This is a genomic window from Rhizobium sp. RU36D (assembly GCF_900176345.1).
Classification (GTDB): Bacteria; Pseudomonadota; Alphaproteobacteria; order Rhizobiales; family Rhizobiaceae; genus Allorhizobium.
The window spans coordinates 282,852-337,564 of the sequence record NZ_FWXU01000003.1; the positions used below are offsets into that span (position 1 = coordinate 282,852).

The window sequence follows — 54,713 nt, forward strand, 5'->3', positions numbered from 1 at the left end:
TCAGCGTCACTACGATGAAACGCCCCACCAGCACGGCGAGGAACATGCCGACAAGTTCAGGGCCATGGCTGTCGATCAGCCCCTGCCAACCCGCCTCCTTCGGCACCGTATCGATCAGGTCGACCAGCCGTCCGACAAACCAGAACAGGGCGGCTTCGAGAATGGCGACCGCGCCTCCCAGGAGGCCCATGGCAGCAAAGGCAAGCTTGGCCTGCCCGACATAGTGCCAGGCAAAGGCCCAGGTCCCCTCAGGCGGGCGCAGGTCCGTCCGCTTGCGGAAGGGTCGGATCCAGTTTTCGAAATGGCGGAAGACGGGCTCGAAGATCATGCCCTGCGATATAGGCGGATTCTGCGACACGGCAAAGAAAATGCCGCCGCAGCCGCATTACCTTTTGTTCATGCGCCGTTTCGCTCGGCGTCAGCGGGAGAAGCGCGTGAGATAGACGCCCAGAATGATCAGCCCGACCCCAATCGGCTGGCCGATGTGAAACGCCGCCGTGCCTCTCAGATAGTCGATGGCGAGGCCCGTGATCATCTGCGCGCCGATGATCAGCAGCGCCGAACGGTTGGCGCCAAGCCGCGGAAACACATAGGAACTGAGCGCCACGAAGGCGGCACCGATCACCCCGCCGCAAAAGGCCCAGGCAGGCGTAGCGGCCAGAAGTGCCAAGCCGTCGCGATGCATCAGGCCGATATAGACCGTCAGCAGCGCAAAGCCGATGAAATGGTTCCAGAAGGAGGCGCTGAACGCCCCCTTGTCCATGGTCAGCCGCCCGTTGAGCGAGCGGCTCATGCCGACGGCCGCACCGCCGGCCAGCGCCAGAATGACCGATGTCAGCATCACTGGACTCCGGAATAGATCAGGATCGCGCTGCCCGCGACCACGCAAAGGCCGGCAAGGACATCGAACCGATTGATCGCACGCATCGGCGTGCCGAACAGACCCCAGCGATCGGAGATGAGGCCGAACAGGATCTGCCCGACCAGCAGCAGCGACAGCCCGCCGGCCAGCGCCAGTTCGGAATTGATGGCGATCGAACTCAAGGCAACGGCAAATGCCCCCGGCGCACCACCGAGATAGGACCACCAGGGCGGCCGTCCGCCCGCGATCTCGGATTTTCCGCCAGCGAGCAGGATATTCGCGCGCAACAGGACAAATGCGGCAACCGCCCCCACGCCATGCACCACCCAGGAGGCGGTAAAGGGCGTCGTATAGGCCGCCAACCCGCCATTGATGGTCACCATGGAGGCCAGCAGCACGCCAGCCAACGCGGCCAGCACCCAATCGACAGACTGCCGCATGCAAAACTCCGATTCCACGTCTACAGGCAGCACGGCTTAGGCAAGCGCAAGCGGCTTGCCAACCGGTTTTATGAGGTTGAGACGAGGAAACGAGGTGCGGGCTGGGATATATATCGGATATTGTGGTGCCATTATTTGGAGGCGATTTCCGTCATATCCATGCGTCGGGCATCCCGAAAGGAAAGGACATTTCTATGAGCAAGCTGCCTCAGCATCTCCTAGAGATCACGGATCAGGAAGAAGCGGAAATCCAGCGCGAGATCGCCAACGACCCTGACGACGAAGAAGTCAGTGACGAAAACGCCAAGCGCCCGATGAGCTTAAAAGACGCGTTGAATCGATCCCGCGTTCGGGAGGTGAGCGACGTGCCACGGGAGCAGATTTCCATCATGCTTGATCCCGACCTGATCGATCACTTCAAATCGAGCGGGGACGGCTGGCAGGGCCGGTTGAACGACACACTGCGTAAGGCCGTGGGACTGTAAAGAAAACACGGCAGGCTGGCGGCTACCTGGTTGAGCATAGATGCCAATACTTGCCGTCATTAGTTCGAGGGTGCTGGTTCGATTACTCAGCCACTGGCACGGCCAAGATACCTGCCAACCGAATTTGAGTAGCTGACAAGGGCACCAGTCTCGGCCCTACAATTCCTCGGCCTCAAAAATTCGATCGACGTCACGGCGGCCGTGCAGGATGCGGAGCACGGCGATACTTGAATTATCGACCAGGTAATAGGCTTTGATGTCGTCAAAGCCCGCTATGGTCCATGTGCGCACGGCTGAAAGCCTGGGATCGGAGAACATTTTCGGCGCCCCGGCACGAGGCGTTTCCTTCAACCGGACGAATGATGCCTCCACCGCAGCGAGAAATCGATCCGCGATATCAGGACGACCCAACCGCGCGTAATACTCGACCTGCTGCAGGATGTCCGCACGTGCAGCAGGAAGAACGGTGACGTTCACTTGCTGGTCTTCTTGTCGGCATGCTTTTCGAGAAGTGTTTGCGCCTCAGCCTTCAAGTCGGCCCAGAAGGCAGGCGTTACGGCCTCGGCCTGCCCTGACGCAAGCCCTTCCAGCAGCAGATCCTGCAGCCGCATCTCCCGTTCCTTTTCGTGCTCCTGCCGCAGCAGGCTGCGAAAATACTCACTGACATTGCCATATCCCTTCTCAGCCATCTGGGCATCAACGAAGGACTTCAGGGAATCCGGCAGCGAGATGGTAATTGTAGCCATGAACAACACTTCCCACTAAATTCGAGTGCCGATCATATAACAACTGTTCCCAATAGATAAGAGAAAAGGCAGCGGATTACTCCGCCGCCTCCTCCTCGCCCTGGTTAGCATGCTCGGCCTGGTGCACCTGCTCGGCCGGGTCCACCTGATCGGCGAGGAAGCCGCCGGACTGGCGGTTCCACAGGTCGGCATAGATGCCGCCATTTGCCACCAACTGGCCATGGGTGCCGGTCTCGATGATCCGGCCCTTGTCGAGCACGACGAGCCGGTCCATCTGCGTCAGCGTCGACAGCCGGTGGGCGATGGCGATCACGGTCTTGCCCTCCATCAGCGAGAACAGGCTCTCCTGGATCGCCGCCTCCACCTCCGAGTCCAGCGCCGAGGTCGCCTCGTCGAGGATCAGGATCGGCGCGTTCTTGAGGAACACGCGAGCGATGGCGATACGCTGACGCTGGCCACCGGACAGTTTCACGCCTCGTTCGCCGACCTGCGCATCCAGACCCTTGCGGCCCTGCATGTCGACCAACCCGTCGATGAACTCCCAGGCATTGGCACGCTTGGCCGCCTCGATCACCTCGGCATCCGTGGCCTCGGGCCGGCCATAGGCGATGTTATCGCGGATCGAGCGATGCAGGAGCGAGGTATCCTGCGTCACCACGCCGATCAGCGCCCGCAGGCTATCCTGCGACACCTTGGAGATGTCCTGCCCGTCGATCGTGACGCGGCCGGACTCCAAGTCGTAGAAGCGCAACAGCAGGTTCATCAGCGTGGTCTTGCCGGCACCGGAGCGCCCGACCAGGCCGACCTTTTCGCCGGCCTTGATGGTCAGCGAGAAGTTGTCGATCACCCCCTTCTGCTTGCCGTAGTGGAAGCGCACGCCGTCATAGACGATCTCGCCCTTCGGCGCGGCAAGCGCCTTGGCGGCCGGGACATCGGTGATGTCATGGGCCTTGGTCATCATGTTCATGCCGTCATAGACGGTGCCGATGCTTTCGAACAGCGCGGCCACTTCCCACATGATCCATTGCGACATGCCGTTGATGCGCATGGCAAGACCGATGGCAACCGCGATGGCGCCGACTGTCATCGTACCGTCGAGCCAGAACCAGATGCCGAGCGCGGCGACCGAGAACTGCACGATGGCATTGTTGATGTCGACGCAGACATTGAGCAGCGAGATCTGCCGCATCTGCCGATGCACGGTGCCGAGAAACGCGTCCATGCCTTCGCGCGCATAGGCTTCTTCCCGACCAGCATGGGAGAACAGCTTCACCGTTGCGATATTGGTATAGCTGTCCACGATGCGGCCAGTCATCATCGAGCGGGCATCCGCCTGCTCGCTGGAAAGCTTGCGCAGCTTCGGAATGAAGTTGCGCAGGATCAGCGCGTAGATCACCAGCCAGACCACCAGCGGCACACCGAGCCGCCAGTCGACGGCCGCGACCAGCGCCAGCATGGAGACGAAGAAGCTGATCGCATAGACGAACACGTCGATGATCTTCATGACCGCTTCGCGCACGGCGAGCGCCGTCTGCATCAGCTTGGTCGAGACCCGGCCGGCAAACTCGTTGGCGAAGAAGGTCATGGAATGGCGCAGCAGGAAGCGATGCATCTGCCAGCGGGCGATCATCGGGAAATTGCCGGCCAGCACTTGGTGCATGGTGATCGTGTGCACGAAACCGATCACCGGCAGGCCGATCAGCAGCAGCCCCGCCATCCAGATCAGCGTGCCCTTTTCATCGGCAAGGAAGGTGTCCCGGTTGGCGACCGTCAGCCAGTCCACGATATTGCCGAGGAATTGATAGAGGAACACTTCCGCAACCGCGATCAGGCCCGAGCAGAGCCCGAGCAGCAGAAGCCAGGGCGCTGCCGGGCGGGTATAGTGCCAGCAGAAGGCCACGAGGCCCTTGGGCGGCAATTGCGGCTCACCTGGCGGATAGGCATTGAGGCGGTTCTCGAACCACGAAAACATGACATTGCTCCAGAAATCTGGCGCCCGCGCGATGGGTGCTGTTGCAGCCCAAGCGCATCTGGGGCGTTAAATCGTAAAATTGTGGCCGTATCGACGGCCGCAGGATCAAACAGTGGGGAAATGTGAGCCGATAGCTCTCACGCGGCCAGCAAAGGCACAAAAGGGTGGCGCATCAGCACAAACATCATCATGAATGCCTCCCTTATCGCGTGTTGAAGATGATGCCTTGTAACCGCAGCGCTCTGCCTTGAAAAGCGGCAATCGACACGATCCGTGGCATTGCGCCGCGGCTGTTGCCGGAAGAACACAACCCCATGAGACACCGTGAGGGGCTTGAGCACACCCCTCTTCCTGGCCTATGCAGCAACCCATGACCCAGCTCCGCATCGCTCTCTATCAGCCTGATATTCCCGGAAACACGGGGACCATCCTGCGCCTTGCGGCCTGCCTTGGCCTCGGCGTCGATATCATCGAACCCGCCGGCTTCGACATCTCCGACCGCAACCTGAAGCGCGCCGGCATGGACTATCTGGCGAGCGTCGCCTTGTCGCGCCACGTCAATTTCGAGCGCTTCGAAGACTGGCGGCAGGGAGCCGGCCGGCGTCTCATTCTCGCCTCGACCAAGGCTGCGGTCCGCTACACCGATTTTGTCTATCGCCAGGATGATATCCTGCTGTTCGGCCGTGAAAGCGCCGGCGTGCCGGACCACGTTCACGACACCGCCGATGCCCGGGTGCTGATCCCCATGGTCGCCGGCCAGCGATCCATCAACGTCGCCATGTCGGCGGCGATGATCGCGGGTGAAGCCCTGCGGCAAACCTCCCCTGCCCCCGCGCCCGAAGGCTGATCCCGTCTGCTTCTCTGGCGATCCCGCCATGACATCCTCCTCGTCTCATCGAGGCATTGGGTATACGACCTCAACCAAACTTGAGGTCAAGCCCTCCCTCCGCATGTTCTGCGCAGTGCCCGACGGAAGGCAACCGGCTGATTTTGCAGCCGCAATGGCATGTGCCCGCGACAGCTCGGCACGCCCTGCACATCACAGGTTGTTAATGTATTCCGAAAATGTTATGCTGCATCGCAGCAAAATCGGAGGCGGTCCATGTTTGAAACGGCATTCACCCTCAGCCTGACCCAGTTTGCGCGTTCGCTCAGCATGCCCGAGCGCATACAGCGACGCACCGGACGCAATGCAGCGCTGGAGGCGTTCCGCCTGCGCAATGCCGGGCTCGACGCGATGTTCTACGACGTCAAGGCACTGACCCCGGAAGAAGTGTTCTATCTCAGCGACTCGATTGCGGCGGAAGGCCTGATCATGATCGTGCCGCCGAGCGGCGGAGCGATGCTGACGGTATGCGACAGCATAGACGAATACCTGCTGCGCGGCGGTCGCGACGTGCATATCATGGCGCTTGCCGGCATTGGCGGTTCTGCCTTGGGTGCCGCCGCCTTCGCCCGCAATGTTGCCGATGCCATGGGCGCGCCGGTCGCCGCCGTCGTGTCGGGCTATGGCCTTGGCGACCTCGTCAACGAAGCCATCGGCGGCGCCTTCCTGTTCGGCTGGCTCGGCAATTTCCGAAACCAGTGCGAGGTCATTGATGACGTCGTCGGTCGTCCGCGCCTCGGTGCTTATTCCGACAATCGCGCGGATGCCAACAAGCCGCACACGGTCTGCCTGGATGTCGATACCGTCAAGGCCCTGCTATCGGACGAAAGCCTGTCCTTCCACATGCTGGCGGGACATTCCAAGGGCAATCTGGTGCTGTCGGAAGCCTTGTATGCCATGCGCCGGACGAACCGCGAGCGCGTCAAGGCACTGGGCGCTGCTGCCCGCATCGTCACCTTCGGCGCCCGCATCACCATGCCGCCCGAATTCCCCGACGTGATTGACGTCATGGGCGATCTTGATTGGTATGGCGAGATGAATTCCCGCCCGAAGATCGATAGCGACATCCGCATACCCATGGCCGGTCATTCGACCAATTCCGATCTGGTGGGCTCGCTGCCGGTCGTTTCGATCCTGCGGGAGATCACCGCCAAGGCCCTGCCTGTTCCCGGCCCCATCGGTCACGAGATCATGGCCCTGCCTGAACCGGCCCTGCCGGTCGTGGAGCCGGTGGCCGAGCCTTTGCCGGTCCCGACCCCCGAGCCGGTCGCAACCGTGATTCCCGAAGCATCACTTGTCCAGGCCGACGCAGAACCGATTGCCGCAGAACTGATCGAGCCTGCACCGCAGGAACTTCAGGCATTGGAAGAGATCGCGCCGCCGCCGTCCCCTGTCGCCGAAGCCAAGCCACCGGCCCGCCGCGCACGCGCCAAGGCGCGCAAATAGCCGCTACGACTACCGCATTGAACAAAGGCCGCGTTTCAGCTCGAAACGCGGCCTTTGTCATATCCTCAGGGCGAAATTAGCCAATATGGGCCGTCAAGCCAGGACGGCTCACACGAACAGCGCCTTGAGCATACCCGCACTGTTGTTGGCGATGTTCAGCGCCTGGGTCTGCAACTGCACCTGCGCCTCCTGGGCACGCAACAGCACCGCCTGCTGGCCCATATCGGCATCCACAAGCCGGCCGATACCCATCTGGGTCACATCCTGCAGGTCTTTCAGCATGTCGGAACTGGCAGAGATGCGGTTGCGGGTTGCGCCGATGCTGGACCCGGCATCGGCTAGCCGCGCAAACATCGCATTCACGGACGACACCATGCCCTCCAGCTCGTCATAGGTCGTGTCTTCGGAAACCTCGATCTCCTTGGCACCGAACGACGCTGGGACGGCGGAGCCGACATCGACCAGATAATAGTCATAGGCATTGCCGCTGCGCGTGGTGCCGGAATAGCTGCGCGTCAGGATGCCGTCATCGGCTTCCTCGCGGCTGATCAGCGTGGACTTGGCCGTGTCGAAATCGATGACGTTGACGGAGGTGCCGTTCTTGCCGTCGTCGGTGATCGAGGCCACCATGCTCTCGATCTTCGGCCGCTGGTTCACGCCCATTTCCAGCCAGTTCTGGCCGTTGAAAGAGCCGGCACTGGCGATCGATTTCAGTTGATCCTTCAGCGCGGTTATCTCGTCATTGATGGCGCCGCGGCCCACATCAGTGCTTTGCGCCAGGATCAGCCGCGACTGGATTTCCGAGACGATCCCGGCAGCCGCTTCGACGCCCAGCGCGGCCGTATCGGCAACGGCAGCCGCCAGCCCGGTCGCATCGTCGGCGCTTGAAAGGGAGATGCTGTGAGCCCGTCCCGTCGTGGCGATCGACCAATAGGCGGCGTTGTCGGCCGCTTCGCGCACCCGCAGCCCCGAGGCGACCTGCGTCTGCGTCGCCTGCAGCGCCTTGGCCGAGCCCGTCAAAAGGGCCAGTGCGGAAGCGGATGTAGAATTGATCGCCGTAACGCTCATGGATACTCCTAGGTGGAATTCCGGTGCTGTGCGGGCTCTCCCGCGGCCTGCCGGACACTGCACGAAAAGCCGCGCGACGACCTGGTTAGGGCATGCGCGCGGGTCCTCAGCGGGAGCAAACTCCCACAAACCAATTTCCCCGCCATTGACGAAATGAATAGAGTTTTACGGATCGCGCCATTTTGTTGCGACGTGCCACGGCCTGCGGAACCGAATGATCGATCTCAGTCGGCCGAATGCAGCCGCCGCATGGTGAATTCGATCTGGCCGTCATCGGTTTGCCGCCAGCTTTCCACCTCGGTCCAGTAGGCGGCCTTGGGAAAGGCGTCGAACCATTCGCGGGCCTTGGCGCGGGCATCCGGGCGCGACAGGCAATAGGTCTGGCGCACGAACTGGCCCGTGCCGGCACCGGGATTGTCTTGCCGGTGCCGGGCGATCCTGCGCTTCAGGCCGTCAAGCGGCGGTGGGGCCGGTATCTTCGCCATAATCTGTCTCCGACCTCCAAGGTAATGGCGACGAAGACAATTTGCGAGCGGAATCTCAGGGATATCGCGTCAGGCAGCTTTATGGGGCTCTGGCGCAATGCTAAATCGGCAGATGCGCGTGCCCGACTCAAAGATGGCCGAATAAACAGACAGGTGGGACCCCATGGAAAGACCAGAACTGCCGAAAGGCCTGCCCGACGACATCGAAGACAAGAAGGCAGCCGCTCGCGCCTGGTTCGAAAGCCTGCGTGATACCATCTGCGCCTCGTTCGAGGCTCTGGAAGAGGAACTCGCTGGCCCGCTCTCCAACGAACCACCCGGCCGTTTCGTGGGCAAGGACTGGCTGCGCGAAGACGGCGCCGGCGGTGGAGGTCGCATGTCGATGATGGAAGGCCGCGTCTTCGAGAAGGTCGGCGTTCACACCTCGACCGTCCACGGCACGTTCTCGGAGGAATTCCGCAAGCAGATGCCGGGCGCGGATGAGGATCCGCGCTTCTGGGCCTCGGGCATTTCGCTGATCGCCCACCCCGTCAATCCCAATGTGCCGACGGTGCACATGAACACCCGCATGGTGGTGACCACGAGCCAATGGTTCGGCGGCGGTGCCGACCTGACGCCGGTGCTGAACCGCAGGCGCACCCAGGAAGACCCGGACTCGCGCCTCTTCCACCGTGCCATGGAAATCACCTGCACCCGGCATGCCGTGGCTGACTATGCCAAGTACAAGTCCTGGTGCGACGAGTATTTCTTCCTGAAGCACCGCAACGAACCGCGCGGCATCGGCGGCATCTTCTTCGACTGGCTGCACTCGCCGAAACAATCGGGCGGCTGGGCAGCGGACTTCGCCTTCGTGCAGGATGTCGGCCGTGCCTTCAACATGGCCTATCCGCGCATCGTGCGGAACAACTTCAATGAACCCTGGACGGAAGAGGACCGCGACGAGCAACTGGTGCGTCGCGGCCGCTATGTCGAGTTCAACCTGCTATATGACAGGGGCACGATTTTCGGCTTGAAAACCGGCGGCAACGTCGAATCAATCCTCTCATCCCTGCCTCCGGTTGTACGCTGGCCGTGATCACGATGTGATGAACTGCGACATCCCGCCGACCTCGAGGCGCCAAATACCAAGGAATATCGGGTATTTAAACGAATCAAAATATTGCTGCCTGCGACAATAAATTGCATTTGGAACAGGCAAACAGCATGATATGTTTTCCAAATCGGCAAGAGGAGGAGAATTGTCATGGCCAATCCCAGCAATACTTCTGTACCGAGTAATGTGACGAGTACCGCAAAGCAGCTCAATCTGGCGGAACTCATCGACCGCCTGGCGGAAGAGATGCGTCTGAGCAGTGATATCGACCTGCCACACGCCTATTTCGTCGAGCAGGTGCGGCAGACCCTCGCGGGTCGGACCATCACTACGGATCAAGCAGCAAACGACGCAGCAGCGCTCGTCAGAAAGCGCGCCGTCTATAATGACGGCGCGGTGTTTCAAGCCTGGGCGATGCCTGATTAGGAATTTCGTTTGAGAAACTGCCTGCCACGTGGAGGAGCGTGGTAGGCCGACACACTACGAGCCCCGGCCCGCAAGAGCCGGGGCTTTTGTTTGTCGCCGACGGATTCCACCAATTCTTGCATTCGGGGGGAACCGCTGCCTGCCACCAATAGTTTCAACAGGGTCACACCTAGAGGAGGCAGGCATGAAACGCTTTGACTGTGGTTCGCTCGTTCCCGGTTGTCACTGGCACACGCGCGCCGACGAGGATGCGGAAGTGGTTCGCCGTACTGTTGAGCACATGAAGACGGCCCATGGCGAAACCGTCATCCGCGAAACCATGATCGATCACATCAAGCAGCGCATCCGGGACGACGTCCAGGCGGCATAACGCTGCCATCCGCGTCAACTGCTAGTCAGTGTTTGAAGCCGGGCGAGAAGCTTCGCCCGGTCCAGCGTAAAATTGCGCTCCACCCATTCCCGTTCCAGAACCTTCAGCAGTTCGCCGACCTTCGGACCCGGCGCTATACCGGTTGCAATCACATCCGATCCACTGAGTGGGAACACCGGCTTTTCGAAGCCTTCCGCCCGCTTCAGCAGTGCGGAGAGGCGCGCGGCTTTCGCCATCGGCTCCGCTCCGCCGCCTTCCGCTGGCACTCGCGCAGAGGCAAGCGCCAGCTTCAGCCGGGCAACGATCCCTGCCCGATCCACCTCATAAAGCAGACGGTCGAAAGCCGCGTCCTTGATCTCAGGCGAGACGTCGGGGCTCATGGCAAAGCGCTCCAGGAAACCCGCTTCGGCATTGGACAGACGCAGCCGCGACGACAGTGCCGCCAGGCGATCGGCATCGCGCGGCACGATCGAGGCGAGCCGCAACATGGGATCGGGGTCCCAGCCCAACGCCCGCTCCGTGGCGACAAGACCGGGGATGGCGTCGATGCCCCATTTTTCCGTTTCCGGCAGGATCTCGCCCAGAATGCCGGACTGCCGCATCCAGAGCAGCGCCCGGCCCGGATCCGGCGCGGCCAGCAACTTCTTCAGTTCCGCCCAGACACGCTCCGCCGAGAGCTGGCCAAGCCGTGTGCGCGCCCGCGCCGACGCCCGCAAGCCCTCCGCATCCGGACGTCCCTCGCCATACCAGGCAAAGAAGCGGAAGAAGCGCAGCACCCGCAGATAGTCCTCGGCGATGCGGCGCTCCGCCTCGCCGATGAACCGCACCCGCCGCGCCTCGATATCCGCAAGGCCGCCGACGAGATCGATCACCTGGCCATCGCGGTCGACATAAAGGGCGTTGATCGTGAGATCCCGTCGCTCGGCATCCTCCTGCCAGTCGGTACCGAAGGCGACCTGGGCATGGCGCCCATCCGTCTCGACATCGCGGCGAAGGGTAGTCACCTCATAGGCCTTGCCCTCCACGACAAGCGTCACGGTGCCGTGGTCGATGCCCGTGGGTACCGCCTTGATGCCAGCCGCTTTGGCCCTGTCCATGACCTCCTGCGGCTTCAGCGTGGTGGCCAGATCGATGTCACCGACCGGCATATCCATCAAGCTGTTGCGCACGGCGCCGCCCACCACCCGTCCCTCACCGCCATCGGCATTCAACAGGTCGAGCACGCGCGTCAGCCCGGCTTCGGAAAACCAGGCGGCACCGGATAGATCGGTCATGCATAAAGCCTTTCATAAAGCGTGCGTAGAATGCCCGCCGTAATGCCCCAGATGTTGTACTCGCCATAGGGCATGACATAGAAATGTCGAACAGAGCCTTGCCAGACGCGGCTGTCGCGGCGGTGGTTGTCGGGGTTCATCAGGAAGGCCAGGGGCACCTCGAACACCCGGTCCACCTCGTCGGGATTGGGAATGATCTCGAAACCGCGCTGCACCACCGAAAGCACGGGGGTTATGCGAAAGCCGGTACCCGAAAAATAGTCCGGAAGCCGACCGACCGTCTCCACGAAGCGCCGGTCGAGCCCGATCTCTTCCTCCGCCTCCCGGAGTGCCGCAACTTCTGCCGATGTATCCTCCGGATCGATCCCCCCGCCGGGAAAGGCGATCTGGCCGGAATGCTTGCGCAGCTTGGTCGTCCGCTGGGTCAGGATGACCTTTGCGCCGTCTAGATCATCGATGACGGGTATGAGCACGGCGGCATCTTTGAGCTTCAGCTCCATCGCCTGCTCGACGCTGCCGGGGTTCAGCCGGTGGTCGCCGTGGTCCCGCCAGGCCAGATGCAGCGGATTGCCCTTCTGGTTTTCGGCCCGCTGGCGAAAACTGTCGGCGGAATAATAGGCGGCTTCATTCATGGGTCAGGCGATCCAGTTCAGCCGCCGGCATGATCGGAAACACGGCCTCTCCCGAGCGCACCGCAAACATCTCGGTCCCCTCGAGATCGACCACCTCTCCGAGCGCCACCAGATCATAGGTCACGGCGCGCGATACAAGCGCTTCCAGCCGCCCGCGCACCAGCAGATAGGGCTTCAGCTGGGCCGTTTCCCCCTCCACCATGAAACGTAGCGGATGGTCGCGGCCTGCCTCCACCACATCGCCGACATTGGTGCGGAAGGTCAGCACTGGATGGCCTTCGCGGTTGCTGACGGCCATTTCAACGGCGATGAACGGCGCGTCCACTACGCGGATGCCGACTTTTTCCACAGGCGTGACGAGATAGGTCCTGCCGTCCTCATCCCGCCGCAGCACCGTCGAAAACAGCCGCACGAGGGGTTGGCGCCCGATCGGCGTGCCCATGTAGAACCAGGTGCCATCGGCCCGGATTTCCATATCGATATCGCCGCAGTCGGGTGGATTCCACTTGTCCACCGGCGGCAGGCCGGGCTTTCCGCCCTGCTTTTGCGACGACGCGCGGGAGATCAGCGCAGCAAGACCGGCAGCATCGGCTGCGCCATCCTTCATCGCGCTGGGGTGCGGTGTTGCCATCTTTGCGTCTCGTTTGTCCACCAGTGTCCAATCTCACGAGATAGTCATTTGAAACGCGCTTGTCAGCCGCCCTTTGAAGAATAAGCTTATTAGTAAGGGCAGTATTCGGTTACGGTCGGTGATTCGGCGGCCGTTGCGCAACCAGACGGAGAGCACCATGGGCATGATCAAGACCACCGAGGACGCTCTGGACGAGAAGGCCATCATCGCGCAGGCCGAACAGGCGCTGGCGGATATCGCTCTCATCAAGACCGAAGTGTCCAAAGTGATCTTCGGTCAGGAACAGGTGGTGGAAAACACGCTTCTGGCCATTCTCTCCGGCGGCCATGCACTTCTCGTTGGCGTGCCAGGCCTCGCCAAGACCAAGCTCGTCACCACGCTCGGCACCGTTCTTGGCCTTGATGCCAGCCGCATCCAGTTCACGCCTGACCTGATGCCGTCCGACATCCTCGGCACCGAAGTGATGGACCAGGACGAGACGGGCCGGCGCTCCTTCCGCTTCGTCAAGGGCCCGGTCTTCGCCCAGCTGCTGATGGCCGACGAAATCAACCGCGCCAGCCCGCGCACCCAGTCCGCCCTGCTGCAGTCCATGCAGGAATATCACGTAACGATTGCCGGCCAGCGCTACGACCTGCCGGCGCCCTTCCACGTACTTGCCACCCAGAACCCGCTGGAGCAGGAAGGCACTTATCCGCTGCCGGAAGCCCAGCTCGACCGCTTCCTGCTGCAGGTCGATGTCGGCTATCCCGAGCTTGCCGCCGAACGCCAGATCCTCTTGGAGACCACGGGCCTGCGCGACAACCGCGCATCAAGCGTGGTGAGCGGTAGCAGGCTCATGGAAATCCAGAAGCTCATCCGCCAGATGCCGGTCTCCGATAGCGTCGTGGATTCGATCCTGTCGCTGGTGCGCTCTGCCCGTCCCGGCCATGGCAACCAGCATACGGACAAGCATGTGGCCTGGGGTCCCGGTCCCCGCGCCGGTCAGGCACTGATGCTCTGCGCCCGCGCCCGTGCGCTCTATGAAGGCCGGCTCGCCCCGTCGCTGGACGACGTGCATGCGCTGGCCGAACCCGTGCTGCAGCACCGCATGGCGCTGACATTCGCGGCCCGTGCCGAGGGCATGTCGGTAAGAACAGTCATCGAGAGCCTGGTCAAACAGGCGCGCGGCTGAGGGAGGCGGATAGAGCGTGGCGGCAATCGGCCAGATAGTCGAACAGACCCCGAGCGGCGATGCACTCACCAGGGCGCGCCAGCGCGCTATACTGGTCCCGGACTGCATGGTCGAAGCCAAGCGCATCGCCAACACCGTGATTGCCGGCTGGCATGGCCGCCGCAAACGCGGCATCGGCGAAAACTTCTGGCAGTTCCGCCCCTATGCCGAAGGCGAAAGCCTGTCGCGCATCGACTGGCGTCGTTCGGCCCGTGACGACCATACCTATGTCCGCGACCGCGAATGGGAGGCAGCCCATACGGTCTGGCTGTGGGCCGACATGTCTCCATCGATGATGTACAAATCGACGCTCGGCATGGTGTCGAAGGAAAGCCGGGCGCTGGTTCTGATGCTGGCTCTTGCCGAAATCCTGGCCCGCTCGGGTGAGCGCATCGGCTGCCCCGGTATCATGGAGCCCGTCTCCGCCCGCAACGCCGCCGAACGGCTGGCCACGGCAATCATGCATGCCCCCCTGACATCAGGCCTGCCGGAAACAGGCATGATCCGCGGCATGAGCGATGTAGTGCTGATCGGTGACTTCCTCGACGATGCCGATGCGATCATGGAGCGGCTGTCGCCGCTCGCCCGCCGTGGGCTGCGCGGCCATGTGGTCGAGGTCGCAGATCCGGCGGAAGAGACATTCCCCTATACGGGCCGCACCGAATTCACCGACCCGGAGACCGGCGAGCGGCTGGTGTCCGGCCGGGCGGAAAATATCGGCGAGGAATACCGGCAGGCCTATCTGGCGCGTCGCGAAAGCCTGGGTGAATCGCTTCGCCGGCTCGGCTGGAGCTTCGTGCATCACCGCACCGACCATCTCGCCTCCCAGGCGCTCGTTGCTGTCCACATGCATCTCTCCGGCATGGCGCCGCGCAGCGTAACGGGGGTATCCGCATGATGGGACTTCCGATTGCCTTCCTTGCTCCCGCCCTGCTGGTCGCGCTGGCGGCCCTGCCGCTGATCTGGTGGCTGCTGAAGCTGACGCCGCCACGGCCGAAACAGGAAGCCTTTCCGCCGCTCAAGATCCTTGCCAGCGTGCTGAAGCGCGAGGAGACGCCGTCGAAAAGCCCGTGGTGGCTGACCCTGCTGCGGATCGCCTTGGCCGCCCTGGTGATCATCGCGCTCGCCGGCCCGATCCTCAATCCGCGCACCAACTCGCTAGCCTCCAGCGGGCCGCTGGTGCTGTTTATCGACAATAGCTGGGCCACCGCGACTGACTGGGATCGCCGCGTCGCAACCGCCCAGGCGCTGATCGACGATGCCGAAAGCCAGGACATCCCGGTTTCCCTGTCGTTCACGGCAGATGCCCAGAATGACGCCGTTCCGACCACGGCGGTCGTTGCGCGCGAGCGGTTGAGCGCCGCCGCACCAAAACCCCTTGTCGGCGATCGTGCGCGCGCCATCGACGCCTTGCAGCAGGCGCTCGCCGGCACCACGCCCGGCACCCTCGCCTTCCTGACTGATGGCATCCGCAACGCCGAAGACGAGACGACCGTGAGCCGGCTCGGCAGCCTGCAGCCTGCGGAACTGCGCATCATGCAGGGCGAAGGCACCGGCGCGGTTGCCATCACCTCGGCCAGCAACACCGCAGATGCCATGACAGTGCGTGTCGCCCGCCTCAATGGCTCTGCCCCCGCCAGCCTGCCCCTGACGGCGGAAGATGCGCAAGGCCGCGTCATCGCCAATGGCCGCGCGGAATTCCAGGCGGGCCAGACGGTCGTGACCAGTTCGATCGCGGCACCGTTCGAGATGCGCAACGATTTTGCGCGCCTGAAGGTCGGTGCCGGCACGACGGCCGGCGCCGTGCACCTGCTGGACGATGCCTTCAAGCGGCGCCGCGTGGTGCTGCTGTCGGGCTCTGCTACGGACGAATTCCAGCCCCTGCTTTCGCCGCTTTATTATATCGAGAAGGCGCTGCAGCCCTATGCCGACCTGATCAAGCCGACAGACTCTGACCTGGCGGTCGCCATTCCCCGGATGCTGGAAAACAATCCCTCCATGATCATCATGGCGGATATCGGCCGTCTGCCCGAAGATACCTATGCGCCCCTGGAGCGGTGGATATCGAATGGCGGCATCCTGCTGCGCTTTGCCGGCCCAAGGCTCGCCGGTGCGCCGGCGGAGGATCCGCTGGTGCCGGTGATCCTGCGGCAGGGAGAGCGCGCGCTGGGCGGCACCCTGTCCTGGGGCGAGCCGCAGCCCCTGGCGGAATTCCCGACCTTCGGCCCCTTTGCCGGCCTGCCGCGCCCGACCGACGTGCTGGTCGACCGGCAAGTGCTTGCGGAACCCACGCCCGATCTCGCTGAGCGCACCTGGGCGAGCCTTGCCGATGGCACGCCGCTGGTCACCATGCGCCAGCGCAATGCCGGGCAGATCATACTGTTCCATATCGCTGCCGAAGCCACCTGGTCGAACCTGCCGATCTCGGGCAGCTTCGTCGAAATGCTGCGCCGGGTGGTGCAACTTTCGCGCTCGGGCGGCGCCTCATCCTCCGGCACCGCCGACGTCAGCAATGCCCAGATGCTGCCGCCGTTCCGCATGCTCGATGCCCGCGGCGTCCTGGTCACAGAAACGGGTCTCGCCCGGCCGCTGGCGCTGAATACGGGCACTGCGCCGGTCGCAAGCTTTGACAACCCGCCCGGTCTCTATGGATCGGAGGATGGATTCGTGTCGCTCAATGTGCTTGGTGCGAATGCAGACTTGAACCCGATCGACATCAGCGGCACCAATGTCGTGAGCTCCGGACTTATCGGCGAGGAAAGCTGGTCGGCCAAGCCGATGCTGCTGATCCTGGCGCTCGCGCTCTTCGTGGTCGATAGCCTCGTCGTGATAGCCATGAACAGTGCCCTGCCGCGTCTGCGTCCGCTCAGGCGCGCGGCCGCCATGCTGCTGATCGGCCTCACTGCAGCCGCCCTGAGCGCACCGGGCGAACTGCGCGCCGATGACGCTCGGCCCGGCGATGAAACAATCTTCGAACGTCTCGACAACACCCACCTCGCCTATATTGTCACCGGCGAGGCGGAGGTGGATCGCATCTCCGAACGGGGACTGGTCGGCCTGACGGAATTCCTGACCTACCGCACCACCCTCGAACCGGCGCCGCCCGTGGGCATCAATCTGGAGACGGACGAACTGTCCTTCTACCCGATGATCTACTGGCCGGTCTCTGCCACCGCCCCCATGCCGTCGACAGCAGCCGTCAGCCGCATTGATGCCTATATGCGCCAGGGCGGCACCGTGCTCTTCGACACGCGAGACCAGTTGACTCCACTGGAAGGCTCCGGCGCCGTGACAGCCAACGGCCAGCGGTTGCAGCAGATCCTGGCCAATCTCGACATTCCGCCGCTGGAACCCGTGCCGGCCGACCACGTGCTGACCAAGACCTTCTACCTGCTGCAGAGCTTCCCCGGCCGCTACTCCGGCAGCCCGTTGTGGATCGAGGCGCGCCAGGCCAATGCGCCGGTTGGCAGCAAGACCGCCGCCAATGCCGACGGCGTTTCCCCGATCATGATCACCGGCAATGATTTCGCCGGCGCCTGGGCGATCGACGCCAACGGCTCGCCGCTGTTGCCGACGGTTCCGTCTGACCCGATGCAGCGGGAATACGCCTTCCGCGCCGGCGTCAACATCATGATGTTCATGCTGACAGGCAATTACAAGGCCGATCAGGTCCACCTCCCGGCGCTGCTCGAACGGCTTGGCCAGTGAGCGGACGACCGGCATTGGAGCGATGAGATGACATTTGCCTTCTCCCCCTTTGTGCCCTGGTGGGCCCTCGGCGCCCTTGCCGCGCTTCTGGCGCTGGTCTCGGCCGTGGCCATCTGGCGCGGCATCAGGGGCGCCTGGTTTCGTGCACTCGCCGCTGCAGCGCTGCTGGCCGCCATTGCCAATCCGGTGATGCTGCAGGAGCAGCGCGACCGGCTCTCGACCATCGTGCCCGTCGTGGTGGATCGCAGCCAGAGCCAGCAGACACCCGAACGCACCCGCATGACCGATGACGCGCTCGCCGCGCTGACGCGGCAGTTGGAGCGCTTCCCGCAGATCGAGCCGAGGATTGTCGAGGTCAAGGACGACGGCACCTCCGACGCTCCCTCCACGCGGCTGTTCGAGGCGCTATCCTCGGCGACGGCGGATGTCGCGCCCGCGCGCATCGGCGGTGCGATCATGCTCACCGACGGCCAGATCCATGATATCCCCGCCTCCGCCGAAGCCCTTGGTTTCGACGCGCCGGTGCATGGGCTGCTGACCGGCCGCGAAAACGAATTCGACCGGCGTATCGAGATCGTCCGCGCGCCGCGGTTCGGCATCGTCAACAACGACCAGGAACTGACTTTCCGCGTGTTCGACGACGGCCGCGGCACCGGCCAGGCGGCCCGCGTCTCCGTCACCATCAACGGCGAACCGGCCGGCGAGGTCGATGCCGCACCGGGCCAGGAGACGACCTTCCCCTTCAAGGTGCCGCGCGGCGGCAACAACGTGCTGGAATTCTCGGTCGCCGCCGTGCCGGACGAGGTGACCGACGCCAACAACCGCGCCATCCATCTGATCGAAGGCATTCGCGAAAACCTGCGCGTGCTGCTGGTATCGGGCGAACCCCATGCGGGCGAGCGTGCCTGGCGCAACCTGCTGAAGTCCGACGCCTCGGTCGATCTGGTGCATTTCACTATCCTGCGCCCGCCGGAAAAGCAGGACGGAACCCCCATCAACGAGCTCTCGCTGATCGCCTTCCCGACCCGCGAACTCTTCGTCGAGAAGATCGAGGATTTCGATCTGATCATCTTCGACCGCTACCAGCATCGCGGCGTGCTGCCGATCCTCTACTACGACTATATCGCCGAATATGTCCGCAAGGGTGGCGCCCTGCTGATTGCGGCAGGCCCCGAGCATGCCGGCGAGGATTCCCTGGCGCTGACGCCGCTTGCCTCGGTACTCCCGGCATCTCCGACAGGCGATGTGCACCAGGCCGCCTATTTCCCGCGGCTGTCCGAGGAGGGCAAGCGCCATCCCGTGACGCGCGGTCTTGATGGCTCGGCCGCCGAGCCGCCGCAATGGGGCCGGTGGTTCCGCAGCATTGATGTCGGCCAGCCCCAGGGCAACACCATTATGACCGCATCAGACAACCGGCCGTTGCTGGTTCTGAACCGCACCGACGAAGGCCGCGTCGCCATGCTGCTGTCGGACCAGGGCTGGCTCTGGGCGCGCGGCTTTGAAAATGGTGGCCCCCACGTGTCGCTCTATCGACGCATCGCCCATTGGCTGATGAAGGAACCGGAACTCGAGGAGGAGGCGCTGACGGCGCGCGCGGCCGGCCGCACCATCGAGATCAACCGCCAGACCATCGGCGACGCACCGGAACCGGCGACGATCCGCTATCCCTCGGGCAAGACCGAAAGCGTGCCGCTCACCCAATCGGCGCCCGGCCTCTACCGGGCGGAAAAGCCGACCGACGAGACGGGATTGTTCACCATCACCAATGGCGAGTTTTCCACGCTGGTGCATGTCGGCGCCGTCGATGCGGCGGAGTTCAAGGCGATGATCTCCACCGCCTCGCTGCTGCAACCGATCACGGAGGCGACCCGCGGCCTCATTTCCCGCGTCGACAATGGCAATGGTTCGATCCGCATGCCCGACATCCTGCCGGTGCGTGGCCCGATCCGCGTCGCCGACGAGCGGCGCATGTTGCTGCGTCTGACCGACGAAACCATGCTGCGAGGCATCGATACCCTGCCGCTGTTTGCGGGTTTTGCCGGGCTTGCGGCCCTGTTGCTCGCGGTCTCCGCCATGTGGTGGCGCGAGGGCAGATGACGAGAGATCAGCGCCCGGCGCCAACGGATCTCGCCATCGTCGACGACCTGCCGGCCGGCGACGAGGCGAAGATACTTTCAGCCTTGAAGGCCCATAACAATGTGATGCTCGGCCCCACGGACCGCCGCAACCTCGCAATCCCCCTGCGCAACGAGGCCGGCGAGGTCGATGGCGGGCTGGTGGGCTATACCGGCCGCGGTTGGCTCTGCGTGGAAATGCTCTATATCCCGGAACGCTGGCGCGGCCAGGGCCTGGCGGGCCGGTTGCTACAGATGGCGGAGGACGAGGCCCGTGCCCGCGGCTGCACCGGCGCCTATATCGATACCGCCAACCCGCAAGCCCGGCGCGCCTATCAGCGCCAGGGCTACGAGATCTTCGGCACGCTGGAGAATTTTCTCGGCGACTTCCACATCACCTGGATGAAGAAGCAGCTTTAGGGCGCTCGAAAACCTCTTCCATCTCGGCCTCCTCAATGGCGGGCGCCGTGCAGTCCCGCCAGGCGATGGTACCGACAAGGCCAGCATGCACGTCGGCTGCCATCGGCACCACGAGCACCCGCGCCGGATCGACCGGACCCGGGAATGCCAGAGCGTTATAGGCAACCTTCTCGAAGCCGAGCGGCATGTAATAGGGCGGGTCGCCGACCAGGATCACGGCTTCCGATCCCTTCCGCCGCGCCGCTTCGATCGCGATCCGCACCAGCTCCCGGCCAATACCCTTGTTCTTGTGCGACGGCCGCACGGCAAGCGGGCCGAGCAGATGCCCCTTCACACTGCCGGCCATGACAGGCGTCATCCGCACCGACGCAATCGTCTCGCCATCATCGGCGCAGATGAAGGACAGGCTGCGGTCATGCGGCCCCTGCTCACGAATCCGCGCGGCGGCACGGACGAACCGGCCGGGGCCGAATGCTTCTTCATTGATGAGTTCGATGACGGCATCATGAGACGCGTCCTCGGTGAGATAGACCAAGTCGTGATTTTTCATGGGAAGTCCAAACAGGCATGCAGACGAAATAGGTGACGGACGCCGTGTAGGCGTTTTCAGCGTCAGCGTCGTCGCAGGAACCTGTTCTGGGTCATCGGGACTTTCCGAAAATTTCTGTGTTAGCGGCGATACCAGATTTTTTCGCGACGTCCAACGGAAAAACGCAGTGTTCAATCAATGCGGCCTCGAAATTGTCAGCGACAGCCGTATCTTAAGATCCATATGAAGCAATCGCGAAAGGGACCTGACATGGGAATGCTGGTAGACGGCGTCTGGAAGGACGTTTGGTATGACACATCATCCACCAAGGGCCATTTTCAGCGCAAGGCTTCGTCATTCCGCAATTGGGTGACCGCCGATGGCTCGGCCGGCCCATCGGGCAATGGCGGCTTCCAGGCCGAGGCCGGGCGCTATCACCTCTATGTCTCGCTCGCCTGTCCCTGGGCGCACCGAACCCTCATCTTCCGCAAGCTCAAGAAGTTGGAAGACCTGATTTCGGTGTCCATCGTCGATCCGCTGATGGTCGAGAACGGCTGGGAGTTTCGCGACCGGGACGGTGGCACCGTCGATCATCTCTTCGGATCCCGCACGCTCTGGGAAATCTATGTAAAGGCCGACCCGCAATATACGGGCCGTGTCACCGTTCCCGTGCTGTGGGACAAGGAGACCGGCACGATCGTCTCTAACGAATCGGCCGAAATCATCCGCATGTTCAACAGCGCCTTCAATGATCTCACAGGCAATGACGACGATTATTACCCTGAGGACCTTCAGGAAGAGATCGATACGATCAATACGCGAATTTACGACACCGTGAACAACGGCGTCTACAAGGCCGGCTTCGCGACGACCCAGGAGGCCTATGAAGCCGGCGTCATGCCGCTGTTCGAGACCCTGGATTGGCTGGACGAGCGGCTATCGACCCAGCGCTATCTGTTTGGCGAGCGGCTGACGGAAGCAGACTGGCGGCTCTTCACCACGCTGGTTCGCTTCGACCCTGTGTATGTTGGACATTTCAAATGCAATATCCGGCGCATCGCCGACTACAAGAGCCTGACGGCCTATCTGCGTGACCTCTACCAGACGGAAGGCGTGGCCGAGACGGTCAACCTCAAGCACATCAAGCACCACTATTACCGCAGCCACAAGACCATAAACCCGACCGGCGTCGTGCCGGTGGGACCGGAAGTCGATTACGACCGGCCCCATGGCCGGCATATGCTGAGCGAGGCATTGGCCATCACCAGAAGTCGTCGGGCGGACACTCCCCAGCCACCTCTTTGAGCCTGCGCCGCGTTGCCGCCGTCGTCCCCTCCGGCAGTGCGTCCGGGTCGAAGAAGCCGCATTCGGCAATCTCCCTGTCCGGCAGTCGCGGCGCGGTCTGCCGGACCTGCACCCGGTAGAACAGCACATGGTCTCGGGAGGTCACCCGGCGATTGAAATAGACCTGGATCAGTTGCGGAGGCGTGACCGCCTGCAGGTTACCCTCCTCGCGCAGTTCCTTTTCCAGCGCTTGCACGGCATGTTCATGCCGCTCCACGCCGCCGCCCGGCATGTGCCAGCCCTCGACATAGGTATGCCGAACGAGAAACACCCGACCGCTATCATCGAAGCATGCCGCCCGCACCCCGAGCGTCATGCCGCGGGCAAGCAGGAAGTAGCGATGCAGCAGGCGGATTGCGATACGCTTCCAAAGCGCGGCCGCAACCTGCTCTTCTCCAGGGTTTTCGTTCAACAGGCTTGCTCCCATGTGTTGTGGGCTCTATGTCTAGGTATATGTTCAGGCTCGCGCATATTTCCGACGTTCATCTTGGCCCCTTGCCTCGTCTCAGCTTAACGGAACTGGCTTCCAAGCGCATCACGGGCTATTGGAATTGGCACAGAAACCGCAAAAAGCATATGTTTTCCAACGCTCTGGAAATGCTGTGCGCGGATATTCTGGAAAAAGCACCTGACCATCTGGCCATTACAGGCGATCTCGTCAACCTCGGCTCCGGCATCGAGATCCGTGCCGTCGCGGAATGGTTGCGCGTGGTGGGCGACCCCGTCAGCACGACGGTCATTCCCGGCAACCACGATGCCTATGTGCCCGGCGCCCGCGACAAGGCCGTGGAGGCCTGGTACAACTATATGCGCGGGGACAATGATCCCCTGACCTTCGAGCAGGACGACAAACTGTTTCCCACGATCCGCCGGCGCGGTCCGGTCGCGATCATCGGCTGTTCCACGGCGCTCGCAACGCCGCCCTTTGCCGCGTCAGGTTTCTTCAGCAGCCGGCAGGCGCGCGAGACGGCAGAGCTTTTGAAGAAGGCGGGAGAGGAAGGCCTATTCCGCGTCGTGCTGATCCATCATCCGCCCATTCCCGGCGCCACCACCCAGTATAAACGCATGATTGGCATCCGCCGCTTTGCCGCGGCCATCGCCGTCGGCGGCGCGGAACTGGTGCTGCACGGCCATACCCACTTGAACTCGCTGTATTGGCTGGAATCAAAGGGCCGAAAGGTACCGGTCGTCGGCATAGCCTCGGCCTCGCAAGGTCCGGGCAGTCCCAAGCCCAGGGCGGCCTACAACCTGTTTTCCATCGGCGGCAAGCCGGGCGCCTGGCATGTCGATTGGGAACGCCACAGCCTGGACAAACTGGCGGGCCATATCGAAGTCGACCATCGGCATCGGCTCTACGGCTGAACCGCCGAAAGGTTCAACCGAACAAGGCGATCGGCGCGTTCGGCGCAACCTGGCTGGCGACCGTCTGGCGTCGCCATGCCACGATGGCGCGCAGATTGAACCGGATCGCATCGATCAGCGCTTCTGTTTCGGCATCGCCGAGTTCGTTCCAGCCCATGCGACGCATCAAGGCGGGCTTGCACAGCCGGAACGACATGGTTTGCCCCATGAGCGTGAAGACCGTGAGCTTGATGTCATCGGTCTGCCCTTCCGCGCCAGTCGCGATCCCGAAAAGCTGCTCTACCCTCTCATGCAGAGGCCGGACCATGCCGGTATAGATGTGGTCGTGTATCTCCCCAGGCATGACCATTTCGCGCATCAGGAAGGTCGAGATGTCCTCGGAGTCCGGGCGCTGCGCACCGACGCGGACGAGATTGGTGAACATTTCCTCCAGCACGGCCATGGCCTCGTCTTGCGAAAGGTCCGACGGCGGGGATTGCGTGAGCGGCGCACCCATGGCTTCCACCACGGCGCTGATCACATATTCCACGCAGGCAATGCGAAGGCCGGGCTTTCCACCGAAGTGATAGGCGATGCTGCCGATATTGGCGGCGGCATGATCGGCGATCTGCCGGGTCGAGACAGCATCATAGCCATGCTCCCCAAACAGCTTAAGCGCGGCTGAAATCAGCGCGCTCCGGGTCGCCGCAGCGCCTGAAAGTTGTCGTCCCATCGAAGAACCCCTGCTCAGGAAATCATTCGATTGATTAAATCCAATTTGTGCGCTGCGTCAATTGCATGTCACAAAGAATCTTGTCGAGGGAGTGCTGAGAGTCGGCGCGGATCATGGGCGTGAAAGCTGACGGATGAGTGCCGCCACGACTGCATCCGGCGTCTCTTCGATCAGCATATGGCCCACGCCTTCGAGGATATGAATGTCTGCCCGGCCTTCCAGCGCCTGCGCCTGGGCAACGGGCAGGATCATGTCCTGTGTTCCCCACAGGAGGGACAAGGGCATAGTGAGCCCCCGCAGCGCATCCAGCGGCAAGACGCCCTGAAACACCGCTTCGCCTGTTGCGTTGGTGATATGCTGCAAGATGTCGAGCAGGGCCTCGGCCGCACCCGGCACACACCGCGCCTCCCAGAGCCGCAACAGTGCCTGTTCCGGAATTACGGCGTTGAAGCCGATCATCGGCTCCAAGGCCTGCCGCAGTTGTGCAATCGATGTGGCGGTGCCGTAGCGCCTCAGCGCCCGATGATTGATGTCGGACCCTAGCCCACCGGGCGCCAGCAGCGTCAGCGACGCGACCTGATCAGCGGCCTTGAGGGCCATCAGCGCCGCCACTGCTCCGCCCATCGAGTGACCGGCAAGGTGCATGCGCTGTATGCCCTGAGCCCGGAGATCGCGCAGGATTGCGCGGGCCATGGCGCCGGCATGCCCGACGCCATCACTTGCCATCGAACCGCCATGCCCCGGCAGATCATAGGCGATGACGGGCAGGTCCGCCGGCAGGCGGTCCATGATCCCCAGCCAAGCCTCGGCGCAACCGCCGAAGCCATGCAGCAGAATGAGAGGCGGCGCCCCCTGCGGATCCCCTCTGCGGATCGCATGAAGCGCCATCAGGTTCAGCCCTTGACGGCGCGCTGTTCCAGCACGCGATTGGCGGCCGAAACGATCGCCTCCAGCGACGCGGCGACGATGTTGGTGTTGATCCCGACGCCAAACAGCTTGGCTCCGGCATGCTCCAGCTCGACATAGGCAATCGCAGAGGCGTTCGAGCCGTGCTGCAAGGAATGCTCGGAATAATCAGCCACCGACAGTGGCATGCCGAGATAGGTGGACAACGCATTGATGAAGCCGTCGATCGGGCCGGTGCCCCTGCCCTCGATCCGCTTCACCTCGCCTCCATCGGTGATCTCCGCCGCCACGATCCGCACGCCCTTGAGGTCGGTGCCGGCCGGATAGGTGTGGTGATCCACGAACTTCAGCCGGCCATTCGGTTGCGACACGTAATGCTGGATGAAGTGGTCATAGATACGCTTCGAGGGAAGCTCGACGCCCTCTTCATCGGTGATTCGCTGGATCTCCTCGCGGAACTCCACCTGCAGGTTGCGCGGCAGGTTGATGCCGTAGTCTTCCTGCAGAATATAGGCGATGCCGCCCTTGCCGGACTGGGAATTGATGCGGATGATCGCTTCATAGGTGCGGCCGACATCCTGCGGATCGATCGGCAGATACGGCACTTCCCAGACCGGCGAATTGGCCTTGCGGATCGCCTTCATGCCCTTGTTGATCGCATCCTGATGCGAGCCGGAGAAGGCGGTGTAGACCAGTTCGCCGACATAAGGATGGCGCTCGGGGATCGTCATCTGGTTGGAATATTCGAAGACCGCCTTGATGCGCTCGATATCGGAGCAATCCAGGCCCGGGTCGACACCCTGCGTGAACATGTTCAGCGCCAGCGTCACCACATCGACATTCCCGGTGCGCTCGCCATTGCCGAACAGCGTGCCTTCGACGCGGTCCGCGCCGGCCATCAATGCCAGTTCGGTCGCGGCAATGCCGGTGCCACGGTCATTGTGTGGATGCAGCGAGACCAGCACGTTCTCGCGATTGTCGATGTTGCGGCACATCCATTCGATCTGGTCGGCATAGATGTTCGGCGTCGCCATCTCGACGGTCGAGGGCAGGTTCAGGATCAGCTTGTTATCCGGCGTCGGCTTGATGATCTCGACGACGGCATTGCAGATCTCGAGCGCCACTTCCAGTTCGGTGCCGGTAAAGCTTTCGGGCGAGTATTCGAAGCGATAGCCACCACCAGCCTTGGCGGCCATGTCGGTGATCATCTTCGCGGCATCCACCGCGATCTGCTTGATGCCCTGGACATCCTTGGCGAACACCACGCGGCGCTGCAACTCGCTGGTGGAATTGTAGAAGTGGATGATCGGCTTGTGGGCGCCATCCAAGGCTTCGAAGGTGCGCGTGATCAGTTCAGGCCGGCACTGCACCAGAACCTGCAACGACACGTCCTTGGGCACATTGCCTTCCTCGACGCACCAGCGGGCAAAGTCGAAATCCGTCTGCGACGCCGAGGGGAAGCCGATCTCGATTTCCTTGAAGCCCATGTCCAGCAACAGCTGGAACATGCGAGCCTTGCGGTCGTGGCCCATCGGGTTGACCAGCGACTGGTTGCCGTCGCGCAGGTCGACCGAGCACCAGATCGGTGCCTTGGTGATGGTCTTGGACGGCCAGGTGCGGTCCTTTATGTCGATCTGCGGATAGGGCCGGTATTTCTGTGCCGCTTCGGGCATGCCCTGCTTGACGGAATGGGTCTTCAAAATCATCGCTTCGTCTCTTCTCTTCCCGCATTTGCCCGGCGCTATAGCGCATCATCGAACAATTCGCGATGGCAAATGCGGTCCCCTGCGGGATCCAATATTGGGCTTTATGGTTTGGTAAAGGAGCTATGCCTGACGGCTATCCGGCCGCCGGGCGCTCCTTAGTGGACCCGGCAACCGCGGATAAGGCCAAGGAGAAGAAGCGAGTTTAGGGCGAACGAAACCGCACCGGCGTCAAAACCGCCAGCGTCGGATGAAGTCGAAATGATGTCGCCCGAAATCTTCATGCGGTAGTGATAGCGTGAGGCCGTGAATCGCGCAAGGGTGTTATTCGGCGGCAGAGACCTTCTCCAGGCGCTCTCTCACCCATTCGGAAATCAGCCGATCGCGGGTCGTTCCCAAACGGGAGACTTCGGCATCCAATTGTGCCAAGTCCTGCTTGGGAATGTCGAGTTGCACGATTTCTTGAGACCAGTTCACCAGACGGGCTTTCGACCAATCGAAATACTCGCTGACATCTTCGCCATCGTCAAACTTCTGGTCCAGTTCCGCTGCGGATATGGTCTTCATAAAGGTTCCTCTCGTAGTCGCGAGCCCGTCTCACGGAGATAATGCGAACGACCTGATTTCTGAAGGTGTAGACTGCCATCCAGCACTTTCCACCTGCCATCCCGACCAATCCCATTCGGGGTTCGCCGTCGGAGCGGGCCGGCGTCAACAATGCGATGCCACGCCACAATTCCTGGGCCTCGATGAAATCGATCCCGTGCTTTTCCTTGTTGCTGGCGCTCTTTGCGGGATCGAACTCGAACTCCATGCATCACTATAGCATGAAACAAGCCCGATCTCCATCGGCTCAACCCCGCCGTGCCAGCTTGATGAGCCCCAGCATCAAGGCGCCGGCGATGAGCCCCCAGAAGGCCCCGGAAATACCGCCGAAGCTGACGCCTGACGCGGTGATCAGGAAGGTGACGGCGGCGGCCTCGCGGGTTGCGGCCTCCTTGAAGGCCGCGACCGCCGAACCGGAAAAGGCGCCGATCAGCGCCAGCCCCGCCACCGCCTGGATCAGGATTGGAGGCGCCAGCGCCACGAAGGCGGTAACCGCGCCGGCCAGCAGGCCCAGCACGATGTAGCCGACGCCGCCGATGATCGCCGACCAGTAGCGACGCCGGGGATCGGGATGCGCATCCTCGCCGGCGCACATGGCCGCGGTGATGGCCGCGAGATTGACGGCATGGCCGCCGAACGGTGCCGCAAGGATCGAGAAGACGCCGGTCGTGGCAAAGAGCGGGCCGGGACTGGGCTCAAACCCATTGACCTTGAGCACCGCGATGCCGGGAATATTCTGCGAGGCCATGGTGACGATGAACAGCGGCAGCGCGATGGACACCACAGCATGCACGGTGAAGGCGGGCATGACGAATTCCACCGGTGGCGCCAGCGACTGCGACCAACTGGCAAGTGCCCCCTCAGGCAATTCGACGCCAAACACCATGACGCCGATAAAGGCCAGCAGGGCGGCGGGCACGGCATAAAGCCGCTTGAAGGCGGCGACGACCGCCCAGGCAACCAGGATCGGCAGGCCGAGCACCGGGTCAAAGGCGATCGCCTTGAACGGCGCAAAGCAGAGGCCGATGATGACGCCCGACAGCATGGCATTGGCCAAAGGTGCGGGAATTGCGGCCACGGCCCGCCCGAGCGGCCGGAACAGGCCCGCCACCACGATCAGCGCTCCGCAGACGAGGAAGGCACCGACCGCCACCGGAAAGCCGCCCTCGACTGCACCGGCACTCGCCAGCAGCGCGCCGCCAGGCGTCGACCAGGCAATCGACACCGGCAGCCGCGTCCAGGCGCTGAGCACGATGGCGCAAAGCCCCATGGCGACCGACAGGGCCATCAGGCCCGAAGCCGCCTCGTAATCCGTAGCGCCCACCCCCTTCAAACCCTGCAGCACGACGGCAAAGGAACTGGCGAAACCGACAAACGCTGTGAGGCAGCCCATGAACAGGCTCTGAAGGGAAAAGTCTTTTAACATGACGCAGTCCGGACAAGGAAAAACAATGCGCCACTGACAACAAACTTGGGCGGGCTTTGCAAGGCTGGCCGGGCGCGCAAGTGTACGCTGCGCTCAACCTGTCGCGCCCCCGCCACATGGTATTTCAGCATTTCGTAAGACGGACACGGTATAAGCACCGAGTTTTCGTTCTCGGGATGTCGCGCTTCTTGGACCTCGCCACTGTACTTCTGCTGCACAAATCGTCGCTGCTCATTGGAGCGGCCGGTTTCCTCTATGTGCGATGGCAATCGGGCCGATGCCAGGGCCTTGCCTTCATGGCGGCCACGTTCATTTTGCTGGCACTTGGTTCTACAATTGCAGGGCTCGGCGAACAGAGTGCCCTCCCTTATGCGATCTGGACCCTGGGAAGCTTCGCCCTGGGAATGGTGGCCTATGCCCTATTCTGGATCGGCGCGCGCCGGCTGGCTGACAACAGGGAAAGGTCGAGCGACTGGCTCATCCTGATCATCCCGGCGCTGGTGACGGTGATTGCCGTGAGGACCGGGTTTTATCTCGACAATTTGAGCCGGGCCACTGTCTTCCAGATGGGTGCCATCGTCTCTATGGGGGCCGCGACGGTGGTGCTGCTGCGCGACAACACTGGTGAACGGCTGCTGGCCCGCTATCCACTCGCCGCCACGCTGACCATGTCCTCCCTGTTGTGCCTTTTGGTGATCCTGTGTCTGGCGGCACCGGGGGTCTTGCCCGTCACCGCAGCCGAGATATTCTTCCTGCAGATCCTCTGCCAGTTCGGCATCGCGCTCTTCGTTCTGGTCTTCGTCAAAGAGCGCGCGGAAGCAAGGCTGAAGACCCTCGTAGAGATCGATACGCTGACAAAGGTTCACAACCGCCACTGGTTCTTCTCGCAACTGCCCGACACCCCCGCTGAAGGCGATGCATTCGTCATCATCGACATCGACCACTTCAAGCGGGTCAATGATACCCATGGCCACGCCGCGGGGGATGCGGTTCTCGTCGCGGTCGCCGAATGTCTGCGCGGCGCCCTCTCAAAGACCGCGATCTTCGCCCGCCTCGGCGGCGAAGAGTTCGCGCTTTATGTGCCGGCAGCCAGCAAGGCCGATGCGTCAGCCATTGCCGAAAGCCTGCGGGCCGCAGTGGAGGGGCAGCGCATCGAGCATCAACAGGTCAGCATACCCGTCACCATCAGCCTGGGCATCTCGGTCGCCGCACGCAACAGCTCCCTGACCGACCTCATGAGCACCGCCGACCTGGCGCTCTACCGCGCCAAGGGCCATGGCCGCAACCGGGCGGAACAGTATCAGCCGGAGGCGGAAACCTGTCCTGAGCCGCAAGCAATCGAGCACGCCGCCTGATACCGGGGCGACGTCAGGAGAGACGTTCGTGAAACTCCTGGGGCGTGCGTGCGGGTTTAGCAAACCAAAGCCGGACAAAGCTCTTCGGCGCCGCAAGGTCAACACCCTCGGGATCCAGGCCCGTCGCCTTCCATCGCCCCTCTTTGCCCCCCGCCAGCACGGCGAGCCTTGCCGCCTCGCCCTCAGTGCCGTTGATCGCCTGCAGCAGATCGGCCTCGGCCGCCATCAGGCTTTCGGCCCCCTCAAGCGAAATCCTGAGCCTTGCCGGCGTGACGTCCGAGACGGCATTGCGCGCCGGCCCGCCATTCAGTTGCAGATCCTCCACCGTCATGCGGTAGAACAGGGCGTCGGGCAGCCCCAGGTAAAGCTTCGACTTGGGGAAGCGCGCCAGATAGCGCCGCTCCGTCTCCGGCTTCCAATCCTTGCCATGGATCATCTCCACCCGACCGACCAGGCTGAGCCGCGGTTGCGCCAGCACGTCAGTTGCGCCCGGCTGCGCCATCGTCAGAGAGACCCTGTTGTCGGCGGCCATGTTGCGGGCATGCAACGACAGCCAAGCCGCAAAGAAATATGGTGTACCATCCGCATCGATGGCGAGATTGGTGACGGTACCATAGGGATAGCCGCTCTGCGCATCGATGGTCGACAGGGAAGCGAAGGGCGAAGTGTGCAACAGGTTGCGCGCCACCTTCAGCGCTTCAAAGGGCTGACCGGCCGCCTCGTTGATTTCGATGCCGCGGGGCGTGATCTGGCGCGATGGTGTCGACATGGGAATTTCCTCCGTTTCTTTCTCCTCTCTATCTGCTCAAGCCCTTGGACAGGAACGATGATCCGGAATAGCCGCCATGTCCCAGCCCCACTTGCTCAGATAACATGATTAGATTAGTCTAGATTTTATGGCATTCCCAAGCCTCAAAACGCAAAACCCCGCCGGATCGTTTGACCAGGCGGGGTTTTGTAATTCGGGCATCGAAACCGGGATCAGATGTCCGACTGGCTTTCGATGATGCGACCGACCAGGCCATAGGCCTTGGCTTCCTCGGCAGAGAGCCACATGTCACGGTCGATGTCCTTGGCGATCTTTTCTTCCGACTGGCCGGTGGCCTTGGAATAGATCTTGATCAGCCGCTGGTTCATCTTGATGATTTCGCGGGCCTGGATCTCGATATCCGAAGCCATGCCGCGGGTACCGCCGGAGGGTTGGTGGATCAGGAAGCGGGTGTTCGGCAGGCTGAGGCGCTGTTCTTTGGGCACAGCCACGAAGATCAGCGAACCGGCGGAGGCTGCCCAGCCGCTGGCAATGATCCACACCTTCGGCTTGATGAACCGGATCATGTCATGGATGGCATCGCCGGCTTCCACATGGCCGCCTGGCGAGCAGACAAAAACGCGGATGTCATCGTCGGAGGCAGCTGCAAGCGCCACGATCTGGGTGCAGACCTTCTGCGCCAGTTCCATGGTGATACCGCCATAGATGAAGATCGAACGCGACTTGAATAGGTTCGCTTCCGTTTCCTTGCCGATGGGCAGTTCCTTGCTCTTGTCGTCTTCGTCTTCGTTCATTCGGCAATTCTCCACTTGCGTTTCGCTCACCCGCACATAGTGCGACTCACCTAGTAAAACAATGCGGGAAAAAGAGGAAGGCACGGAACCGGTGAACAGCAGGTTAGCCCTGGCTTCCCGACCTTCCTTTTTGTCGGAACCGTTAATTGCTGTCATTCTAACACACCGGGCATTAACGGGTATCACGCTATGACAGACCGAGTTTAGGGACTGGGTATGGCGACACGGATCAGGCTTGCGGAAATTATCGAGGCCCTGAGCCACGCACTCGACCTGACCGAAGGACAGCCGCCCGGCCATGGCATACGCTGCTGTCACATCGGCACGGCTGTCGGTCGCGCCATCGGCCTGCCGGAGCCCGCACTACAGGATCTCTACTATACCCTGTTGTTGAAGGACCTGGGCTGTTCCAGCAATGCCGCGCGTATCTGCCGACTTTATCTGGCCGACGACTTGAAGTTCAAGCAGGACTTCAAGCTGGTCGATGGCAGCCTGCCGCAGGTGCTGCGCTTCGTGCTGTCGCATACCGGCATGCAGGCCGGCCTTGCCGAGCGTTTTCGCAGCCTTCTCACGATCCTGAAGAATGGCGGCGAGATCGCCACGGACCTGATCCGCACCCGTTGCCAGCGCGGCGCCGAAATTGCCACGCAAATGCGCTTTTCGCCTGACGTGGCCCAGGGCATCCTCGATCTCGACGAGCATTTCGACGGCGGCGGCCTGCCCGCCGGCATCCGCGGTCAAGAGATCCACATTTTTGCCCGCATCGCGCTGCTGGCGCAGGTCGCCGATGTGTTCTTCATGGCCGCCGGACCTGAGGCCTCCCGGGTGGAGGTGCGCAAGCGTGCCGGCGGCTGGTTCGATCCTGAGTTGACCGCAGCCTTCGAGCGCATCGCTACGCCCACTTTCTTTGCCGAACTGGGCTCCGACAAGCTGGAGGCCTATGTGCTGGCGCGCGAGCCAGGACAGCAGGTCATCATGGCCGACGACGACTATCTCGACGATATCGCCGCCGGTTTTGCCCGCGTCATCGATGCCAAAAGCCCCTATACGTCAGGCCATAGCGACCGGGTGGCGCTGTTCACCGACATGATCGCGGAGGAAATGGGCATGGATGCCGCCGCCCGGCGCAGCCTGAAGCGCGGCGCCCTGCTGCACGACATCGGCAAGCTCGGCGTTTCCAACAGCGTGCTGGACAAGCCCGGTAAACTGGAGGATGCCGAATGGGAGGCGATGAAGCGCCATGCGGAATTTTCCGAACACATCCTCTCGCGCATCTCCGCCTTCGCCTGTCTCGCCCGCATCGGCGGCGCCCATCACGAGCGGCTTGACGGCAAGGGCTATCCTCGCGGCCTGACGGCCAAGGACATCAGCATGGACATCCGTATCGTCTCCACCGCCGATGTGTTCGACGCGCTGACCGCCGACCGCCCCTACCGCGCCGCCATGCCGGTTTCCAAGGCACTCGCCATCCTGCGCGAAGGATCAGGCCAAAGCCACGACCCCGCCTGCATCGAGGCGCTGGAACGGGGCCTCGCCAAGGCAGACCTGGCAGCCGCCTGAGGAAACCCGCACGGCAAGTAACCCAAGCGGAAACGTACAGAGCCTCCCATCAGTCAAAAACCCGCCGGTCTCGCGACCGACGGGTCCATAATCTTCTGACTAAACCGCCCTATCCTCAGCTCCGCGGCTTCAAGTTCTCCGGGTCATACAGCGGCTTATACCCCACCGCTGCCACTTCCACCGGATAGCTTTCCGCAAAATACTCGACGTTGAGCTTGCGGCCCACTTCGCAATACTCCGCCGGCAGGTAGGCGAGTGCGATGTTCTTGCCGATGGTCGGGCCGAAGGCGACGGAGGTGGTGTAGGAGCGGCGGCCGAGGCTGTCGATCAGGACTTCGCCCGTGGCGGGGTCGACGACCGGCATGGAGCCTACGGGGTAGCGCTTCACGCCCTTGGAATCGGTGTTTTCCGTCATCACAAGCGTGCAGAGCATGGCCGGCTGCTTATCCCTAGCCTTGTATTCGAGATGTTTGGCCTTGCCGCGGAAATCGGCCTCCTTGACCTTCGGACGGGCGAGATCAGCCTCGATCAGGTTGTACTGGGTCAGAAGATCGGCGTTCTGCAGGCGCAGGCTCTTTTCCATGCGGCGCGAATTGGCATAGGTCTCGACGCCGAAGGCCATAACGCCCGTCGCACGAAGGGCATCCCAGACGGCCAGGCCGTCCTCGTATTTCATGTGCAGTTCCCAGCCCTGCTCGCCGACGTAGGAGATGCGGAAGGCGGTCACGGACTTGCCGGCGATTTCGATCGGCTTGATCGCGGCGAAGGGGAAATTGTCAGGGTCGAGGCCAGCGGGGTCGGCGACGGCCTTCTTCAGCGTCACGCGGGCGTTCGGGCCCCAGATGCCGATGGTGATGTACTTCTCCGAGGTATCGGTGATCGTGACATCGAGGCCGCGATCCTGAGCGACACGCTTCATGTAGTGGAAGTCACGTGGGCCGGCATCGGCGCCGTTGACCAGCCGGCAGCGGTCGGCCATGCGGAAGACCGTGAAGTCGGCGCGCACCATGCCCTCGTCGTCGAGGAAGTGGGTGTAGATGCCCTTGCCGATATTGGCGTCGCCACCGATCTTGGCGGCGCAGAGCCATTCCAATAGCTCGACATGGTCAGGACCTTCGATATCGACCATGTGGAAGTGGCTGAGGTTGACGATGCCGCAATCCTCGCTCATCGCCAGATGTTCGGCATTGGAGACACGCCAGAAATGGCGGTTGTCCCACTCGTTTTCGCGAACCGGAACACGGTCACCGTATTTTTCCAGAAGATGCTCGTTGGCCTTGTAGCCATGGGCGCGCTCCCAGCCGCCGAGCTCCATGAAATAGCCGCCAAGCTCGACTTCGCGCTCATACATTGGGGAACGCTTGACGTTGCGGCCCGAGGCATAGGGCTCGCGGGTGTGGACGGCGGGATAGTAGATCTTCTGCGCGGCCTCAAAGGTGCGGCCGTGGATGAAGTCTTCCGTCAACTGGTGCGGGTAGAAACGGGCGTAATCGATCGAATTGTGGTCGATTTCGGTGCGGCCATCGGTCATCCAGTCGGCGATCAGCTTGCCGTAACCGGGGCCGTCCTTGACCCAGATGGCGACGCAGTACCAGAGGCCGCGCACCTTCTGGCTTTCGCCGCAGGACGGGCCGCCGGCGGCGGACACCTGCAATAGGCCATTGAAGGAATGGCTTTCGTTATAGCCAAGTTCGCCAAGGATCGGCGTCAGTTCCATGGCCCGCTCGAGCGGCTCGATGATCTGCTCCATGTCGAGATCGCGCTGCGAGGGCGAAAGCCGCGCCTCGTGCTTTTCCAGGATCTCGCGCGGATGGCAGAGCCGCGGATTGGTGGTCTCGTAATAGCCCCACTCGATCTGGCCGCCTTCGGTCGTCTTCGGGTCGCCGGTGTCGCGCATATAGGCGGAGTTGCCCTGGTCGCGCAGCAAGGGATAGCCGATTTCCTTGCCGGTGCCTTCGAACTCGTTATAGGGACCGAAGAAGGTCAGGGGATGGTCGACCGGCATGACGGGCAGATCCTCGCCCACCATTTCGGCGATCAGGCGGCCCCAGATGCCGGCGCACACCACGACATGATCAGCCATGATGGTGCCGCGATGGGTTACGACACCCTTGATGCGGCCGCCCTCCACGATCAGCGACTGCGCCGGCGTATTGCCGAACAGCTGCAGCTTGCCGGATTTTTCGGCGGCATCGACCAGCTTGCCGGCAACCGTTTGGCTGCGCGGAATGACGAGGCCGGCATCGGGATCGAACATGCCGCCCATGACCTGGTCTTCCTCGATCAGCGGGAACATCGCCTTGATCTCGGTGGGCGAGACATAATGGGCGCGGGTGCCGAAGGCGCGGGCGGATGAGAGCTTGCGCTTGACCTCCTCCATCCAGGTATCGTCGCCCTTGCGCACCACTTCCAAGCCGCCGATGCGGGCGTAATGGCCCATTTTCTCGAAGAAATCGATGGAGTATTGCGTGGTCCAGACCGACAGATAATCGTGGGACGTGGTGTAGCAGAAGTCCGACGCATGCGCCGTGGAGCCGATATCGGTCGGGATGCCGGACTTGTCGATGCCGACGATTTCATCCCAGCCCCGTTCGATGAGGTGGTGGGCAATGGAAGCCCCCACGATGCCGCCGAGACCAATGATGACGACCCTCGCCTTAGTCGGAAACTCTGCCATAGCCTGAAAACCCTGCCTGCAAGCGCGTTGGAAACTGGCCGCGATATTAGGGCCAGCGATCAGACATTTGCAGCCTGTCTGCGACATTCTTCAAGTGGGGGGCGACCCCTGCCCACGGCTCAATTCACGCATCTGCGGCAGGAGCCCAGCCGATCACGTCGCAACGGAGACAGGAACCGGCGCTTTGCCCTCGCGCAGGACTTGCGCTCGCGACGTCGGCAATAGACCATGGCGCGGGATTGGCCATGAGAGGACCGATGCGATGATCAAGATCTACCTGGGCGGCGCCATGTTCGATCTGCCGAACGTGCGCTACAATCTCCAGCTCGCGGCCGAGATCAGGGCGCTCGGCTTCGATGTCTATTGTCCCAACGAGAACAAGGAGATCAACGACAAGGGCCGCGTCGACATCACGCCCGAGCGGATCTACGACGCCGATGTCGAGCAGCTGTTAAGCTCCAATATCTTTCTCTGCCAGGTCAGCGAGGATTCCGGCACCATGTGGGAGGCGGGCTTCATGGACTGCCTGTCGCGGCATGTGGATCCCAGGCGCTATCTCGGCGTGATCGGGCTCGCCACCGATATCCGGCTCGCCACCCGCCCCAACCCGGAGCGATCAGGCATCGACAACCTCGCCTTCGCCATCAATGGGCTAATCACGGGCGGGCTGAAACGCTCGCTGGGGTGCTATACAACGGAGGAGGCGCTGTTTGCGCGGCTGAGGGAGATCAGGGCTGAGGTTGAGGGGCGATGACCGTGAAGCTCCTTGTTTCTGGCTAAAAAGACCCTCTCTGCCCTGCCGGGCATCTCCCCCACAAGGGGGGAGAAGACTCGCGGATGCCGCTCGGCCATTCAACTATCCGGGCGCACAATCTTATTCCAAGGGATTTTGATAGCAGATAGCGGCTCAACAACCGACAAGGTGTTCAGAATGCCGAGCGGCAGCCCCAGGTCTTCTCCCCCCTTGTGGGGGAGATGCCCGGCAGGGCAGAGAGGGTCTTACCCCCTTACCCCTCCGAATCCAGGAACCCGCCGGACTGACGCGCCCATAGTGACGCATAGTGACCGCCAAGCTCGAGCAATTCCTGGTGCGTGCCCTGCTCGACGATGCGGCCGCAATCGAGGATGACGAGGCGGTCCATGGCGGCGATGGTCGATAGCCGGTGGGCGATGGCGATGACGGTGCGGCCCTGCATCAGGTTTTCGAGGCTCGACTGGATCGCGGCCTCAACCTCGGAATCCAGCGCCGAGGTGGCCTCGTCGAGGATCAGGATCGGCGCGTTCTTCAGGATGACGCGGGCAATCGCGATGCGCTGGCGCTGGCCGCCTGATAGTTTCACCCCGCGTTCGCCCACATGAGCGTCGAAGCCGGTGCGGCCATGCCAGTCGCTCAGTTGCTCGATGAACTCCACCGCATGCGCCTGGCGGGCCGCCTCCATCACCTCGGCGCGGGAGGCCGACCGGCGGCCATACGCGATGTTGTCGTGGATCGAACGGTGCAGCAGCGAGGTGTCCTGGGTGACGACGGAGATGTGCCGGCGGATGCTCTCCTGTGTCGCATCGGCGATATCCTGGCCATCAATACTGATGCGGCCCGATTCCAGATCGTAGAAACGCAGGAGCAGATTGACGAGCGTCGATTTGCCGGCGCCGGAGCGGCCGACCAGGCCGATGCGCTCGCCCGGACGGATATCGAGGCTGAGGTTTTCGATGATGCCGCCCTTGCGGCCGTAATGGAACGAGATGTCATCGAACTTGATCGCACCCGCGGTGACCTTGAGCGGCCGGGCGCTTTTCTTGTCGGTGAGGCCGATCGGCTTGGCGATCGTCTCCATCGCCTCGTGTACCGTGCCGACCTGATCGGAAATCTGGGTGATTTCGGTCGCCACGCGGGCCGAGGTGCCGGAGATCTGCAGCGTCATCGGCAGGACCATGGCGACGATGTCGATGCCGATGGCGCCATCGGCCCAAAGCCGCATCGCCACCCAGGTGGTGCCGGCGATCAAAAGGCCGGAAAGCAGGGTAAGACCGATCGAAAACAGCGACATCCAGCGATGCTGGATGATCATCTTTTCGGTATGCACATCGACCGATTCGCGGACGAACTGGTCCTCTTCCTCCGGCCGCGCAAACAGCTTGACGGTCATGATATTGGTGTAGCTATCGACAATACGGCCGACCATGTCAGAGCGCGCAAAGGCGATGTTGCGAGAGCCGCGGCGGATCTGCGGGATGATCAGCGCGAGAAAGCCGATATAGGCCGCGGTCCAGAGGATCACCGGCAGCACCAGCCACCAGCTCGCCGCCGCCAGGAAGGCGGAGGTGACGAGGCCGAGTGCAGCCAGATACCAGACGACCGAAATAACCGAGACGACCGATGCCCTGAGCGTATGGCCGATTTCCAGCACGCGCGAGCCGATGCGGCCGGCGAAATCGTTCTGGAAGAAGGAGATGTTCTGGCGGATCACGTGCCAGTGGCTCTGCCAGCGCACCATATTGGTGACGCCGGGCGCAATGGCCTGGTTCAGCACCAGCGCCTGCAGCGCCGTGACGATGGGCTTGATGATCAGCACCAGCCCGATCAGCCCTGATATCAGTGGCCAGCCATCGGCAAACACCGTCTGCGGGGTGCTGGACGTCACGGCCTCCACCAGCTTGCCCATCAGCACGGGGATGGCCGCATCAACCACCGCCACCAGCAGGCTGGCCGCCGCCAGCACGACAAACAGGCCGCGCGCCTGGCGCACGAAGAACCAGTAGAAGCTCAAAAGCCCGCTTGGCGGATTGCCAGGCGTCTCGCGAGCGGTGGGAACAATGATCGTTTCGAAAAAGCGCAGCATCACGGTCAATCCAGAATGCGAAATCAATGGCTGACGAATGTGGTGCAATGACGCCGCCGGGAAAAGAATCGCCGCTATTGGATTCCCAATGGAGCAGCGTGACAATGGTCAATTTTGCAGACCACCTTACAACTTATATCAGGGCATCTGGCACGGCCCTACCCGAAATACCGCTAACATCATAATTGGCAAAAGAAAATTTCAAGCTTCACAGAATGTTTATGGCTTGCGCTGATACTTGCGCCAACAGGCCTATGCAGCCTGAGATAGAGTTATCGGTCGGTTCGGTGAACAAGATGCTGACCGCCCTTTGTTGTCCTATTTCTCGCGCGCAAAAATTTTGGATGGTGCCTTATGTCCCTTTACGCCCAGCTCAAGAAGTCCTCCCGAACCGAAACGGCGCTCGCCGAGATCGCCGACCTCACCCGGAAGATCAACGAGGGCGACCTCAGTCACCGCGCGCGGCTGGAGGATGTCGATGGCGACGCCAGGGAGATCCTGAAGGCGGTCAATGCCCTGCTGGACGCAGCCAAGCGCCCGGTCGATGACCTGCGCACCGCCATGGACCGCATGGCTGACGAGCATGCCAAGGGCGATATCGACGTGATCGTTCCCGTGGAGGCCTTCAAGGGCGACCTCAAGGCGATGGCAGCCGGGATCAATGATCTCGTGGCCAGCCATATCGTCGTCAAGAAGAAGGCGATGGCCTGCATCAAGGAATTCAGCGAAGGTAATTTCGAAGCCCCGCTTGAACGCTTCCCCGGCAAGAAGGCCTTCATCAACGACACGATCGAGACACTGCGCAGCAATCTCAAGGGCTTCATCGCCGAGATGAACAACATGTCGGCGGAACACGACAAGGGCGACATCGACGTGCTGGTGCCGGTCGAACGCTTCAAGGGCGATTTTGCCGTGATGGCCAAGGGCGTCAACGAAATGGTGCTGGGCCATATCAGCGTCAAGAAGAAGGCCATGGCCTGCATCAAGGAATTCGGCGAGGGCAATTTCGAAGCCACGCTCGAACAGTTCCCCGGCAAGAAGGCCTTCATCAACAACACCATCGAAACACTCAGGAACAATTTCCGCCGGATTTTCGGCGAAATCGACGGCCTGACGGTCGCGGCCACCGCCGGACGGCTCAGCCAGCGCGGCGAGGCCAACCGCTTCATCGGCGATTTTGCCAAGATGGTATCCGGCATCAACGGCATGCTGGATGCGATCATCCTGCCGATCGCCGAGGGCAACCGCGTGCTGGATCTCGTCAGCACCGGCGACCTCACACAACGCGTGGAGATCGCCTGCGAGGGCGACCACCAGAAAATGAAGAGCGCCATCAACGCACTGGTGGACAATCTCACGAGCTTCGCCCAGGGCGTGGCGGAAGCCGCCGACCAGGTGACGAGCGGCAGCCAGACGCTGTCTTCCACGTCAGAACAGATGTCGCAGGGCGCGACCGAGCAGGCGGCTTCCGCGGAAGAAGCCTCCGCCTCGATGGAGCAGATGGCAGCCAACATCAAGCAGAATGCCGACAATGCAGCCCAGACCGAGAAGATCGCCCGCCAATCCGCAAGGGATGCGGAAGCTTCCGGCGAAGCTGTCAACAAGGCGGTGAGCGCCATGAGCGTGATCGCCCAGAAAATCTCCATCGTCCAGGAAATCGCCCGCCAGACCGACCTGCTTGCCTTGAACGCCGCCGTCGAGGCGGCCCGAGCCGGCGAACACGGCAAGGGCTTTGCGGTCGTCGCATCAGAAGTCCGCAAGCTTGCCGAACGCTCCCAGGCCGCCGCCGGTGAGATCAGCGGCCTCTCGGGCGAGACGGTCAAGGCCGCAAGCGTGGCCGGCGACATGCTGAACCGCCTGGTGCCGGATATCCGCAAGACCGCCGAGCTGGTCGCCGAGATTTCCGCTGCCTGCCGCGAACAGGATACCGGTGCCGCACAGATCAACGAAGCGATCCAGCAGTTGGACAAGGTCACGCAGACCAATGCCAGCGCTTCCGAAGAAATGTCGGCAACCTCAGAGGAACTCGCCTCCCAGGCCGAGGAACTGCAAAGCTCGCTCGGCTTCTTCAAGACCGCGGAGACCGCAGAGGGCCGCCAGAGCCGCCCGCGCCCCGCGCCTGCTGCCGCTGCCGGCCCGGTGCGCAAGATCATGCCGCAACGCGTGCACCCTGCCCCTTCCAGCCGGCTTGGGGCCGGACCCAACCCGGTTGCCGCCCAGCAGGCCCGCGCCCGTGGCTTCGCGCTTGACCTCTCCATGGGCGGCCCCGACGCCGAGGACGAGCATTATCGGTAGGGTGTTTGGAGGCTGGAGTGTTTCCCCTCACCAACAAAATCTACGACTTAGGCCCTGCGGGCCAAGATCGTGATTTTGTAACCTCTCCCACAGGGGGGGAGAGGTGGTCTCGAGTTTCACGGACCTTTTGTATCACAACGGCAGCGGTGATGCGCCGAGATTGCCGCGATTGTCCCTCTCCCCCGTGTGGGAGAGGTTACAAAATCGAGGGCTTAGCGCAGCTAGACCTCAGATTTTGTTGGTGAGGGGCGCCATTTCAGCCACCCCCCATCAAGCCCTCACGCCGTACAGCCCCCATCACGTCCCGCAGAACGTCCGCGTCACCCGTTCCTCGCGCTCCGGCGGAATGCGATAGGCGGCAAACTCGGATCGCTCCTCGTACGGCCGTTCCAAAGCGGCGAGCAGGGCCTCGAACGGGCCGTAGTCGCCGGAGAGCCCCGCCTGGATCGCCTCCTCGATGCGGTGGTTGCGCGGAATGACAGCCGGATTGACGCCCTCCATCGCGGAGCGGATGGCGCTGGCATCGCGATCCTGACCGAGACGCTGGCGCCAGCGGGCCAGCCATTGCGAGAGCCGGGGACGGTCCGTGAACAGGGCGGTGAAACCGCCCTCGCCTGCCTCCTCCACAGCCTGGCCGAGCGCGCGGAAGGTGACGGTGAAATCTGCCTCGCTGTCATGCATCTGCGCCAGGAGGTCATTGACCAGTTCGAGATCGCCATCCTGCTCGCCCACAAGACCAAGCTTGTCGCGGAAGGCCGATAGCCAGCGCTCCTGGAAGACGCGGCCGAATTCGACCAGCACGGCATTGGCCTCCTCCACCGCCTTGTCCTCCGTCTCGGCCAGCAGCGGCAGCAGGCATTCGGCCAGCCGCGCCATGTTCCATTGGCCGATGCCGGGCTGGTTGGCATAGGCATAGCGGCCGCGCTGGTCGATCCAGGAAAACACCTTCTTCGGATCATATTCATCGAGAAAGGCGCAGGGACCGAAATCGATGGTTTCGCCCGAGACCGTCATGTTGTCGGTGTTCATGACGCCATGGATGAAGCCGATCGCCATCCACCGGGCGATCAGCGCGGCCTGGCGGCTTGCCACTGCCTGCAGCAAGGCAAGATAGGGTTTGGCGGCATCGGCAAGCTCGGGATAGTGGCGGGCGATCACGTGATCGGCCAGTGCCCGAACGCCCTCCTGGTCATCCCGCGAGGCAAAATACTGGAAGGTGCCGACGCGGATATGGCTGGCGGCAACACGGGTAAAGACGGCACCCGGCAGCGGCGTCTCGCGATAGACCGCCTCACCGGTCGCCACTGCCGCCAGCGCCCGGGTGGTGGGGATGCCGAGCGCGTACATGGCTTCGGAGACGATATATTCGCGTAGCACCGGCCCGAGTGCCGCGCGCCCGTCGCCGCGGCGGGAAAACGGCGTTGGCCCTGCCCCTTTCAGCTGGATATCGCGACGACGGCCCTGGCGATCGACCACCTCGCCCAGCAGGATCGCGCGGCCATCGCCCAGTTGCGGATTGAACTGGCCGAACTGGTGGCCGGAATAGGCCATGGCAAGCGGCATCGCCCCGACCGGTACGCTGTTGCCGGAAAAGATCGCCGCCAGCCGATCCTCGTCGCCGGCATCGAGCGTCAGGCCCAGTTCGTCGGCCAGTTCGGAATTGAAGCGGATCAGCCGGGGCGCCGCCACCGGAGCCGGCAGCACGGGACGAAAGAAGTGCTCCGGCAGGCGCGCATAGCTGTTGTCGAACGGAAACATGATCGGGCTCCGATGTCCTTGTTATGCCCTTGATATGGCGTCGCGGGGCACTGGTGCAAGGCATGGAATGTCCTGCCCCCACACGGCGCTCACCAGGACTTGAATTTGCCCCCGCCCTCGCGACCCCTATATCTCCGGAGGCGGGACAGCCTTGTCTTCACACGCCATCGCCAAGCAGGAGCAGGATAATGACGATGAGACCATTCGCTGTGATCTTCAGCCTGTTCATGGCCTTGGCGATTCTGCCGGCCGTGGCGCAGGACAGTGAACAGCGCCGGCCCGAACCCACAGGCATCTTCCGCCTGATCCCCGAGGATGCCACGACCGACCATGTGTTGCGCACGCGCGAGGGCGAACTGCCCTACACCGCAACCGCCGGCACGCTCGATCTGTTCAATCCCAGCGGCACGCTGAACGCCAAGATCTTCTACACGGCCTATGTGGCAAAGAATGGCGGCAAGAACCGCCCGCTGACCTTCGCCTTCAATGGCGGCCCGGGCGCGGCCTCGGCCTATCTGCATCTCGGCATCCTCGGCCCGCGAATCCTGAAATTCGGCGCTGACGGGACAGATGGCACGCAGCCTGAACTGGTCGATAATCCCGACAGCTGGCTCGCCTTCACCGACCTTGTGATGGTCGACCCGATCGGCACCGGCTGGAGCCGCGCGACCGACGAGGATACGGCGCGGCGCTATTATGGCGTGAATGCGGATGCCGAGAGCCTGGCAAAGGCGATCGCGCTCTACACCCAGAAGAATGACCGACTGTCCTCGCCAATCTATCTGGCCGGCGAAAGCTATGGCGGTTTCCGCGCCGCCAAGGTGGCGGGGGCACTGAAGGAAAACCAGGGCATCCTGGCCTCGGGCCTGGTGATGATATCGCCGATGATCGATGGCCGCTTCCTGCCCGGAGACCTGATCGACCCGCTGAAGGCAGCCCTGCAACTCCCCTCGCTCGCCGCCGCCGAGCTGGAACGCCAGGGCCGCTTCACGCCGGAAGCCGTGCGCGAGGCGGAGCGTTTTGCGATGACCGACTATCTGGTTTCCGTCGCCGGAGCAGCACCTGAAGGCGCGCAAGCCAAGGACATCTATGCCCGGATTGCCGCGCTGACCGGCCTGCCGGTCGATGTGGTCGCCGAAAGCCGCGGTTTCGTCAGCGAACTCTATACCAAGCGCGCCGCCGGCCCCGGCCAGGTTGTGAGCCCCTATGACGCCGGGCATGCCGCGCCCGATGCCTATCCGGAGGCGACGGCCGACCATAACGACGACACCGTGCTCGACGGCTTTACCCGCGCCTATGGCCCGGCCTTTGCCAGCTATGCCCGACATGAACTGGGCTTTGCCAGCGACATGACCTACACGCTGCTGAACACCGAGGTGAACCGCCGGTGGGACTGGGACGGGTCGCGCAGCCAGGCCGACGCCTCCGGCGACCTCAGGGATCTCCTGTCCGTCATCCCGTCCTTCCGGGTGGCGATCATGCATGGCTACAGCGATATCCTGACCCCCTATGGCGCGAGCCGCTTCGTGCTGGACCACCTGCCGACAAGGCTCGCGGAAGGGCGCACCGCGTTGCTGCTCTATCGCGGTGGCCACATGTTCTACACCCGCGATGATTCCCGGCAGGAGGCGGCACGGGATGCCCGTGCCTTCTTCACGGAAGCTGGCGTGAACTGATCCGGCCATACGCCACACATCACGCCTATGATTCGAGCGCCAGTTTTCTTGTCCCGACACCCTCAAGGCGCATTCGCAGCGGCATGCAGCGGCCGGCCATGGCATTGTGCGTTGCAGGACTTTTGCCATGGACAGCCGCAAAGCCCCTACGCTAGTCTTCCAGTCACATTATAGCATGAGGCTGGCGCGACTGATTTCCAGGCGCCATGTCGACCAAAAAGAGGGACAACAATGTTCAGACGCCTTTCGCTTTCCGTGGCTGCGATCGCAGCCTCCGCGGCCCCCGCGTTCGCCCACCTCGACCCGGCCGAGCACGGCTCTTTCATGGCCGGTGTGTCGCACCCGCTGTTCGGTGCCGACCACATCCTGGCCATGGTCGCTGTCGGCCTGTGGGCGTCGCAGATCGGCGGACGGGCCCTGTTCGCGGTTCCCGCAGCCTTCGTCACCACCATGGCCGCCGGCTTCCTGCTGGCGATCAGCGGCATTGATCTGCCCTTCGTCGAACCGGCGATCCTTGCCTCTGTCATCGGTCTCGGCCTTCTGGTCGCCATGGCTGTACGGCTTCCGACCGCCGCCTCGGCTGCCGTGGTCGGCGTCTTCGCCCTGTTCCATGGCCATGCCCATGGCGGCGAACTCGGCGGCGCGGGCGCCATCGCCTTCGGCCTGGGCTTCCTGGTGTCCACCGCACTGCTGCACGTCGCCGGTCTCGGCCTCGGCATGGGGCTGGGCCGTCTCGGAGCGGTTGCGACCCGCGTTCTGGGTGCCGCCACCGCCGTCGGCGGCGCCGTGCTGATGCTCGGCTAAAAGGACTTTCCGCCAAGAGAGACAAACGGCGGCAACCTGGCCGCCGTTTTTTTTGCATACGCTCCTTCATGCCAAGGTCACGCGCGGCGGCGCTGCGAGTCTGACGGCCCGCCCTTTCGGGCGATGATCTCTTCAAGGGCATCAAGGGAAATCGGCTTAGACAGCAGGTATCCCTGCAACTCGTCGCAGCCCGCATCCTTCAGGAACGCCTGCTGCTCGGCAGTCTCCACGCCCTCGGCGGTCACCAGCATGCCCTTGGCCTTGCCGAGATCGATGATCGCCCGGACGATCGCCTCGTCGCCCGGCGAGCTTCCCAGCCGGTCGATGAAGATCTTGTCGATCTTCAGGTGGTCGACATCAGTGGCCTGGAGCCGGCCGAAGGTCGAAAAGCCCGTGCCGAAATCGTCAAGGGCGATCCGGATCCCGAGATCCCTCAGGGTCTTCATGTTGTGCAGACAGTCATCCGCCCAGTCGGCCCAGGCGGTCTCGGTCACCTCGAGCTCCAGCCGCCGCGGATTGAGCCCTGTGGCGCCAAGAACAGACACGACGGTCATCGCGAAATAGGGATCGCGAAGCTGCACGACGGACACGTTCACCGCGACCGACGTGTCCTTCCAGTGCGCAGCACTGCGGCAGGCCTCTTCCAGCACGAAGCGGCCAAGCTCGCGGATCAGCCCGGTTTCCTCGGCAATCGGAATGAAGCTGATGGGCGAAACCAGGCCGCGCTGCGGATGATGCCAGCGCACCAGCGCCTCCGCGCCGGTAATGGTCCCTGTCTGCGCATCATATTTCGGTTGATAGACGACCTCGAACTGCTGTTTGTCGTCAAGAGCCAGCCGCAGATCGCGCTCCGTCTCGGCCCGATCGCGCACCAGCGCATCCATTCGGGCGCCGAACAGCGCATAGGTGCCCCGACCGCTATCCTTGGCGCTGTAGAGAGCCATGTCCGCCTTGCGGGTCAGTTCCCCGCGCAGCGAGCCATGAAGGGGAGCCACCGCCGCGCCGATGGTAATGCCGACGAAAACGTCGCGTCCTTCGATCTCGAAGGGGGCATTCATCGCGCCGATGATCTCCTGGCAGGCTTCCTCCACCTCATCGGTGGAGCCGCAGGGCATAGCCAGATTGAACTCGTCACCGCCGGCTCGGCAAAGCTGAGCGCCGTGCGGCAGGACACGACGGATGCGCTCGGCAGCTTCACGGATCACCGCGTCGCCGGCGGCATGTCCGAGCGTATCATTCACCTGCTTGAAGCGGTCGAGATCGAGATAGAGCACCGCGAGCATCCTGTCGCCTCGCTCGGCCAGCAAAGAGTCCACGCGTTTTTCGAAAGCGCTGCGATTGAGCAGGCCGGTCAGACCGTCATGGGCGGCGACATGGCGAATGCGCTCATCCTGGGCCCGCCCGTTCATCGTCCGCCGATAGTATTGCGCCAGCAGCAGGCTGACGACGGCGGCAATGAGGCAGCCGATGATCGTCAGGCCCGGCACGATGGTCGACAGAAAGGCGGTGGCCGGGCGATAGGGGTCCCAGGAGAAATAGCCGACGACGGTTCCATTGTTTGCCGCCAGCGGCAGAATGGCAAAGCCCTTGGGCGCGACCTTTTCCAGGGAGAATTGCAGCTCCGCCAGGGCATGTTCCTCGGCCAGATCCTCCAGCAGTTCGCCATTCACATAGCGCAGGGCAAGATGCACATATTCCTGGCCCTTGACCTGCTCGATTGCGCCGCTGTCGGAGACGATCGGCTTCAGGCTGACGATCGCCGCCCGGCCATTGACCACCAGCACGTCAGACACGCCGACGGTGAGCACCCGATCGCCCAGGCCTTCCGTATCGCCTCGGACAAGCTTATCGTGCAGTTCGGCCAACATGGGAGCAACCATCGGACGCAGATCGTCAAAGATAGGCTGCGCATGCTCACCCTCTGCGACATGCGCGTGCACGATCTCACCCGTAGGCGACAGCACAAACGCGCCGTTATGCCCGAAATAGGATAGCATCCAGGCGCCGAGATTGACCCGCATCCACTCCTGGGCGGCCTCGGTCTCATGCTGGCGCACCGCCTCGACCGCGTCATCCCAGACCGTGACGCTTTCCTGATCATGGTCAACCTGCGCACGGAACAGACCGACATCGTATTTGACGACGGCGATCTGGCGATCAATCGAAACCTTGTCGATGTTCTCGGTGGACCACGACAAAAACAGATAGGTTCCGCCAAACAGCACGATCGCGCCAGCAAGCGCAATCAGCACGATGCGTGCGAGAAGATGTTTGTCCGTGGGTACCGCATGGTCGATCATTTCGGCGGTTCGGCCCCTGTAAAAATGCCCAGCAGAGGCCAAGATTACCGCAAAACCCGTCTCCATTCCTTTAACATTCACTGTAAAAGACAGCGATCATGAACCGGAGGGCTGGCAGGGATCATCCCCGGCCGCGATATGTCGCAACACCCTGGTCCGGCAACCACACGCCCTTTGGCGCTTCACCGGTCTGCCAGAAGACATCGATGGGGATGCCGCCACGCGGATACCAATAGGCACCGATCCTCAGCCATTTCGGATCGAGCAGGTCGACCAGCCGCTTGGCGATATAGATCGAGCAATCCTCATGGAAGGCACCATGGTTGCGGAAGGAAAACAGGAACAGCTTCAGCGACTTCGATTCCACCAGATAATCACCGGGGATATAGTCGATGACGATATGGGCGAAATCCGGCTGGCCCGTCATCGGGCAGAGCGAGGTAAATTCCGGCGCTGTGAAGCGCACCACGTAATCCGTGCCGGCATTGCCGTTCGGTACCCGCTCCAGCACGGCGCTTTCCGGGCTGGTCGGCGCTTCCACCGCATGGCCAAGCTGGGAGAGGCCCGAAACGTCTGTCTTGCTCATCTTATCAAGTCCTTCAGTTTGACGCGAACGCCGTGCGCCCTTTCGCTTTCCGGCTCCACGTGAATGGTGACGCGCGCGCCGGGCTGGGCGAGCCTGACGGCTGCCTCCAGCCGGTCGCAGATGACATGGGCAGCGCTGACCGGCATATCGGCCGGCACCACCAGGTCGAAACCGACAAAGGTCGCCGCCCCGGCCCGGCGCGTCCGCAGGTAGTGCACCCCGAGCGAGCCGGCCGAATTGGCGGAGATTGCCGCCTTGATTGCCTTTTCCTCCTCGGGTTCGACGGCCTTGTCCATCAGGCCATCGACCGAATGGGAAATCACCTTCCAACCCTGGTAGATGATATTGAGCGCCACGAGGATGGCGAGCGCCGGATCGAGGATGGCGTAGCCGGTCAGGACCACCAGAACCAGGCCGACCAACACGCCGGCCGAGGTCACCACGTCGGACATGATGTGGTGACCATCCGCAGACAGCGCTGGCGACCGGTGCGTAGCGCCAACCCGGATCAGCAGCCACGCCCAGACGAGATTGATCAGGCCCGCAACGGCATTGATCCCAAGCCCCAGCGCCGGCGCCTCAAGCACTTCAGGATTGGTCAGCGCCGGAATGGCCTCCCGGATGATCAGCAGGGCTGCAACGACGATCAGTACGCCCTCGAGAACCGCCGAGAGATATTCCGCCTTGTGGTGGCCATAGGGGTGATCGTCATCGGCGGGCTTCTGCGCATAGCGGATGACGAAATAGGCGATGAAGGCGGCAATGACATTCACGGTGGATTCCAGGCCATCCGACAACAGCGCCACCGACCCGGTGAGCCACCATGCAACGAGCTTCAGCCCCATGACGCCAAAGGCGAGCGGAATGCCCCAAAACGCCAACCGCTGGACGATAGCGTTGCCCTCAGCCATGATGACATCCTCTCTTGCTGCCGGCCGTCGCATGTGTCTTTGACACGCTTTGCCAATATCTGGCATGATGATTCCCAGGAGGCCGCAATGGTGACCATGAATATATCCTTGCCCGATCCCATGAAAGAATGGGTCGAGACCCGGACCAGAGCGGGTGGATACGCGGATACAAGCGATTATCTGCGCGACTTGATCCGGCGCGATCAGGAGCAGGCCGCAAAGATCGCGGCCATGCAGATACTGGTCGACGAGGGTATCCAGAGCGGCATCGGGACCCGGACGAAGGACGAGTTGTTTGCCGCAGCCGTGACCAGGGCTCAGTCGCCAGGGCGCCTCTGATATGGCGTACCGCCTCTCGGTTCTGGCCGAACAGGACATCACCGATATTGCAATGTCGGGAATCCAGATGTTCGGGGAACAGGTGGCACGGCGCTATCACGATGACTTGTTCAACCTCTTCGACCTGCTTGCGGAAAACCCGCGGCTGGCGAGAGAGCGCCGAGAACTCTCGCCGCCAGTCCGCATCCACCCGCACAGGTCCCATCTCATCGTCTACACCATCGAAGACCATGACCAAGTCCTGATCCTGCGCATTCGCCACGCCCACGAAGACTGGACCAGTGACCTCTCCTGAACGGCTCTCGGCTGCCATGCTCATACCCCTTGCATCTGCGAGCGAATTGCAGAAATTCGTGCCCTGAAACGCAAAACCGCCCGCGCTTTGAGCGCAGGCGGTTTGTGATTTTGCGGCTTATGGCTCACTCGGCGCGATTTGTCAAAGCACCGGGGTCGAGCTGGTTAAAAATTGAGAAAACTACAATCAGGCCGCGCTTTGATACTCCTTGATGAGTTCCAACTCGTCTCCCAATCGTTTTGCCTCAACCTTCAGGTCGAAACTGTTTTGCAGATTCATCCAGAATTGCGGCGCGGTCTTGAAGAACTTGGCAAGACGCAGAGCGGTGTCTGACGTGATACCGGTCTTTCCTGCCACGATCCGCTCAATGCGCGTGCGGGGAACGTTGAGCTTCTTCGCCAGGGCATAAGGCGTCATATCCTGATCCTGAGCATTCGTCATGCCCACGAAGACTGGACCAGCTACCTCTCGTGAATGGCTCTCGGTTGGCATGCCTTGTCCCCTTGCATCTGCGAGCGAATTGCAGAAATTGGTAGCCTGAAACGCAAAACCGCCCGCGCTTTTGGCACAGCGTAGAGCATGGAGCTTAATGGCGGGTCACCCATTCTCAAGAAGGAGACTTTTTATCACCGTTGCCCAAATCGCATTAATCAGCATTCTTGAAAAAGATTAAAAAATACGTTAAATAATAATTAATTTTCAGTGCAATTAAAGAGAAAAGCTACATGTCCACTAAGTACGATTTACATGACGCTCCGCCAAGAAATATTAATACAGATCACGCCAATAAGATTGCAGCTCACCTTCTGAGAAAAAAACAGCATTCCTGTGGCTTTCCGCTATTGTAATATTATTAATTGGGATAACGCACTCTTTATTCTCAAAAGAATCAACAACAATGATGCGCTACGGCGTTTTGATAACAGTCTTATGGCTTTTAAACGGCGCATGGCAGCTTAGATATCTAAATATGTTCGTAGATATTGGCCGGATTCTTCAAGACGTATTCTCTAAAATTGAACACGAAAAACTTGGAAACCAACCAGAAACGCGATTAGAAGCTGAAGCAATTGCTCATAAAAGAATTACAAGATCAATGCCAATGCTCACCGAGGCCGTTCAGAGAAAACTGCTATCTCAAAACTTACTCGTCACATGCATCGGAACTATCATTTCAGGCTTCGGTGATCTAATGCCCCTATGACTTTTTAGGCTCACAGACTTCCGCATGTGAGCCTAAGTAATCCCCTCACGCCGCCTGCACCTTCGCCCGCTTGGCCAGATGCGCCACGACATTCTCGATCATGCGCATGCCGGCATCGCCGCCGAGCGTCATGATGGATTCCGGGTGGAACTGCACGGCGGCGACGGGTTCCTTGGTGTGCTCGATGCCCATGATCGTGCCGTCCTCGCTTTCGGCGGTGATGATGAAGTCACGGTGCAGGGTCGTGGGATCGGCAAAGATCGAGTGATAGCGACCGACGGTGACTTCCTTTGACAGGCCGGAGAAGACGATGCCGGGCTCCAGCACGCGGATGCGCGACGGCTTGCCATGCATGGGGATGGCGAGATGGCGTAGCTCGCCGCCATAGGCTTCCGCCAGCGCCTGAAGGCCCAGGCAGACGCCGAAGATCGGCAGTTGGCGGGCACGCGCCATCTTGATCGTGGTCTTGCAGTCGAAATCCTTGGGGCTGCCGGGCCCCGGCGACAGCACGACAAGGTCGGGCTTCATCCGTTCGAAGATTTCTTCCGGCACAGGCGTGCGCACGGTCGAGACTTCGGCGCCTGTCTGGCGGAAATAGTTGGCCAGCGTATGGACGAAGCTGTCCTCGTGGTCGACCAGCAGGATCTTCACGCCATGGCCGACGCTGGCCACGCCGCGCTTGGTCTTGCCGTCATTGCCGGATCTGGCGTCGCGGATGGCTGCGATCATGGCCGATGCCTTCAGTTCGGTTTCTGCTTCTTCCTCATGCGGATCGCTGTCGTTGAGCAGCGTCGCCCCTGCCCGCACCTCGGCGATGCCGTCCTTGATGCGCACGGTGCGCAGCGTCAGGCCCGTATTCATGTCGCCATTGAAGCCGACCATGCCGATCGCGCCGCCATACCAGGCGCGCGGGCTCTTTTCATGTTGCTCGATGAAGCGCATCGCCCACAGCTTCGGCGCGCCGGTGACGGTCACCGCCCAGGCATGGCTGAGGAAGCCATCAAACGCATCCATGCCGTCGCGCAACCGTCCCTCGATATGGTCGACCGTGTGGATCAGGCGCGAATACATCTCGATCTGGCGGCGGCCGATGACCTTCACCGAGCCCGGCTCGCAGACGCGGCTCTTGTCGTTGCGGTCGACGTCGGAGCACATGGTGAGCTCCGACTCGTCCTTCTTGGAGTTGAGCAGCTTCAGGATCTGTTCCGAGTCGGCAATCGGGTCATCGCCGCGCTTGATCGTACCGGAGATCGGGCAGGTCTCGATGCGGCGGCCGGAGACCCGCACGAACATTTCCGGCGAGGCGCCGACCAGATATTCCTGGTGGCCGAGATTGATGAAGAAGGAATAGGGCGACGGGTTGATCTGCTTCAGCCGGTTGGAGATTTCCGAGGGCTTGCTGTCGCAACGCTCCATGAACTTCTGACCGGGCACCACCTCAAACAGGTCGCCGCGCCGGAAACTTTCCTTGGCCTTGGTAACCAGTTCGGCATATTCGCCGGGCCGATGGTCGCCGCGCGGCGGAATGGTATCGACATGGCGGAAAGGCTCCGGTGCAATCGCCTGGGACTTGCCCTCGGTGGTCAGCCCGTCCTTTTCGAAATCGTAGCGATCGATCCAGGCCTTGGCGGCGTGGTGGTCCACCACGACGATCTCATCGGGCAGGTAGAGCACCATGTCGCGCTGGTCTTCGGGCCGCTCCAGCGACAGCTTGATCGCATCGAACTGGAAGGCGATGTCATAGCCGAAGGCACCGAACAGGCCGATGGCGGAATCCGCCTCAGAGTAGAACAGGTCGGTGATGGCGCGCAGCACAGTGAAGACCGTCGGGATCTTCGAGCGCTCCTCCTCGGTGAACACCCGGTCCGGCTCGTTCACGGTGAGATCCAGACGCTTGCTCGTGGAAGCCCCGAGCGTGAGATCGGCAACGGTCTTCAGCTTCTCCACGATGAAGGACAGCAGCACCTCGCCGCGGCCGTTGAAAGCCTCGATCCAGACCTTGCGGCCGAAGGAGGAGATACCGAGCGGCGGATCGACGATGGCCGTGTCCCAGCGCGTATAGCGGCCGGGATATTCGTAGTTGGAGGAGAAGACGGCGCCGCGGCGCTCGTCCAGCTTGTCGACGCAGGAACTGATCGAGTCACTATAGCCGACCGGCCGCCTCTGCCGGGTGACAACAATCCCTCCCCTGGTCTCGTAGGTTTCCGAGCCGTCGTCGCGAATGATAGTTACCATGCCTACCTTCTCCATCCTTCAAGGCCCGGACCCGGGAGGCGCTTTGAAACAAAAAAGCCGCCTCAGGATTTTCCGGGCGGCTTTGGTCATTTGTCTCAGGACATGACTGGTCAAGGCCACTTCAGCGAGCCCACCACCAGTTTGCAATGTTCAGCGACGTGATCATGGGTGAATTGTTAGCGTGAGCGGCGGTCAAGCGCAAGAGGGTGCAAATCGGATTCGCGCCGTCGCACCGCACGATGCAAACGGACAAGCGAACCTTCGCCGCCCCTCAGCGTTTCTGCCAGGCGACGGCACAAGGGAGGTAGCAGCGGATGGCATGGAAGACGCTTCTGGCGGTGACTGCGGCAGCCCTGTCGATTTCGGCCGGCCTGCCGGATAAAGGCCCGCTTCCATCCCCGAAACCGGTCGAAAGCCAGGAGCAGGCGGAGCCGCCAAAATCCACCGAAACCCCAGTTCCGGGACCAAAGCCCGACAGCGAGGCGAAGCCAGACAAGGCCGAGGATACGGCAGACCCCGAGGGCAAACCTGCGCCTGCATCAACGGAAGACAAGCCAGGCGGGACAAGCCCGCCGGACGCGCCTGAGGCCTCTCAAGACAAAGGGACGAAGGCAGAACCCGTCGAGCCGCCGCTCACCATCGCGCCGGAAGCCGAGGCAGAGTTCAAGGTCTGTATGGCTGACTTGAAGGCAATCGGCACCAACTTCGAGACCATCGACCGCGTCGATGACGGGGACGGTTGCGGGATCGACAAGCCCATCCACGTCGAACGCGTGTTACCGGATGTCGCGCTCTCGCCGGCAGGCGACATGCGGTGCCAGACCGCCTTGCAACTGGCCCGCTGGGTCAAGCAGACGGTCATGCCCGCAGCCGAAGCCGGACTGCCAGGCAAGGCTAAGCTGACCTCGGTCAACCATGCCTCCACCTATGTCTGCCGCAAGCGTAACGGCGCCTCGGAAGGCAAGATCTCGGAACATGCGCGCGGCAATGCCGTGGACATCGCCTCGCTCTCCTTCGGGCAGGAGACGGTGCCGATGCGGATCGTCAAGCCGGAGGATTCGACCATCGAAGATGCCTTCCAGCGCGCGATCAATGCGACCGCCTGCCTGTATTTCACAACGGTCCTGTCACCGGGCAGCGACCCGACCCATCAGGACCATATGCATCTCGACGTGCTGACACGAACAGGTGGTTTTCGCTATTGCCGATAGGGAGGCGGGCGGTTCGAATGCTGGAGCAGACGGACTGCTGCATGGCCTAGTGGAGGGTGAGAAAGGTCAAGGTTCCCTCGTCGTGCTCGGGCCTGTCCCGAGCATCTACCAACGCCTGATTTTTCTAGATGTTGTAGATCCTCGGGTCAAGCCCACTGCTGTCCGGTTTAATTTCCGGTCCATTTGAAGACCAACTGGTTGTGGTTTTTGGGTTTGTCTGGCGGGGGTCTGAGGAGGTGATCGGTGCG

51 protein-coding genes (1 of these 51 only partly in view) are annotated in these 54,713 nt (G+C 62.2%); 22 read left to right on the forward strand and 29 right to left on the reverse strand.

Translation table 11 applies throughout. From position 1 onward, the window contains the following. The 3 genes from B9A97_RS05930 to B9A97_RS05940 form a co-directional block, all read right to left on the reverse strand. Positions 1-328: the start of an ABC transporter ATP-binding protein gene (locus tag B9A97_RS05930; protein WP_084364089.1), read on the reverse strand. It extends 1,553 nt beyond the left edge of the window; 328 of the gene's 1,881 nt are visible here — the first part of the coding sequence; the start codon lies at positions 326-328; its stop codon lies beyond the left edge, outside the window. A gap of 90 nt (positions 329-418) precedes the next feature. Then, a complete protein-coding gene (locus tag B9A97_RS05935; protein ID WP_084364090.1) occupies positions 419-841 on the reverse strand; it encodes a DMT family transporter in 423 nt (140 codons plus the stop codon). Further along, positions 841-1,302 carry a DMT family transporter gene (locus B9A97_RS05940; RefSeq protein ID WP_084364091.1) on the reverse strand — a complete coding sequence of 154 codons (462 nt, stop codon included), beginning with the start codon at positions 1,300-1,302 and terminating at the stop codon, positions 841-843. Before B9A97_RS05940 ends, B9A97_RS05935 begins: the two co-directional genes overlap by 1 nt. Positions 1,303-1,496: 194 nt before the next feature. Between B9A97_RS05940 and B9A97_RS05945 the strand changes: the two genes are divergently transcribed. Beyond that, complete coding sequence (locus tag B9A97_RS05945) at positions 1,497-1,787, forward strand: BrnA antitoxin family protein (RefSeq protein ID WP_084364092.1); 291 nt, start codon at positions 1,497-1,499, stop codon at positions 1,785-1,787. 156 nt (positions 1,788-1,943) lie between these two features. Here the strand turns inward: B9A97_RS05945 and B9A97_RS05950 are convergent, their stop codons facing one another. The 3 genes from B9A97_RS05950 to B9A97_RS05960 all read right to left on the reverse strand — a co-directional run bounded on the left by B9A97_RS05950 (position 1,944) and on the right by B9A97_RS05960 (position 4,505). Further along, positions 1,944-2,264 carry a type II toxin-antitoxin system RelE/ParE family toxin gene (locus B9A97_RS05950; protein WP_084364093.1) on the reverse strand — a complete coding sequence of 107 codons (321 nt, stop codon included), beginning with the start codon at positions 2,262-2,264 and terminating at the stop codon, positions 1,944-1,946. After that, positions 2,261-2,533, reverse strand: a complete 273-nt coding sequence (locus tag B9A97_RS05955) for a type II toxin-antitoxin system ParD family antitoxin (protein ID WP_084364094.1) — start codon at positions 2,531-2,533, stop codon at positions 2,261-2,263. The genes B9A97_RS05950 and B9A97_RS05955 overlap by 4 nt, the downstream gene beginning before the upstream one ends. A gap of 76 nt (positions 2,534-2,609) precedes the next feature. Next, positions 2,610-4,505, reverse strand: a complete 1,896-nt coding sequence (locus B9A97_RS05960) for an ABC transporter ATP-binding protein (RefSeq protein WP_084364095.1) — start codon at positions 4,503-4,505, stop codon at positions 2,610-2,612. A gap of 370 nt (positions 4,506-4,875) precedes the next feature. Between B9A97_RS05960 and B9A97_RS05970 the strand changes: the two genes are divergently transcribed. Next, positions 4,876-5,352 (forward strand): tRNA (cytidine(34)-2'-O)-methyltransferase, encoded by a 477-nt coding sequence (locus tag B9A97_RS05970; RefSeq protein ID WP_084364097.1) that lies wholly within the window; start codon positions 4,876-4,878, stop codon positions 5,350-5,352. A gap of 255 nt (positions 5,353-5,607) precedes the next feature. Beyond that, the gene (locus B9A97_RS05975) at positions 5,608-6,837 is read left to right on the forward strand and encodes a cell envelope biogenesis protein OmpA (RefSeq protein WP_084364098.1); all 1,230 of its coding nucleotides are present in this window, start codon (positions 5,608-5,610) and stop codon (positions 6,835-6,837) included. A 108-nt stretch (positions 6,838-6,945) separates the two neighbouring features. Here the strand turns inward: B9A97_RS05975 and B9A97_RS05980 are convergent, their stop codons facing one another. Next, positions 6,946-7,905 carry a flagellin N-terminal helical domain-containing protein gene (locus tag B9A97_RS05980; RefSeq protein WP_084364099.1) on the reverse strand — a complete coding sequence of 320 codons (960 nt, stop codon included), beginning with the start codon at positions 7,903-7,905 and terminating at the stop codon, positions 6,946-6,948. Between the two features lie 224 nt (positions 7,906-8,129). Then, positions 8,130-8,390 (reverse strand): hypothetical protein, encoded by a 261-nt coding sequence (locus B9A97_RS05985; RefSeq protein ID WP_084364100.1) that lies wholly within the window; start codon positions 8,388-8,390, stop codon positions 8,130-8,132. A gap of 163 nt (positions 8,391-8,553) precedes the next feature. Between B9A97_RS05985 and hemF the strand changes: the two genes are divergently transcribed. The 3 genes from hemF to B9A97_RS06000 all read left to right on the forward strand — a co-directional run bounded on the left by hemF (position 8,554) and on the right by B9A97_RS06000 (position 10,279). Then, positions 8,554-9,465, forward strand: coding sequence for an oxygen-dependent coproporphyrinogen oxidase (gene hemF / locus B9A97_RS05990; protein ID WP_084364101.1), 912 nt, complete (start codon positions 8,554-8,556; stop codon positions 9,463-9,465). Positions 9,466-9,633: 168 nt separating this feature from the next. After that, positions 9,634-9,909 carry a hypothetical protein gene (locus B9A97_RS05995; protein ID WP_084364102.1) on the forward strand — a complete coding sequence of 92 codons (276 nt, stop codon included), beginning with the start codon at positions 9,634-9,636 and terminating at the stop codon, positions 9,907-9,909. Positions 9,910-10,093: 184 nt separating this feature from the next. Continuing rightward, complete coding sequence (locus B9A97_RS06000; RefSeq protein WP_084364103.1) at positions 10,094-10,279, forward strand: DUF1059 domain-containing protein; 186 nt, start codon at positions 10,094-10,096, stop codon at positions 10,277-10,279. Between the two features lie 14 nt (positions 10,280-10,293). On the opposite strand, the gene B9A97_RS06005 is transcribed toward B9A97_RS06000, so the two are convergent. Genes B9A97_RS06005 through B9A97_RS06015 form a run of 3 tightly spaced genes read right to left on the reverse strand, consistent with a single transcriptional unit; the run spans position 10,294 to position 12,816 of the window. Then, on the reverse strand, positions 10,294-11,553 hold the full coding sequence (locus B9A97_RS06005) for a CCA tRNA nucleotidyltransferase (RefSeq protein WP_084364104.1): 1,260 nt from the start codon (positions 11,551-11,553) through the stop codon (positions 10,294-10,296). Next, complete coding sequence (locus B9A97_RS06010; RefSeq protein WP_084364105.1) at positions 11,550-12,185, reverse strand: CoA pyrophosphatase; 636 nt, start codon at positions 12,183-12,185, stop codon at positions 11,550-11,552. The genes B9A97_RS06005 and B9A97_RS06010 overlap by 4 nt, the downstream gene beginning before the upstream one ends. Further along, positions 12,178-12,816, reverse strand: a complete 639-nt coding sequence (locus B9A97_RS06015; RefSeq protein ID WP_084364106.1) for a DUF1285 domain-containing protein — start codon at positions 12,814-12,816, stop codon at positions 12,178-12,180. The genes B9A97_RS06010 and B9A97_RS06015 overlap by 8 nt, the downstream gene beginning before the upstream one ends. A gap of 157 nt (positions 12,817-12,973) precedes the next feature. Between B9A97_RS06015 and B9A97_RS06020 the strand changes: the two genes are divergently transcribed. Genes B9A97_RS06020 through B9A97_RS06040 form a run of 5 tightly spaced genes read left to right on the forward strand, consistent with a single transcriptional unit; the run spans position 12,974 to position 20,268 of the window. Further along, positions 12,974-13,987, forward strand: coding sequence for an AAA family ATPase (locus tag B9A97_RS06020; protein ID WP_084364107.1), 1,014 nt, complete (start codon positions 12,974-12,976; stop codon positions 13,985-13,987). A gap of 16 nt (positions 13,988-14,003) precedes the next feature. Further along, a complete protein-coding gene (locus B9A97_RS06025; RefSeq protein ID WP_084364108.1) occupies positions 14,004-14,924 on the forward strand; it encodes a DUF58 domain-containing protein in 921 nt (306 codons plus the stop codon). After that, complete coding sequence (locus tag B9A97_RS06030; protein ID WP_084364109.1) at positions 14,921-17,734, forward strand: DUF4159 domain-containing protein; 2,814 nt, start codon at positions 14,921-14,923, stop codon at positions 17,732-17,734. Before B9A97_RS06025 ends, B9A97_RS06030 begins: the two co-directional genes overlap by 4 nt. Positions 17,735-17,761: 27 nt before the next feature. After that, positions 17,762-19,831 (forward strand): hypothetical protein, encoded by a 2,070-nt coding sequence (locus B9A97_RS06035; RefSeq protein WP_084364110.1) that lies wholly within the window; start codon positions 17,762-17,764, stop codon positions 19,829-19,831. Next, complete coding sequence (locus B9A97_RS06040) at positions 19,828-20,268, forward strand: GNAT family N-acetyltransferase (protein ID WP_084364111.1); 441 nt, start codon at positions 19,828-19,830, stop codon at positions 20,266-20,268. The genes B9A97_RS06035 and B9A97_RS06040 overlap by 4 nt, the downstream gene beginning before the upstream one ends. Here B9A97_RS06040 and B9A97_RS06045 read toward each other — a convergent pair. Beyond that, a complete protein-coding gene (locus B9A97_RS06045) occupies positions 20,243-20,818 on the reverse strand; it encodes a GNAT family N-acetyltransferase (protein WP_084364112.1) in 576 nt (191 codons plus the stop codon). The genes B9A97_RS06040 and B9A97_RS06045 overlap by 26 nt on opposite strands. Positions 20,819-21,067: 249 nt before the next feature. Between B9A97_RS06045 and B9A97_RS06050 the strand changes: the two genes are divergently transcribed. Beyond that, on the forward strand, positions 21,068-22,102 hold the full coding sequence (locus B9A97_RS06050) for a glutathione S-transferase family protein (RefSeq protein ID WP_084364113.1): 1,035 nt from the start codon (positions 21,068-21,070) through the stop codon (positions 22,100-22,102). Here B9A97_RS06050 and B9A97_RS06055 read toward each other — a convergent pair. Further along, positions 22,059-22,553: an NUDIX domain-containing protein gene (locus tag B9A97_RS06055; protein ID WP_244564138.1), complete on the reverse strand. Its 495-nt coding sequence runs from the start codon at positions 22,551-22,553 to the stop codon at positions 22,059-22,061. The two genes, B9A97_RS06050 and B9A97_RS06055, sit on opposite strands and share 44 nt — an antisense overlap. A 41-nt stretch (positions 22,554-22,594) precedes the next feature. On the opposite strand from B9A97_RS06055, the gene B9A97_RS06060 reads away from it, so the two are divergent. After that, positions 22,595-23,503 (forward strand): metallophosphoesterase family protein, encoded by a 909-nt coding sequence (locus B9A97_RS06060; protein WP_084364115.1) that lies wholly within the window; start codon positions 22,595-22,597, stop codon positions 23,501-23,503. A 13-nt stretch (positions 23,504-23,516) separates the two neighbouring features. Here the strand turns inward: B9A97_RS06060 and B9A97_RS06065 are convergent, their stop codons facing one another. The 6 genes from B9A97_RS06065 to B9A97_RS06090 all read right to left on the reverse strand — a co-directional run bounded on the left by B9A97_RS06065 (position 23,517) and on the right by B9A97_RS06090 (position 28,856). Beyond that, positions 23,517-24,215, reverse strand: a complete 699-nt coding sequence (locus tag B9A97_RS06065) for a CerR family C-terminal domain-containing protein (protein ID WP_084364116.1) — start codon at positions 24,213-24,215, stop codon at positions 23,517-23,519. Positions 24,216-24,326: 111 nt separating this feature from the next. Next, positions 24,327-25,103: an alpha/beta fold hydrolase gene (locus B9A97_RS06070; RefSeq protein WP_084364117.1), complete on the reverse strand. Its 777-nt coding sequence runs from the start codon at positions 25,101-25,103 to the stop codon at positions 24,327-24,329. A 5-nt stretch (positions 25,104-25,108) separates the two neighbouring features. Further along, entirely contained in the window at positions 25,109-26,827 is a 1,719-nt protein-coding gene (leuA, locus tag B9A97_RS06075; RefSeq protein ID WP_084364118.1) for a 2-isopropylmalate synthase, read from the reverse strand. 321 nt (positions 26,828-27,148) lie between these two features. Then, positions 27,149-27,391: a type II toxin-antitoxin system BrnA family antitoxin gene (locus tag B9A97_RS06080; protein WP_084364119.1), complete on the reverse strand. Its 243-nt coding sequence runs from the start codon at positions 27,389-27,391 to the stop codon at positions 27,149-27,151. Next, a complete protein-coding gene (locus B9A97_RS06085; protein WP_084364120.1) occupies positions 27,351-27,638 on the reverse strand; it encodes a BrnT family toxin in 288 nt (95 codons plus the stop codon). The genes B9A97_RS06080 and B9A97_RS06085 overlap by 41 nt, the downstream gene beginning before the upstream one ends. A gap of 39 nt (positions 27,639-27,677) precedes the next feature. Beyond that, positions 27,678-28,856 carry a benzoate/H(+) symporter BenE family transporter gene (locus B9A97_RS06090; protein WP_084364121.1) on the reverse strand — a complete coding sequence of 393 codons (1,179 nt, stop codon included), beginning with the start codon at positions 28,854-28,856 and terminating at the stop codon, positions 27,678-27,680. Between the two features lie 188 nt (positions 28,857-29,044). On the opposite strand from B9A97_RS06090, the gene B9A97_RS06095 reads away from it, so the two are divergent. Beyond that, the gene (locus tag B9A97_RS06095) at positions 29,045-30,211 is read left to right on the forward strand and encodes a GGDEF domain-containing protein (protein ID WP_179145233.1); all 1,167 of its coding nucleotides are present in this window, start codon (positions 29,045-29,047) and stop codon (positions 30,209-30,211) included. A gap of 13 nt (positions 30,212-30,224) precedes the next feature. On the opposite strand, the gene B9A97_RS06100 is transcribed toward B9A97_RS06095, so the two are convergent. Continuing rightward, positions 30,225-30,980 carry a HugZ family pyridoxamine 5'-phosphate oxidase gene (locus B9A97_RS06100; RefSeq protein WP_084364123.1) on the reverse strand — a complete coding sequence of 252 codons (756 nt, stop codon included), beginning with the start codon at positions 30,978-30,980 and terminating at the stop codon, positions 30,225-30,227. A 212-nt stretch (positions 30,981-31,192) separates the two neighbouring features. After that, complete coding sequence (locus tag B9A97_RS06105; protein ID WP_084364124.1) at positions 31,193-31,774, reverse strand: ATP-dependent Clp protease proteolytic subunit; 582 nt, start codon at positions 31,772-31,774, stop codon at positions 31,193-31,195. A 216-nt stretch (positions 31,775-31,990) separates the two neighbouring features. Here B9A97_RS06105 and B9A97_RS06110 point away from each other — a divergent pair, with 216 nt between their 5' ends. Beyond that, positions 31,991-33,334, forward strand: coding sequence for an HD-GYP domain-containing protein (locus tag B9A97_RS06110; protein WP_084364125.1), 1,344 nt, complete (start codon positions 31,991-31,993; stop codon positions 33,332-33,334). Between the two features lie 115 nt (positions 33,335-33,449). On the opposite strand, the gene B9A97_RS06115 is transcribed toward B9A97_RS06110, so the two are convergent. Continuing rightward, positions 33,450-36,011 carry a GcvT family protein gene (locus B9A97_RS06115; RefSeq protein ID WP_084364126.1) on the reverse strand — a complete coding sequence of 854 codons (2,562 nt, stop codon included), beginning with the start codon at positions 36,009-36,011 and terminating at the stop codon, positions 33,450-33,452. Between the two features lie 262 nt (positions 36,012-36,273). On the opposite strand from B9A97_RS06115, the gene B9A97_RS06120 reads away from it, so the two are divergent. Next, positions 36,274-36,765 (forward strand): nucleoside 2-deoxyribosyltransferase, encoded by a 492-nt coding sequence (locus B9A97_RS06120; protein ID WP_084364127.1) that lies wholly within the window; start codon positions 36,274-36,276, stop codon positions 36,763-36,765. A 253-nt stretch (positions 36,766-37,018) separates the two neighbouring features. Here B9A97_RS06120 and B9A97_RS06125 read toward each other — a convergent pair whose 3' ends face one another. Next, positions 37,019-38,851 carry an ABC transporter ATP-binding protein gene (locus B9A97_RS06125; RefSeq protein WP_084364128.1) on the reverse strand — a complete coding sequence of 611 codons (1,833 nt, stop codon included), beginning with the start codon at positions 38,849-38,851 and terminating at the stop codon, positions 37,019-37,021. 354 nt (positions 38,852-39,205) lie between these two features. Between B9A97_RS06125 and B9A97_RS06130 the strand changes: the two genes are divergently transcribed. Next, complete coding sequence (locus B9A97_RS06130; RefSeq protein ID WP_084364129.1) at positions 39,206-41,146, forward strand: methyl-accepting chemotaxis protein; 1,941 nt, start codon at positions 39,206-39,208, stop codon at positions 41,144-41,146. A gap of 297 nt (positions 41,147-41,443) precedes the next feature. Here the strand turns inward: B9A97_RS06130 and B9A97_RS06135 are convergent, their stop codons facing one another. After that, positions 41,444-42,904, reverse strand: a complete 1,461-nt coding sequence (locus B9A97_RS06135) for a protein adenylyltransferase SelO (RefSeq protein WP_084364130.1) — start codon at positions 42,902-42,904, stop codon at positions 41,444-41,446. Between the two features lie 194 nt (positions 42,905-43,098). On the opposite strand from B9A97_RS06135, the gene B9A97_RS06140 reads away from it, so the two are divergent. Next, positions 43,099-44,580 (forward strand): S10 family peptidase, encoded by a 1,482-nt coding sequence (locus B9A97_RS06140; protein WP_244564139.1) that lies wholly within the window; start codon positions 43,099-43,101, stop codon positions 44,578-44,580. Between the two features lie 231 nt (positions 44,581-44,811). Then, positions 44,812-45,384, forward strand: coding sequence for a HupE/UreJ family protein (locus tag B9A97_RS06145; protein ID WP_084364132.1), 573 nt, complete (start codon positions 44,812-44,814; stop codon positions 45,382-45,384). A 77-nt stretch (positions 45,385-45,461) separates the two neighbouring features. Here the strand turns inward: B9A97_RS06145 and B9A97_RS06150 are convergent, their stop codons facing one another. The 3 genes from B9A97_RS06150 to B9A97_RS06160 all read right to left on the reverse strand — a co-directional run bounded on the left by B9A97_RS06150 (position 45,462) and on the right by B9A97_RS06160 (position 49,184). Beyond that, complete coding sequence (locus B9A97_RS06150; protein WP_179145234.1) at positions 45,462-47,684, reverse strand: putative bifunctional diguanylate cyclase/phosphodiesterase; 2,223 nt, start codon at positions 47,682-47,684, stop codon at positions 45,462-45,464. Positions 47,685-47,805: 121 nt separating this feature from the next. After that, positions 47,806-48,270, reverse strand: coding sequence for a preQ(1) synthase (gene queF / locus B9A97_RS06155; RefSeq protein ID WP_084364134.1), 465 nt, complete (start codon positions 48,268-48,270; stop codon positions 47,806-47,808). Continuing rightward, positions 48,267-49,184 (reverse strand): cation diffusion facilitator family transporter, encoded by a 918-nt coding sequence (locus B9A97_RS06160; RefSeq protein WP_280164073.1) that lies wholly within the window; start codon positions 49,182-49,184, stop codon positions 48,267-48,269. Before B9A97_RS06160 ends, queF begins: the two co-directional genes overlap by 4 nt. An 84-nt stretch (positions 49,185-49,268) precedes the next feature. Here B9A97_RS06160 and B9A97_RS06165 point away from each other — a divergent pair, with 84 nt between their 5' ends. Both B9A97_RS06165 and B9A97_RS06170 read left to right on the forward strand, forming a co-directional pair. Then, entirely contained in the window at positions 49,269-49,520 is a 252-nt protein-coding gene (locus tag B9A97_RS06165; protein ID WP_084364136.1) for a type II toxin-antitoxin system ParD family antitoxin, read from the forward strand. Between the two features lies 1 nt (position 49,521). Then, positions 49,522-49,815 carry a type II toxin-antitoxin system RelE/ParE family toxin gene (locus B9A97_RS06170; RefSeq protein WP_084364137.1) on the forward strand — a complete coding sequence of 98 codons (294 nt, stop codon included), beginning with the start codon at positions 49,522-49,524 and terminating at the stop codon, positions 49,813-49,815. Between the two features lie 186 nt (positions 49,816-50,001). On the opposite strand, the gene B9A97_RS06175 is transcribed toward B9A97_RS06170, so the two are convergent. Together B9A97_RS06175 and B9A97_RS06180 are read right to left on the reverse strand one after the other, a co-directional pair. Beyond that, positions 50,002-50,256, reverse strand: coding sequence for a HigA family addiction module antitoxin (locus B9A97_RS06175; RefSeq protein ID WP_143530351.1), 255 nt, complete (start codon positions 50,254-50,256; stop codon positions 50,002-50,004). Between the two features lie 808 nt (positions 50,257-51,064). Next, positions 51,065-53,254, reverse strand: coding sequence for an anthranilate synthase (locus B9A97_RS06180; RefSeq protein ID WP_084364138.1), 2,190 nt, complete (start codon positions 53,252-53,254; stop codon positions 51,065-51,067). Between the two features lie 314 nt (positions 53,255-53,568). Here B9A97_RS06180 and B9A97_RS06185 point away from each other — a divergent pair, with 314 nt between their 5' ends. Further along, a complete protein-coding gene (locus tag B9A97_RS06185; RefSeq protein WP_084364139.1) occupies positions 53,569-54,465 on the forward strand; it encodes an extensin-like domain-containing protein in 897 nt (298 codons plus the stop codon). Positions 54,466-54,713: the final 248 nt, after the last annotated feature.

Bases quoted from the DNA above. Each gene is read 5' to 3' on its own strand.
- B9A97_RS05935 (WP_084364090.1), bottom strand. From the start codon at position 841: ATGCTGACATCGGTCATTCTGGCGCTGGCCGGCGGTGCGGCCGTCGGC.
- B9A97_RS05940 (WP_084364091.1), bottom strand. From the start codon at position 1,302: ATGCGGCAGTCTGTCGATTGGGTGCTGGCCGCGTTGGCTGGCGTGCTG.
- B9A97_RS05945 (WP_084364092.1), top strand. From the start codon at position 1,497: ATGAGCAAGCTGCCTCAGCATCTCCTAGAGATCACGGATCAGGAAGAA.
- B9A97_RS05955 (WP_084364094.1), bottom strand. From the start codon at position 2,533: ATGGCTACAATTACCATCTCGCTGCCGGATTCCCTGAAGTCCTTCGTT.
- B9A97_RS05960 (WP_084364095.1), bottom strand. From the start codon at position 4,505: ATGTTTTCGTGGTTCGAGAACCGCCTCAATGCCTATCCGCCAGGTGAG.
- B9A97_RS05970 (WP_084364097.1), top strand. From the start codon at position 4,876: ATGACCCAGCTCCGCATCGCTCTCTATCAGCCTGATATTCCCGGAAAC.
- B9A97_RS05975 (WP_084364098.1), top strand. From the start codon at position 5,608: ATGTTTGAAACGGCATTCACCCTCAGCCTGACCCAGTTTGCGCGTTCG.
- B9A97_RS05980 (WP_084364099.1), bottom strand. From the start codon at position 7,905: ATGAGCGTTACGGCGATCAATTCTACATCCGCTTCCGCACTGGCCCTT.
- B9A97_RS05985 (WP_084364100.1), bottom strand. From the start codon at position 8,390: ATGGCGAAGATACCGGCCCCACCGCCGCTTGACGGCCTGAAGCGCAGG.
- hemF (WP_084364101.1), top strand. From the start codon at position 8,554: ATGGAAAGACCAGAACTGCCGAAAGGCCTGCCCGACGACATCGAAGAC.
- B9A97_RS05995 (WP_084364102.1), top strand. From the start codon at position 9,634: ATGGCCAATCCCAGCAATACTTCTGTACCGAGTAATGTGACGAGTACC.
- B9A97_RS06000 (WP_084364103.1), top strand. From the start codon at position 10,094: ATGAAACGCTTTGACTGTGGTTCGCTCGTTCCCGGTTGTCACTGGCAC.
- B9A97_RS06005 (WP_084364104.1), bottom strand. From the start codon at position 11,553: ATGACCGATCTATCCGGTGCCGCCTGGTTTTCCGAAGCCGGGCTGACG.
- B9A97_RS06010 (WP_084364105.1), bottom strand. From the start codon at position 12,185: ATGAATGAAGCCGCCTATTATTCCGCCGACAGTTTTCGCCAGCGGGCC.
- B9A97_RS06015 (WP_084364106.1), bottom strand. From the start codon at position 12,816: ATGGCAACACCGCACCCCAGCGCGATGAAGGATGGCGCAGCCGATGCT.
- B9A97_RS06020 (WP_084364107.1), top strand. From the start codon at position 12,974: ATGGGCATGATCAAGACCACCGAGGACGCTCTGGACGAGAAGGCCATC.
- B9A97_RS06030 (WP_084364109.1), top strand. From the start codon at position 14,921: ATGATGGGACTTCCGATTGCCTTCCTTGCTCCCGCCCTGCTGGTCGCG.
- B9A97_RS06035 (WP_084364110.1), top strand. From the start codon at position 17,762: ATGACATTTGCCTTCTCCCCCTTTGTGCCCTGGTGGGCCCTCGGCGCC.
- B9A97_RS06040 (WP_084364111.1), top strand. From the start codon at position 19,828: ATGACGAGAGATCAGCGCCCGGCGCCAACGGATCTCGCCATCGTCGAC.
- B9A97_RS06045 (WP_084364112.1), bottom strand. From the start codon at position 20,818: ATGAAAAATCACGACTTGGTCTATCTCACCGAGGACGCGTCTCATGAT.
- B9A97_RS06050 (WP_084364113.1), top strand. From the start codon at position 21,068: ATGGGAATGCTGGTAGACGGCGTCTGGAAGGACGTTTGGTATGACACA.
- B9A97_RS06060 (WP_084364115.1), top strand. From the start codon at position 22,595: ATGTTCAGGCTCGCGCATATTTCCGACGTTCATCTTGGCCCCTTGCCT.
- B9A97_RS06065 (WP_084364116.1), bottom strand. From the start codon at position 24,215: ATGGGACGACAACTTTCAGGCGCTGCGGCGACCCGGAGCGCGCTGATT.
- B9A97_RS06070 (WP_084364117.1), bottom strand. From the start codon at position 25,103: ATGGCGCTTCATGCGATCCGCAGAGGGGATCCGCAGGGGGCGCCGCCT.
- leuA (WP_084364118.1), bottom strand. From the start codon at position 26,827: ATGATTTTGAAGACCCATTCCGTCAAGCAGGGCATGCCCGAAGCGGCA.
- B9A97_RS06080 (WP_084364119.1), bottom strand. From the start codon at position 27,391: ATGAAGACCATATCCGCAGCGGAACTGGACCAGAAGTTTGACGATGGC.
- B9A97_RS06085 (WP_084364120.1), bottom strand. From the start codon at position 27,638: ATGGAGTTCGAGTTCGATCCCGCAAAGAGCGCCAGCAACAAGGAAAAG.
- B9A97_RS06090 (WP_084364121.1), bottom strand. From the start codon at position 28,856: ATGTTAAAAGACTTTTCCCTTCAGAGCCTGTTCATGGGCTGCCTCACA.
- B9A97_RS06100 (WP_084364123.1), bottom strand. From the start codon at position 30,980: ATGTCGACACCATCGCGCCAGATCACGCCCCGCGGCATCGAAATCAAC.
- B9A97_RS06105 (WP_084364124.1), bottom strand. From the start codon at position 31,774: ATGAACGAAGACGAAGACGACAAGAGCAAGGAACTGCCCATCGGCAAG.
- B9A97_RS06110 (WP_084364125.1), top strand. From the start codon at position 31,991: ATGGCGACACGGATCAGGCTTGCGGAAATTATCGAGGCCCTGAGCCAC.
- B9A97_RS06115 (WP_084364126.1), bottom strand. From the start codon at position 36,011: ATGGCAGAGTTTCCGACTAAGGCGAGGGTCGTCATCATTGGTCTCGGC.
- B9A97_RS06120 (WP_084364127.1), top strand. From the start codon at position 36,274: ATGATCAAGATCTACCTGGGCGGCGCCATGTTCGATCTGCCGAACGTG.
- B9A97_RS06125 (WP_084364128.1), bottom strand. From the start codon at position 38,851: ATGCTGCGCTTTTTCGAAACGATCATTGTTCCCACCGCTCGCGAGACG.
- B9A97_RS06130 (WP_084364129.1), top strand. From the start codon at position 39,206: ATGTCCCTTTACGCCCAGCTCAAGAAGTCCTCCCGAACCGAAACGGCG.
- B9A97_RS06135 (WP_084364130.1), bottom strand. From the start codon at position 42,904: ATGTTTCCGTTCGACAACAGCTATGCGCGCCTGCCGGAGCACTTCTTT.
- B9A97_RS06140 (WP_244564139.1), top strand. From the start codon at position 43,099: ATGAGACCATTCGCTGTGATCTTCAGCCTGTTCATGGCCTTGGCGATT.
- B9A97_RS06145 (WP_084364132.1), top strand. From the start codon at position 44,812: ATGTTCAGACGCCTTTCGCTTTCCGTGGCTGCGATCGCAGCCTCCGCG.
- B9A97_RS06150 (WP_179145234.1), bottom strand. From the start codon at position 47,684: ATGATCGACCATGCGGTACCCACGGACAAACATCTTCTCGCACGCATC.
- queF (WP_084364134.1), bottom strand. From the start codon at position 48,270: ATGAGCAAGACAGACGTTTCGGGCCTCTCCCAGCTTGGCCATGCGGTG.
- B9A97_RS06165 (WP_084364136.1), top strand. From the start codon at position 49,269: ATGGTGACCATGAATATATCCTTGCCCGATCCCATGAAAGAATGGGTC.
- B9A97_RS06170 (WP_084364137.1), top strand. From the start codon at position 49,522: ATGGCGTACCGCCTCTCGGTTCTGGCCGAACAGGACATCACCGATATT.
- B9A97_RS06175 (WP_143530351.1), bottom strand. From the start codon at position 50,256: ATGACGAATGCTCAGGATCAGGATATGACGCCTTATGCCCTGGCGAAG.
- B9A97_RS06180 (WP_084364138.1), bottom strand. From the start codon at position 53,254: ATGGTAACTATCATTCGCGACGACGGCTCGGAAACCTACGAGACCAGG.
- B9A97_RS06185 (WP_084364139.1), top strand. From the start codon at position 53,569: ATGGCATGGAAGACGCTTCTGGCGGTGACTGCGGCAGCCCTGTCGATT.